We start from the raw sequence: 57671 nt of genomic DNA, 5'->3' as shown, positions 1-57671 counted from the left end.
GCCGAGGCCGAACCACCGGTGTGGAAGGTACGCATCGTCAGCTGGGTACCGGGCTCACCGATCGACTGGGCGGCGATGATGCCGACCGCCTCGCCGATGTCGACGATCTTGCCGGTGGCCAGCGAACGGCCGTAGCACTTCGCGCAGACACCCACGGCCGAGTCGCAGGTCAGGACCGAGCGCACCTTGATGGAGGTCACCCCGCCCTCGACGAGCTTGTTGATCAGCACGTCGCCCACGTCGTCACCGGCCGCGGCCAGCACCTCACCCGAGGGCGAGACGGCGTCTGCGGCGAGGGTACGGGCGAACACCGAGTTCTCGACGTTGGCGTCCTTGATGAGGGCGCCGTCGGCACCGGGTGCGGCGATCGGGAGCTCGAGGCCCTTCGACGTGCCGCAGTCGTCCTCGCGGATGATGACGTCCTGCGAGACGTCCACCAGACGACGGGTCAGGTAACCCGAGTCGGCGGTACGCAGAGCGGTGTCGGCCAGACCCTTACGGGCACCGTGCGTCGCGGTGAAGTACTCCGCCACCGACAGCCCCTCGCGGTACGAGGAGATGATCGGACGCGGCATGATCTCACCCTTGGTGTTGTTGACCAGGCCTCGGATACCGGCGATGTTACGGATCTGCAGCCAGTTACCACGGGCACCCGACGAGACCATGCGGTTGATGGTGTTCTCGGCGGGGAAGTTCGCCTTCATGGCGGCCTGGACCTCGTCGGTCGCCTCGGTCCAGATCTTGATCTGCTCCTGACGACGCTCGGCGTCGGTCACGAGACCCTTCTCGAACTGGCCCTGGACCTTCGAGGCGAGCTTCTCGTACTTCGAGATGATCTCGGCCTTGTTCGGCGGCGTCAGGACGTCGCTGAGCGCCACCGTGACGCCCGAGCGGGTCGCCCAGTGGAAGCCGGCGTCCTTGATCCGGTCGAGGGATGCCGCGACCTCGGTCTTGGGGTACTCCTCGGCCAGCTTGTTGACGATCTGCGACAGCTTGCCCTTGTCGGCCTGCTCGCGGACGAACGGGTAGCCCTTGGGCAGGGTGTCGTTGAAGATCGCCTGTCCGAGCGACGCGTCGACCAGACCGTGGCGCTCGTAGCCCTCGGGGGCGTCGCCCTCGAGGAACGCGAGACCCGGGATGCGGATGCGGACCTTGGCCTGCAGGTCGAGGGTGCCCTCGTCCTTCGCCAGGATCGCCTCGCCGACCGAGCCGAACACGCGGCCCTCGCCCTTGGCACCCTCGATGACCGTGGTCAGGTGGTGCAGACCGATGATCATGTCCTGCGAGGGCAGGGTGACCGGACGGCCGTCCGAGGGCTTGAGGATGTTGTTCGACGCGAGCATCAGGATGCGGGCCTCGGCCTGCGCCTCGACCGAGAGCGGCAGGTGGACGGCCATCTGGTCACCGTCGAAGTCCGCGTTGAACGCGGCGCAGACGAGCGGGTGCAGCTGGATCGCCTTGCCCTCGACGAGCTGGGGCTCGAAGGCCTGGATGCCCAGGCGGTGCAGGGTGGGTGCACGGTTGAGCAGCACGGGACGCTCGCGGATGATCTCCTCGAGCACGTCCCAGACCTCGGGACGCGTGCGCTCGACGGCACGCTTGGCCGCCTTGATGTTCTGCGAGTGACCGAGGTCGATCAGGCGCTTGATGACGAACGGCTTGAAGAGCTCGAGGGCCATCTGCTTGGGCAGACCGCACTGGTGCAGCTTCAGCTGGGGTCCGACGATGATGACCGAACGACCCGAGTAGTCGACGCGCTTTCCGAGCAGGTTCTGACGGAAACGTCCCTGCTTGCCCTTGAGCATGTCCGACAGCGACTTCAGCGCACGGTTGCCGGTACCGGTGACGGGGCGACCACGGCGGCCGTTGTCGAACAGCGCGTCGACGGCCTCCTGCAGCATCCGCTTCTCGTTGTTGACGATGATCTCGGGAGCCCCGAGGTCGATCAGACGACGCAGACGGTTGTTGCGGTTGATCACGCGGCGGTACAGGTCGTTGAGGTCGGAGGTCGCGAAGCGGCCACCGTCGAGCTGGACCATCGGACGCAGCTCCGGCGGGATCACCGGGACGACGTCGAGCACCATCGAGGCCGGCGACATGCCGGTCTGCAGGAACGAGTTGACGACCTTGAGGCGCTTGATCGCACGGATCTTGCGCTGGCCCTTGCCCTCGGAGATCTGCAGGTGCAGCGAGTCGGCCTCGGCGGCCAGGTCGAACGCCGCGAGGCGACGCTGGATGCCCTCGGCGCCCATGTAGGCCTCGAAGTACTGGCCGAAGCGGTCCTGCAGCTCGTGGAAGACGTCGTCCTCCTGCTTGAGCTGGCCGACCTCGAGGGAGCGGAACTCCTCCCACACCCGCTCGAGGCGCGAGATCTGCTCGTCGAAGTTCTTGCGGACCGTCGCCATGTCCTTCTCGGCGGAGTCCTTGGCCTTCTTCTTCTGGTCGGCCTTGGCGCCGTCGGCCTCGAGGGTCGCGAGCTCCTCCTCCAGCTTGGCCAGACGCGTCGCCACGCGGGCGTCACGGCGGTCACCGAGGTTCTTGATCTCGAGGCGGAGGTTGTTCTCGTGCGTGGGGAGGTCGCGGTGACGCGCATCCTCATCGACCGAGATGACCATGTACGCGGCGAAGTAGATGACCTTCTCGAGGTCCTTCGGCGCCATGTCGAGCAGGTACCCGAGGCGCGAGGGCACGCCCTTGAAGTACCAGATGTGGGTCACGGGAGCGGCGAGCTCGATGTGGCCCATGCGCTCACGACGGACCGAGGACTTGGTGACCTCGACGCCGCAGCGCTCGCAGACGATGCCCTTGAAGCGGACGCGCTTGTACTTTCCGCAGGCGCACTCCCAGTCGCGGGAGGGGCCGAAGATCTGCTCGCCGAAGAGGCCGTCCTTCTCGGGCTTGAGCGTGCGGTAGTTGATGGTTTCGGGCTTCTTGACCTCGCCGAAGGACCAACGACGGATGTCGTCAGCAGTGGCCAGGCCGATGCGAAGCTGATCGAAGGTGTGTGACTCGAGCACTGATTCTCCTGTGTCGGAATTCTGTTCGTTGCCTGGCCGGATCAGATCTCGTCGATCGACGAGGACTCGAAGCGGCTGGAGATGTTGATGCCGAGCTCCTCCGCTGCGCGGAAGGCTTCGTCATCGGTGTCGCGGAGGTTGACCTCGGTGCCGTCGGCCGAGAGGACCTCGACGTTCAGGCAGAGCGACTGCATCTCCTTCATGAGCACCTTGAACGACTCGGGGATGCCGGGCTCCTGGATGTTCTCGCCCTTGACGATGGCCTCGTAGACCTTCACGCGACCGACGATGTCGTCGGACTTGATCGTCAGGAGCTCCTGGAGGGCGTACGCGGCGCCGTAGGCCTCGAGGGCCCACACCTCCATCTCACCGAAGCGCTGGCCACCGAACTGCGCCTTACCACCGAGCGGCTGCTGGGTGATCATCGAGTACGGGCCCGTCGAACGCGCGTGGATCTTGTCGTCGACGAGGTGGTGGAGCTTCAGGATGTACATGTAGCCGACCGAGATCGGAGCCGGGAACGGCTCGCCGGAGCGACCGTCGAACAGCTTCGTCTTGCCCGAGGAGTCGATGAGACGCTCACCGTCGCGGGTGAGGTTCGTCGAATCGAGGAGCCCTGCGATCTCGGACTCGAACGCGCCGTCGAACACCGGGGTGGCGACCTTCGTGCCGGGAGCGGCCTCGCGAGCGATCTCGGGCAGGCGCTCGGCCCACTCGGGGTTGCCCTCGACCTTCCAGCCCTGCGCGGCGATCCAGCCGAGGTGCAGCTCGAGGACCTGGCCGAAGTTCATTCGACCCGGGATGCCGAGCGGGTTGAGCACGACGTCGACCGGCGTGCCGTCGGCGAGGAAGGGCATGTCCTCGACGGGGAGGATCTTCGCGATGACACCCTTGTTGCCGTGGCGGCCGGCGAGCTTGTCGCCCTCGGTGATCTTGCGCTTCTGGGCGATGTAGACCACGACGCGGCGGTTGACGCCCGAGCCGAGCTCGTCGTCGCCGTCCTCGGCGTTGAACTCCTTGACGGCGATGATGGTGCCCTGCTCACCGTGGGGGACCTTCAGCGACGTGTCGCGGACCTCGCGGCTCTTCTCGTTGAAGATCGCGCGGAGCAGACGCTCCTCGGCCGACAGCTCGGTCTCACCCTTGGGCGTGACCTTGCCGACGAGGATGTCGCCGGGACGCACCTCGGCGCCGATGCGGATGATGCCGCGCTCGTCGAGGTCCTTCAGCAGGTCGGGCGCGACGTTGGGGAGGTCACGGGTGATCTCCTCCTTGCCGAGCTTGGTGTCGCGGGCGTCGACCTCGTACTCCTCGATGTGGATCGAGGAGAGCGTGTCGTTCTTCACGAGCTCCTGGCTGAGGATGATCGCGTCCTCGAAGTTGTGGCCCTCCCACGTCATGAACGCGACGAGGAGGTTCTTGCCGAGCGCGAGCTCGCCGTTCTCGGTCGCGGGGCCGTCGGCGATGACCTCGCCGACCTCGACGCGCTCACCGGCCGAGACCACGACGCGCTGGTTGTACGACGTGCCCTGGTTCGAGCGGTCGAACTTGCGGAGGAAGTAGTCCTGCGTGCCGCCCTCGTCGAGCTGCACGGTGACGACGTCGGCCGAGACCTCGGAGACGACACCCGCCTTCTGCGCGGTGATGACGTCACCGGCGTCGATCGCGGCGTAGCCCTCCATACCGGTTCCGACCAGCGGCGAGTCGCTGCGCAGCAGCGGCACGGCCTGACGCTGCATGTTCGCACCCATGAGGGCGCGGTTCGCGTCGTCGTGCTCGAGGAAGGGGATGAGCGAGGTCGCCACCGACACCATCTGGCGCGGCGAGACGTCCATGTAGCCGATCTCCTCGTTCGGGAAGAGGTCGACCTCGCCGCCCTTACCGCGGCGGGCGAGGACGCGGTCGGCCACGAACGAGCCGTCCTTGTTGAGCTCGACACCGGCCTGCGCGACGACGTAGTCGTTCTCCTCGCTGGCGGTGAGGTAGTCGATCTCGTCGGTGACCTTGCCGTCGACGACACGACGGTACGGGGTCTCGATGAAGCCGAACGCGTTGATGCGCGCGAACGAGGCGAGCGAGCCGATCAGACCGATGTTCGGGCCTTCCGGCGTCTCGATCGGGCACATGCGGCCGTAGTGCGAGGGGTGGACGTCGCGGACCTCGACGCCGGCGCGCTCACGCGACAGACCACCGGGGCCCAGCGCCGACAGGCGGCGCTTGTGGGTCAGACCCGCGAGCGGGTTGTTCTGGTCCATGAACTGCGACAGCTGCGAGGTTCCGAAGAACTCCTTGATCGCGGCGACGACGGGGCGCACGTTGATCAGGGTCTGCGGCGTGATGGCCTCGATGTCCTGCGTGGTCATGCGCTCGCGGACGACGCGCTCCATGCGCGAGAGACCGGTGCGGACCTGGTTCTGGATGAGCTCGCCGACGGCGCGGATACGACGGTTGCCGAAGTTGTCGATGTCGTCGGTGTCGAGGCGGATCTCGGCGGGCTTGCCGTCGCGGATGCCATCGAACGTGGCGTCGCCGCGGTGCAGACGGACCAGGTACTTGATGGTCGCGACGATGTCGGCGACGGTGAGCACCGACTCCTCGATCGGGGTGTCGAGACCCAGCTTCTGGTTGATCTTGTAACGGCCGACCTTGGCGAGGTCGTAGCGCTTGGCGTTGAAGTAGAAGTTGTCGAGGAGCGCGCGCGCTGCCTCGGCGGCGACCTGCTCGCCCGGGCGCAGCTTGCGGTAGATGTCGCGGAGCGCGTCCTCCTTGGTGAGGATCGTGTCCTTCGCGAGGGTCTCCTCGATCGAGTCGTACCCGGCGAACTCCGCCATGATGTCTTCGCTGGTCAGGCCCAGGGCCTTGAGGAAGACGGTGACCGACTGCTTGCGCTTGCGGTCGATGCGGACGCCGACCTGGTCGCGCTTGTCGATCTCGAACTCGAGCCATGCGCCGCGCGAGGGGATGACGCGCGCCGAGACGATGTCCTTGTCGGAGGTCTTGTCGGGCGTCTTGTCGAAGTAGACACCGGGCGAACGGACGAGCTGCGACACGACGACGCGCTCGGTGCCGTTGATGATGAAGGTGCCCTTGCCGGTCTGGAGCGGGAAGTCGCCCATGAAGACCGTCTGGGTCTTGATCTCACCGGTGAGGTGGTTCATGAACTCGGCCTCGACGTAGAGCGGGGCCGCGTAGGTCTTGCCGCGCTCCTTGCACTCCTCGATGGAGTACTTCTCGGGCTCGAGGTACGGGTTGGTGAACGAGAGCTGCATCGTCTCGCCGAGGTCCTCGATGGGCGAGATCTCCTCGAAGATCTCCTCGAGGCCGCTCTGGAGGGCGACGTCGGTGCGGCCGGCGGCCTGCGCCTCGGCGAGGCGGGCCTTCCAGGCGTCGTTGCCGACGAGCCAGTCGAAAGACTCCGTCTGCAGCGCCAGCAGGTCGGGGACCGTCAGCTTGTCGGAGATCTTCGCGAACGAGAGGCGGGAAGCGCCGCGACCGTTCTTGGGGGTGGTGGTGGATGCGTTGCTCGCAGCAGCCAAGGGGATTACCTCCGTGGCCCGGGTGGGGCCGGTTCCTTGTCGTCAGGTGGAGTGCTCCCGGTCCGAGCTCTCGCGTCTCACGCCGTCGGACGGGCGGAATCGCGCAGAGCACAAGCCGACCACCATATGAGGGCAAGGGGGACGGGAGCGCAACTACCAACTATAGGCGTCGCGACGCGCCATGTCCAGCGCAATCCTTGACGACCCCCGGATGCTGCGGTATAAATGCGCGCCACCCGAGGTCGTGGGTCACTCCCAGGCCCAGCTCGAGAGCACCGTGTCCGCGAGGCGACGTCGATCGTCGTCGGTGGTGTCGGCCGGAGACGCGATGGTGATGACGAAGGTCTGCTCGTCTTGCGTCGCGTAGTACTGGTCGATCAGCGTCTCCGCGCCGTCCTGCGCGAGCGTCGCCACGAGGTGGGCCGACTCGCTGCCCGCGATGTCGACACGATCCTCCAGCGACACGTCGGTGGCCCCGACCGCCTCGAGGCTCGCGGCCCCGTCGGCCTCGACATCGGCCGGCGTGATGACGCCGGGAGAGACGACGACGCTGATGTACCGACCGTCGGCGTCGGCGGACTCCGAGACGAAGACGTCGACCTGCCCGCCCGTCGGGTCCTCGGCGGGCACCGCCCAGCCAGCCGGCACGGCGAAGCTGTATCCGGTCCCTCGCACCGTCTCGCCGGGGGCGGCGTCGCTCGACGAGGTCGCGGTGGGCGTCGGAGTCGCCGATGCCGAGCCGGGGGCGGAGGATCCGGAGGCCCCGCCGATCCCGCCCGGCCGCGCGTCGCACGCCGCGAGCAGCAGCGCCGCCGAGATGAGCGCGGCGGCGATCGGAGCGATCCGGGAGCGCGTCATGCCTCACACGGTAGGCGAATCCGCCGCGCCGGCACTCCCCTTGACACGCGAACGCCGCCCGCTGCGGGAGCGGACGGCGCGTTGCGGGAGTGAGGATCAGGCCCACGCCCACGAGGCGAGGACGGCGTCGTAGACGGCCGCACGGTCGGCCTCCGAGACGTCCGGGCTGAACGAGAAGGTCACGACGTAGGTCTGGTCATCGTGCGAGGGGTAGAACTGGTCGACGTTGTAGGTGACGTCCTGCTGCGTGACGGATGCCGTGATGTGAGCCGATTCGCCGCCGGCGATCGAGGTGCGCTCCTGGACGGTGACGTCGGTCGCGCCGGCCTGCCCCTCGAGCTCCTCGACACCGTACTTCTCGACGTCGTCGGCGGAGATCGCCTGCGGCGCGGGAGAGAGCACGACGTTGACGTTGTCGGCGAAGGTCGCGGAGGGGTCGGAGAGATCGGCGACGAACACGTCGACCTGCTCCATGCCGGGGAGCTCCTGCTCGGGGATCGCCCACCCCTCGGGCACAGAGAAGCTGTAGCCCGTTCCGGTGATCATCTCGCCCGACGCGGGCGCGACATCGGGCGCGCTGGCGGCCGGAGCGGACGACGACGAGGACGAGGACGAGGGGGCGGACGACGCGCCGGCGTCCCCCGACGCCGCGGTGTCGCCCGACTGCCCGCCGCATCCGGCGAGGAGAAGAGCCGCGGAGACGAGCAGCGCGGCGGAGGTGGTGGTCTTGGTGCGAGTCATGGCTTCGACGCTAGGGGACCCGCCGCATCCGCACGGGGTCTTGACACGGGGAGTTCTCCCCCTTGACGAATCAGCCTCGCTGAGCGGTACCCGCACCTCGAACCGTCGGACGCAACCGCACGCGATCGCCGGGTCGGGCCTGCGCGAGCCGGCTCCGGCCCGTCGGTGTCACGACACCCACGACCGGGTACCCGCCCGTCACGGGCGCGTCGACTCCGAACACGACGGGCTGGCCGGCCGGCGGAACCTGGATCGCCCCCGGCACCATCCCCTCGCTCGCCAGTTCCTCGCCGCGCGCGCGTTCGAGGCGTGGCCCTTCCAGGCGGATGCCGACCCGGTCGGCCGCCGCCGACACGACCCAGGTCGCCTCGGCGAGCAGGCGGCGGGACGAAGAGGTGAGCCAGTCCGAGCGCGGGCCGGCCGTGAACGGGATGTCGAGGGGAACGGCATCCGTGCCCGTCGGCGGCAGACCCCACGGATGCAGCGGCAGCGCGGGGACCGGCCCGGCGGTCTCGCGTCCGGCGGCGACGACGTCACCCGGCCGAAGCGGCGGCGGGCCGAGCCCCGAGAGCGTGTCGGTCGACCGCGAGCCCAGAACGGGGGCGATGTCCCATCCGCCGCGCACCGCCAGGTAGGCGCGGGTGCCCGCGAGGAATCCGTCGAGGCGCAGCTCGGTCCCGGCGGGCCACTCATGCACGACGTACGGGTCACCGGTCCGGCCGTCGATCTCGACCCGCGCCCACGCGCCCGTCACGACCACCGTCAGATCGCGTTCCGCCACGGCCCGGAAACCGCCGACGGCGATCTCGATCGCGGCCGCCCCGTCACGATTGCCGACGAGACGGTTGGCGAGCGCCCAGGCGGCGGGGTCGGCCGCGCCCGCCGCGCCGACGCCCTCGGCGGCACGACCCGAGCGGCCGGCATCCTGAATCGTCGCCTGCGGGCCCGGCGAGATGACGCGGATGTCGCCGGGAGCGGTGACAGGCTCCGAGCGGGCGCCCGGCTCCCCCGCAGTCGGCGACGCGGTGCGACCGGGCAGGGCGCCATCCGACCCGACGGCGCGGGCGCGCGCGGGATCGAATCGCACCGCGCCACCGGGAACGAGGAGCGCGGGCTGGGCGGCATCCGGATCGAACAGCGGCGCGTCCGTCGTGCCGATGAGCTGCCACCCTCCCGGGGTCTCGCGGGGGTACGCGCCCGAGAAGGCTCCGGCCAGACCGACCGACCCCGCCGGCACCCTCGTCCGCGGCGAGGGCCGGCGCGGGATGTCGAGATCCCAGCCCGCACCGACGAGATAGCCGAACCCGGGGGCGAAGCCCGTGAAGGCGACCGTCCAGTCCGTGGCGACGTGGCGAGCGGCGAGCGCCTCGGGGCTGAAGCCGAGTGCGGCGGCGAGATCGTCGAGGTCGTCGCCGTCGTAGCGGATCGGCAGCGTCACGGGCGCGGGGGCGGATGCCGGCGGTGCCGCTGACGACGCAACGGTCGAGACCCAGGTGCGGGCCGCGGCGAGGGACAGCGCGATGGGATCGACGCGGACGAGGACCGTCCCGGCTGCGGGCACGACGTCGATGACGCCCGCCGGCGGCGCAGCGGTCAGCCGTGCGTGCAGCGCCATCACCTCCGCCAGGTCCGAGACCTCGACGAGCACCGCGTCGGGCCCCATCGGCAGCTTCCTCATGCCGTCGTCCCGGGTTCGGCACGCCCACGGCGACCCCGTCTGCGCGATCCTGCCGGCGAAGCGGGCCTGACGGTCACCACGGCGAGCGCACCTCGATCCCCGCGGCACCGAGCGCCGACCGCACCGCGCGAGCCATCGCGACGGCACCGGGGGAATCGCCGTGCACGCAGAGCGATGTCGCGTCGGTGTGCAGCGTCTCGCCCGAGACCGCGACCACGACCCCCTCGGACGCGAGGCGCAGGGCACGCTCGGCGACGAGGCCCGGGTCGTCGAGCAGGGCGCCGGGAGCCCCGCGCGGGACCAGCGAGCCGTCGGCGCGATAGCCGCGGTCGAGGAAGGCCTCGCGGTGGAACGGCAGGCCGGCATCAGACGCTGCCGACGCGATCGCACCACCGAGACCCAGCACCGGGACCGCCCGGCCGAGCTCGGCCGACAGGTCTGCCACCGCAGCGGCGACGGCTCGCGCGGTCGCGGCATCCTCGGTCGCGGCGTGATACAGCGCCCCGTGCGGCTTGACGTAACGGATGTCGCCGCCCGCCGCGACGAGCGCACGCAGTTGCGCGACGACCTGCGGCCGCAGCACGTCAGGCTCGACGGCGATCCGCACCCGCCCGAACCCGGCCCGGTCGAGATAGGAGGGGTGGGCCCCGACCGCGACGCGGGCGGCAGCCGCTCCGGCCACGGCTGTCCGCATCGACGCCGCGTCGCCGGCATGCCCGCCGCAGGCGATCGACGCGCTCGACACGAGGGCGAACATCGCGGCGTCGTCCGCCGTTGCGACACCCTCGACCGTCTCGCCCAGGTCTGCGTTGAGGTCCATGGACCAACGCTAGCCCGCGCCGCCGTACCCGGCTGTGCCGTCGACAGGCTGAACACCTCCACCAGCCCCGCGAACGGCACCCCGGGGCGGCTCACCCTGTCCACGGCGCGAGCACACCCGGTCCGCGACACGACGCGACACGACGGACCGGCGTTACGTCGATGTAACGGGTGGGCCCGACACGGTGCGCTCGGCGCTGCGGGCAGGCAGGATGGGCCAATGGCAGACTCATCCACTCCCCTGCTGCAGGTGAGCGACATGGCCGTCGACTTCCGCACGCTCGAGGGCCCGGTGCACGCGGTCGAAGGCGTCGACCTCGAGATCTCAGCGGGCGAGACAGTCGCGATCGTCGGCGAATCGGGCTCGGGCAAGTCGACGACGGCGATGGCCGTGATCGGGCTCCTCCCCGGCAACGGGCGCGTCGTGCGCGGCAGCATCCGCCTCGACGGCGAAGAACTCGTAGGCGCACCGGAGAGCACGCTGCGCCGCATCCGCGGCGGGTCGATCGGACTCGTGCCGCAGGACCCCATGTCGAACCTCAACCCCGTGTCGAAGATCGGCACCCAGGTCGCCGAGACCCTGCTCGCGCACGGCCTCGCCACCTCGAAGGACGTCGACGCCAAGGTCGTCGAGACCCTCGCCGCCGCGGGCCTCCCGGATGCCGCCGAGCGCGCCAAGCAGTACCCGCACGAGTTCTCGGGCGGGATGCGGCAGCGCGCGCTCATCGCGATCGGGCTGGCGTGCAACCCGCGGCTGCTCATCGCCGACGAGCCCACGAGCGCCCTCGATGTGACGGTGCAGAAGACGATCCTCGATCAGCTCGGCCGGATGACGGGTGAGCTGGGCACGTCGGTGCTGCTCATCACCCACGACCTCGGCCTCGCCGCCGAGCGGGCCGCCCGCGTCGTCGTCATGCACCGCGGCCGGATCGTCGAGCAGGGCCCGGCCCGCCAGATCCTCGAGGATCCGCAGCAGCCCTACACGCAGGCTCTCGTCAAGGCGGCCCCCTCGGTTGCGGCGGTGCGCCTGCGCCCGGAGGACTACCGGGCGACACCGCCCCCGGCTGCGGTGGCCACCCCCGCGGCATCCGCCTCCGCCGCGCCTGCGGAGACAGCGGCACGGCGCGACAACATCGTCGAGATCGAGAATCTCACGAAGCTGTACAAGATCCGCGGTCGCAAAGACGACTTCGCCGCCGTGAGCGATGTCTCACTGGCCATCCCGCGCGGCGAGACCGTCGCGATCGTCGGCGAGTCCGGATCGGGCAAGACGACGACGGCCCGGATGCTGCTGAAGGTGATCGAGCCGACGTCGGGAACGATCCGCTTCGAGGGGCAGGACGTCGCCGGGCTGAAGGGTGCGCAGCTGCGCGAGTTCCGGCAGAGGGTGCAGCCCATCTTCCAGGACCCGTACTCGTCGCTGAACCCGATGTTCACGATCGAGCGGATCATCGCCGAGCCACTGGAGTTCTACAAGCGCGGCACCGCGAAGGACCGCGCCGGTCGCGTGCGGAAGCTGCTCGACGACGTCGCCCTGCCGCAGACGATGCTGCGCCGATACCCGTCCGAGCTCTCGGGCGGCCAGCGTCAGCGCGTCGCGATCGCGCGCGCCCTCGCGCTGAACCCCGAGCTGATCGTCTGCGACGAGCCGGTGTCGGCGCTCGACGTGCTCGTGCAGGACCAGATTCTCACGCTGCTGCGCGACCTGCAGGGCGAGTACGGACTGAGCTACCTCTTCATCTCCCACGACCTGGCCGTGGTGCGCCTGATCTCGGACTACGTCTGCGTCATGAAGGACGGCGCGCTCGCCGAGGCGGCGTCGAGCGAGGAGATCTTCACCAACCCGCGCGACCCGTACACGCGGCGGCTGCTCTCCTCGATCCCGGGCAACGAGCTCGACATCGCCTCCTGACCCGGCCGCTGGCGATACAGCCGTCGGACCGCTGGTGCTGGTGCAGCCAGCGAAGGCCGGTGAGGCGACACCAGCCCCAACGGTCCTGCAGGTGTATCGCGGAGCCGCGAACCCGGGCCGGGTCAGCGGGCGCGGGTGCGCGGGTCCATGGCCTCGCGCAGCGATTCGCCGAGCAGCGTGAAGCCGAGCGCGGTGATCATGATGCACAGGCCGGGGAGGAACGCGAGCCACGGGGCGATCGCGAGCTCGTTCTGCGCGTAGGTCAGCATGCGACCCCACTCGGCGGTCGCCGCTCCCCCGCCGCCGAGGCCGAGGAACGACAGCGCCGCGGCGTCGATGACGGCGGTCGCGAGAGTGAGCGTCCCCTGGACGATGACGGGCCCGAGGCTGTTGGGCAGCACGTGGCTCATCGTGATCTTGCCGCGGCCGAGCCCGAGGGTCTGCGCCGACAGGATGTAGTCGGCACTGCGCTGCTGCAGCATCGACGCCCGCAGGAGGCGCGCGAAGATAGGCACCTGCGAGGCCCCGATGGCGATCATGATGGCGAGCTGCGACTGACCGAGGATCGCCGCGATCGAGACGGCGAGCAGCAGGTTGGGGACCGATAGGAGGATGTCGACGAACCGCATGACGACGGTGTCGACCCAGCCCCCGAACATGCCGGCGATCAGGCCCAGGAGCATGCCGCCGGCGAGACCGAACGCGGTCGAGATGACGCCGATGAGCAGCGAGGCCCGCGCACCCCAGATGAGCTTCGACAGGACGTCGCCGCCGAAGCGGTCGAGGCCGAGCGGGAAGCCGGCGATCTCGCCGGGACCGGGGATGTGGGTCGGGGTGACCTCGCGCGCGCCGGGGAGGGCCGTCTCGGGGTAGGGCGCGAGCCAGGGCGCGAGGATCGCCACGAGGAGGAAGACCAGCACGATGCCCGCGCCGATCCAGGCCACCGGGTTGCGGCGCAGGCGCGCGAAGACGTCGTGCCAGAACCCGCCGCCGGTGCGGGCCTCGAGCACCTCGTGCTCGGCGACGGCGGTGGCGGGTCCGTCGCCGGGGGCGGGCGGGAGCGCGTTGGTGCTCATGAGACCCTCACTCTCGGATCGATCAGGCTGTACGAGACATCGACGATGAGGTTGATGAGCGCGTAGATGACGGCGATGAAGAGGATGAAGCCCTGCAGCACCGGGAAGTCGCGGGCGCTGATGGCCCGGGCCAGGAAGGAGCCGATTCCGGGGAACGCGAACACCGTCTCGGTCAGGATCGCCCCGGCCAGCAGCAGCCCGACCTGCAGGCCGACGGTCGTGGCGACCGGCAGCATGGCGTTGCGCAGGATGAAGCGGCCGCGGAGCGTGCGGCGGGCGATGCCCTTGGCCCGGCCGGTGCGCACGTAGTCGGAGTTCTGCACTTCGAGCACCGAGGCGCGGGTGATGCGCACGATGATCGCGAGCGGGATCGTGCCGAGGGCGAGCGCCGGCAGGATGAGGTGCAGGACGGCATCCCAGGCGGCGTCGAACTCTCCGGTGAGCAGACCGTCGAGCACGTAGAAGTTCGTGTAGTGGGTCGCGTCGATGCGCGGGTCCTGGCGGCCGTCCGAGGGCAGCCAGCCGAGCTGGACGGCGAAGACGTACTTGAGGATGAACGCCAGGAAGAACACCGGGATCGTGACGCCGACGAGGCTCAGCACGACAGCGACGTGGTCGCTGACCTTCCCGTGGTGGCGGGCGGCGAGGTACCCGAGCGGGATGCCGATGCCGACGGCGAAGATCAGGGCGGCGATCGAGAGCTCGACGGTCGCCGGGAAGCGCCGGAGGAACTCCTCGACGACGGGGCGCCCGGTCTCGATCGACGACCCGAAGTCGCCGGTGAGCAGCCGCCCCATGTAGGTGGCGTACTGCTCGAGGATCGGCCGGTTGAAGCCGTACAGCTCGTTGATCCGGGCGATCGCCTCGGGGGTCGCCTTCTCACCGAGGAGGGCGACGGCAGGGCCGCCGGGCAGGGCGCGGACCCAGAGGAAGAGGAGGATGCTGAGCCCGAGGAGCGTGGGGATCAGCAGAAGCAGCCGTTGGCCGATGGTTCGCAGCAACGCGGAATCTTTCGGTCGAGGAGTGCGGGGCGGGCTCGCGCCCGAGGCGGTGGCCCGCCCCGCGAGGATCAGCGGGTCGTCGTCACTCGGTCAGGACGATGTCCGTGAACACCTCGTCGTTGACCGGGCTGGCCGGGTAGCTCTCGACGCGCGGATCGAACGCGAGCGTCGGGGCGGGGTGGGCCAGCGGGACGCCCGGGATGAACTGGGCGACCTGCTCGTTGATCTGCTCGTAGAGCGCGGTCTGCTCCTCGAGGTTCGGCACGCCGCGCGCGGAGTTGAGCGCCGCGAACAGCTCGGGGTTGTCGAAGCCCCACTCGGCCGAGGGCGCACCGAAGAACACGCCGACGAAGTTGTCGGTGTCGTTGTAGTCGCCCGTCCAGCCCAGCAGGTGGATGCCGTGGTCGGGGGTGCCGGTGATCTTGTCGAGGTAGTCGGGGCTCCAGGCGTCCGTCTGCGGCGTCAGCTGCACGCCGACGTCGGTCAGCTGCGTCGAGATGACCGTCGCGATCTGCTCGGGGTCCGGCATGTAGGGGCGCGAGACGTTGACCGGGTAGTTGAAGGTCAGCGTCAGCGGGTTGGCCTCGGTGTAGCCGGCCTCGGCGAGCAGCGACTTGGCCTTCTCGGGGTCGTAGTCGTAGGTGGTGACGTCGGGGTTGTAGCCGTTGACGGTGTCGGGCATGAACTGCGTCGCGACCTCGGTGCCCTCGGGGAGCACCTGCGAGATCAGGGCCTCCTTGTCGATCGCGTGCGACAGGGCCTCCCGGACGCGCACGTCCTGCAGCTCGGGCTGCGCCTGGTTGAAGGCGAGGTAGAGGATCGTGAACGGCGGGCGCGAGACCATCGTGAAGCCGGCCTCTTCGAGCGCGGCGGTGTCGGCGGGGCCGACGAGGTCGTAGCCGTCGATCGATCCGGCCTCGAGGGCCTGGCGGCGGGCGGTGGGGTCGTCGATGACACGGAAGATGATCTTGTTCACCTGGCCCGACTCACCCCAGTAGTCGTCGTAGGCCGAGAGCGTGAGCTCCTCGCCCGGCGACCACTCGTCGAACTTGTACGGACCGGTGCCCGTCGGGTGCCCGGCGCCGTACTCCGAGAGCGAGGGGGCCTCTTCGGTGCCGCCGATCTCGTCGGCGCCGTACTCCTCGAGCGCCGTGGGGCTCTGCATGGCGAAGGCGGGCAGCGACAGCGCCGGGATGAAGCCTGCGAAGGGCTGCTTCAGCTGGATCGTGGCCTCGAGGTCGGAATCGGCGCTGCACGACTCGAAGACGGCGGTGTCGGGGGTCTCGACGTAGCCGCGGAAGAGCTTGCCGTAGTAGTACGAGAGCGCCTCGCTCGCGGCCAGGCCCGTCCAGTTGTACCAGCGGTCGAAGTTGGCGCACACCGCTTCGGCGTTGAAGGGGGTGCCGTCGTGGAAGGTCACGCCCTCCTTCAGCTGGAACGTGTGCGTCAGCCCGTCGTCGGAGGACTCCCAGCTCTCGGCCAGCAGCGGCGCGGGGTCGGCCGTGCCGGGCTCGGTGCCGACGAGGCCTTCGAAGATCTGGCGGGAGACGCGGAAGGTCTCGCCGTCCTGCGCGAACGCCGGGTCGAGGCTGGCGGGGTCGGCGGAGGCGGCGAAGACGAAGGTGCCGTCGACGTCGGTCGCGGCATCCGTCTCGCCGCCACCTCCGCGCTGGCTGGTGCACGCCGAGAGGGCGAGGGCGCCGATGGCGACCGCCGCCAGTCCCGCGAGCGCGCGCTTGCGAGGAGTGGAGAGCATGGGGGTGTCCCTTTCTGAGGTCCGGAGCGGGCCCACCGCGGCGCACTCCGAGGTAATTGGGTCCGAACCTATACGGGCAGGAGGGTCGAAGTCATTACATCGATGTCTCGATCGTGTTTCGACTGCGCAGACCGGCTCGCGCGCATGCCGACCCGTGCCGATAGCGTTGAGGAATGGCACGAGCGCGCGTCGAGGAGTCCGGTCCGCAGGCACGCTTGTCCGACGGCACGATCGCGCGCATCGTGACGTCCTCGTTCACGTCGGGCTTCGAGCTCGACGTCGACGGGACACCCCAGTCGCACGTCGACCTCGATGATCCGACGCACCTGCACTTCGAGTACATCGCGCGGATGGCGGCCGTCATCGACCGCCTGCGGATGCCGGGACAACCGCTCACCGCGGTCCACCTGGGCGCCGGCGCGCTGACCCTCCCCCGGTACATCGCCCACACCCGGCCGGGATCGCGTCAGCAGGTGATCGAGCTCGAGCAGCCCCTCGTCGACCTCGTGCGCGAGGCGCTTCCCCTCCCCCGGGGCGCGCAGGTGCGCGTACGCATCGGCGATGCCCGCGCCGTCGCCGAGAAGCTCCCCCCGGGCCTCACCGGCGCCGCCGACCTCGTCGTCTCCGACGTGTTCGCGGGCGCGCAGACGCCCGCTCACCTGACGACGGTGGAGTACTACCGCTCGCTCGCGCGGGTGCTCGCCCCGACCGGCGTGCTCCTGGTCAACGTCGCCGACGGCGCCGGCCTCGCGTTCGCCCGCCGACAGGTCGCCACCGTCCGCGAGGTGCTCCCCGAGGTGCTGCTGCTCGCCGAGGTGCAGCTGCTGAAGGGACGGCGATTCGGGAACATCGTGATCGCGGCATCGGCCTCGCCCCTGCCGTCGGAGTGGCTGCCGCGCCTGATGGCCGCCGGACCGTTCCCGGCCAAGGTCGCGCAGGGCGCCGAGATCGACGAGTTCGCCCGCGGGGCGCGGGTCGCGACCGACGCCGACGCGACCCCGTCGCCGAAGCCGTCGGCATCCGTGTTCGAACGCTGACCGGCGCGGCGGGCGGGTGCTTCCGCCGCTTTGGACGAGACTGGGATCCACCGTTCTCGAATCGCGGAGGTGGATGACGGTGGGCTACATCCTCGGGTACGACCCGGACACGCTGCGGGAGATCGTCGACCCGGATCAGTGCGCAGAGCGCCTCGCCGAGATCGGCGAGCAGCGCAGCCTGCCCGCGCTTCTCGAGCGCGTCTGGCTGCTGAAGGTGCTCGACCGGCTCGATGAGGCACTCGTCGTCGCGGAGCAGGCAGTGCGGGTGGCCCGCATGGCCGGAACCCGCAAGGATCTGCTGCGCGCCCGGGTGCTGCACGCGACGATCCTGCAGAACCGCGGTGCCTTCGCCGCGGCGATCCAGGAGCTGACGACGTGCGCGGAAGAGGCGGAGGGCCAGAACTGGCCGCTGCTCGCCGCGTTCGCGTACCAGCACCGCGGCAAGGTGTCGTACGACGCCGAGGAGTACTCCGACGCCCGCACCGATTTCAAGCGCGCGCTCTTCCTCCGCCAGGAGGGCGGCGCTCCCGAGGACCAGCTCGAGTCGACCCTGCTCGCCGTCGATGCCGCCGAGCGGCGCCGTTCGCGTTCGATCGTCGCCAGCTGAGCGCTGCGTCCCGCTGTCTCACCCCGCGCGTAGCGTCGACCGCATGAGTGATCTCGATCGGGTCCGGGTCTGGGCCGAGGCGCTGATCTCAGCGCACCTCGACGACTCGTGGACGTTCCGGTTCGACAACGCCAAGCGCCGCGCGGGCCAGTGCGACTACACGCGCCGGTGCATCAGCGTCTCGCGATACCTCGCGGCGCGGTTCGACGACGACGAGAACCACCAGACCCTGTTGCACGAGGTCGCCCATGCGATCGCCGGACCGGCCGCCGGCCACGGTCGCGACTGGCTGCGCACCGCCCGCGAGCTCGGGTACGTCGGCGGCACGACCCATCGCGGCGAGACGGCCGTCGAGCTGGCGCCCTGGGTCGGCCACTGTCCTGCCGGCCACGTGGCCTACCGTCACCGGCGCCCGACCCGCGCGGCGTCGTGCCGGATGTGCGCGTCCTCGTACGACGAGCGCTTCCTCTTCCGGTGGGTGCGCCGCGAGATCTCCTCGGCCGACCGTCGCGCCGCCGCGACCCCGCGCTGACCCGCTGCACCAACTCCTCAATCTCGGCCGCCGAGCCGTCGGATCCGGCCGCTGCGGGCTCGAACCTCGCGGATTCTGAGGAGTTGGCGTCAGGCGGCGGTGAAGACGCCGCCGCGGAGGAGCGGGGCGACCTCGTCGACGCCGATCTGCGCGGCGGCGAGCGCGTCGTCGCGCAGCCCGCGCTCGAGCAGCTCTTGCCCCGAGCCGCTCGCCGTCAGCAGGTGACGCACCGCGCCGCCCAACCCGCGGAACGACTCGCACGCCGCAGCCGCCTCGGGTGAGGTGTGGTCGATCCCGAGCCGCGAGAGCGCGTCGACGACAGCACCCGCGCCGAGCAGATCCTCCACCGCGAACCGGAGCTCCGTCTCGCCCTCCGGGCCGGCGAGCTCACCGGCCGCGATCACCGCGATGCTCGTGCGGGCTCCGCGCCGCTGCTGCTCCGCGAGCACGGCGGCGGCCACGGCGTCGGCGTTGCGCAGGCAGCCGAGCAGAACCACCGAGTCGGATGCCGCGCCGGCGATGGCCGCACCGTTGCGCGAGACCGCACGCGCGGCGTCATCCAGCGCGACGGTATCCCCCGCGGCCACCCGGGCCGAGACGGTCGACGAGAAGCGCAGTACATCGACCACGACGACGACATCGGCGGGCGCCACCCGGCGAAGGCCGGCGACCCCCCAGTCGAGACGGACCTGATACCGGGACTGGTCGAACGGCGAGGATGCGGCGGGCGACGGCATCCGATCAGCCTACGACGGGGCAGACTGGGCTCATGCGCATCCTCCAGAAGCTCGTGCTCGACTGCGACGCTGACGCCGCCTGGCGTGCCCTGCACTCCCCCCGCGCACTCGCGGAGCTCTACGCACCGCTCATGGGGCTCGCGCCTCTCGCCGCCGAGGGCATGCCGACCTCGCTCGAGCCGGGCGCCGACGTACCGGTGCAGCTGTCGGCTCTCGGCGTGCCGGTCGGCCGGCAGCTGATCCATGTGTCGGACCGCGCGGTCGAAGAGCGGCGGCCCGGCGCGACGGACGCGTCGACGGTGCGGATCCTGCGCGACAGCGGCATCCCGCTGACCGGGCCCCTCTCGGTGCTCGACGTCTGGGACCACCAGATGGCGGTGTCGCCCGCACCCGGCGACCCCACCCGCACGCTCTGGCGCGAGCGCCTGGTCATCGGAGGCCTCGCCGCACCGGCGCTGTGGCCGATGCTCTGGGCGACGTGGCAGTGGCGTTCGACGCGCCTGCGGCAGGTTGCGCCGACCTGGGCCTACGACCCCGAAGACGATTCCGCGCCCGCATCGTGACCGCGTCGTGACCGCGGTCGCCGTGCGGCGGGCGGTGCCCGCAGACGCCGCGGCGATCGCGCGCGTGCACGTCCGCGGCTGGCATGAGGCCTACACCGGACGGATGCCGCAGAGCATCCTCGACCGGCTCGACCTCGACCGTCTCACGCGCGTGCGGCGCGAGCTGCTCGGGCACGAGCAGCGTCTCGACGAGCGGGAGCTGGGTGCCGCGAGGCCGAACCACACCGAGCGCACGCACGACCTCGGCCGGACGTGGGTCGCGGTGACGGCCGGGTCGATCGTGGGCTTCGCGGTCAGCGGGTCGTCCCGCGACGACCCTCCCGTCGCGCCTGTCGAGCTGTACGCGATCTACGTGCTCGCCGCCCATCACGGCACCGGTGCGGGACAGGCGCTGCTGGACGCCGCGCTCGGCGACGAGTCCGCGTCGCTGTGGGTCCTCGCCGACAACCCGCGCGCCCGCGCGTTCTACGCCCGGAACGGGTTCCGCCCCGACGGCGCCGAGAAGGACGACACCAGCTGGGGCGAGAGCATCAGCGAGGTCCGGCTGGTCCGCGAATGAGGGACGAGCCGGACCGGCCGACGACGCAGCCGCGTCACTCGGCGAGCGCCTCCACCGGCGAGACCCGGGTCGCGAGGCGGGTCGGGACGACGGCGGCGACGAGCGTCAGCACGGCGGTGGCGACGACGACCCCGGCGACGGTGAGCCACGGGATGCCCGGCAGCACGAAGGTCGGGGCGAGCCACAGCGGGGGAACCCGCACCGAGCCCAGCAGTGACTGCGCGGCCGCCCAGCCGTAGGCGATGCCGAGGAGCAGGCCGAACACGACCGAGGTGATCGTGATGTGCGCCGCCTCGAACAGGACCATCGAGCGGATCTGACGTCCGGTCAGGCCGAGCGCGCGCAGCAACCCGAGCTCGCGGGTGCGCTGCACGACGCCGATGGTGAGCAGGTTGACGAGGCCGACGGCCGCGATCACGGCAGAGACCCCGACGAGCGCCATCATGACCGCGCTGAACGTGTCGAGCAGACGGGCCATGTCGCCCGACACCTCGCCGCCGCCCGACGCCGCCATGACGCCCTTGACCGACTCGCTGGCGACGGCGAACATCGTGACGAGCGTGACGCCCATGACGACGCCGATCGCCATGCGGCTCGACCGCTCGGGATAGCGCAGTGCGTTCTCGGCCGCAAGCCGGGCCGAGGCCGAGCGGCCGAAGAGCCGGCCCGTCAGGCGGAGCAGCGGCGGCATGACGAGCGTGGCGCCGAGGCTCAGCCCGGTGAACGAGGCGAGCCCGCCGAAGAACGCGACGACCACGCCGAGGGGCGTGACGAAGCCGGCGAGGATGCCGAGCGCGAGCAGCACCGCCCCGACGCCGAACAGCGACACCGCGGTGACGCGGCGACGCGTGCGCCCGGCAGCCTCCTCGGCCGTGCGCGGCGCGGATCCTGCCAGCGCGGCGAGCGGCGTGACCTCGAGCACGCGACGCGACCCCGACCACGCGGCGATCCACGTCGTCAGCGCCACGATGAGAGCCGGCGCCAGCAGCACGGGCTGCACGACGTTGTAGTCGACGTTCAGGCCCCACGCTCGCGCGGCGATCTCCTGGAGGCCCAGAGCGCCCGCGGTTCCGCCGACGAGCCCGATCACGGCGCCGATCGCGCCGACGACGAGGCCCTGCCGCGCGATGTGCGACCGCTGCGATCGCGCCGACGCGCCGATGAGGCGCATCAAGGCGATCTGGCGGGTGCGCCCCGCCACGATCGTGGCGAACGTGTTGGCCGTCACGATCGCGGCGACGTACATCGCGACGGCGACCAGCAGCACGCTCAGGATCGCGACGACGATCACGACGGTCTCACCGCCCGAGAGGAAGGGGTCGGCCATGAGCCACGCGCCGATCAGTCCCGTCACCGCGACCAGCAGCACGCCGAACCCGCCCGAGATCGCTGCGACGAGCACCGAGGCGCCCATCCCCCGCTCGCGCAACCACGCCCAGCGCCCGGACGCCGCGGCGGACGGGCCCGACCCGGGTCGTGTGCGCGCCGATGAGGATGCCGCGGACGGCGCCGTCACAGCGGTCATGCCGACACCTCTGCGGCGAGCATGTGGGCCGAGATCTGCTCGGCGCTCTGGCGGGGCTTGTCGGCGACGATGCGGCCATCGCCGAGGAAGATCACCCGGTCGGCGTGCGAGGCGGCCACGGGGTCGTGGGTGACCATCGCAATGGACTGACCGTGCTCGCGGCTCGCGGTGGCGAGGAGGGCGAGCACCTCGCGCCCCGATCGCGAATCGAGGTTCCCCGTCGGCTCGTCGGCGAAGACGAGGTCGGGCGCCGTCGCGAGAGCGCGGGCGATCGCGACGCGCTGCTGCTGGCCGCCCGACAGCTCGTGCGGACGGTGCCGCAGCCGCGCACCGAGGCCGAGCGAGTCGACCAGTCCGTCGATGCGCGAACGTTCGAGCGCCGAGGGCGACCGCCCGTCGAGCTCGAACGGGAGGGCGATGTTGCCGATGACATCGAGGGTGGGGACGAGGTTGAACGACTGGAAGACGAAGCCGACGCGGCGGCGCCGCAGGATCGTGAGGTCGAGGTCCGACAGACCCGAGATCTCGGTGTCGCCGATCCACGCGCGACCCGAGGTCGGCGCGTCGAGCCCGGCCATGATGTGCATGAGGGTCGACTTCCCCGAGCCCGAGGGGCCCATGATGGCGGTGAACTCGCCACGACGGATGCCGACCGAGACGCCGTCGAGGGCGCGTACGCCCGATTCGCCGGCTCCGTAGGTCTTGGAGAGGTTCTGGACCCGGGCGGCGAGGCCGAGGTCGGTGGTCGAGATCTGCATGTCTCCGACGCTACGAACCGGGCCGGGCACCCGGCATCGGTCCCTCGTCGCGGGCCTGTACATCTCGCGGATGATCCCTCATCCGCAGCGCGACGTCAGGCGAGCCCGTGCTCGAAGGCGAAGACGACCAGCTGCACGCGATCCCGCAGGGCGAGCTTGGCGAGGATGCGGCTGATGTGGGTCTTCACCGTGGCTTCCGAGAGGAACTCGCGCTGGGCGATCTCGGCGTTCGAGAGGCCGCGCGCGGCCAGACCGAAGATCTCGCGCTCGCGATCGGTCAGCTCCGCGAACGCAGGCGGCACGGGCTTCTGCTCGGGGGCCGCGAACGTCGCGAACAGCTCGCGCGTCGCGGAAGCCGCGATGACCGACGAGCCGGAGTGCACCGTGCGGATCGCGGCGAGGAGGAACTCGGGGTCGGCATCCTTCAGCAGGAAGCCGCTCGCTCCCTGCCGGATCGCCCGCGCCGCTGCCTCGTCGAGGTCGAAGGTCGTCAGCATCACGATGCGCGGCGGCGCGCCGTCGAAGACCGGGTCGTCGAGCAGCTGCGCCGTGGCGGTGAGCCCGTCCATGACCGGCATCCGGATGTCCATCAGGACGACGTCGGGGCGCGTCGCCCGCACGACGCCGATGGCCTCGGCGCCGTCGGACGCCTCGCCGACGACCTCGAGGTCGGGCTGCGAGGCGACGACCATGCGGATGCCGGCGCGGAAGAGCGCCTGGTCGTCGACGAGGACGACCCGGATGGCGCTCACGCGGCGCCGCCGATGGGCAGGCTCGCGGCCACGACGAAGGCGCCGCCCGTCGGGCCCACCTCGATGCTGCCGCCGATCAGCTGGGCGCGCTCGCGCATGCCGATGACACCGTGTCCGCCCGTGCGCACCGGGCCGGTGGCCTCGTTCACCGGCGAGAGCGGATTGCTCACACGCACCTCCACGCGATCGGGCAGCCAGGCCAGGGACACGTCCACGGTACCGCCCGCGCCGTGGCGCATCGCGTTCGTCAGGGCCTCCTGCAGGATGCGGTACACCGCGATCTGCACGGCCGCGGGCGGCTCGCCCGGAGGGGCCGGGTCGACGTCGACGCGCAGGTCGAGACCGGCGGCGCGCACCTGCGCGTACAGCACCTCGAGGTCCGCGACGGTCGGCTGCGGCCCCTCGCCCTCGCTGTGGCGGAGCTGGGTGAGCAGCATCCGCACGTCGGCGAGGGCGGAGCGCGCCGTCGACGAGATCGTCTTCAGCGATTCGGCCGCGGCCGTGGGGTCGGCCGCGGCGGCGTAGCGTGCGCCGTCCGCCTGAGCGATGACGACCGCGAGCGAATGGGCGACGACGTCGTGCATGTCTCGCGCGATGCGATTGCGTTCGAACTCGGCCGTCGCCCGCTCCTCGGCCTTCCGCTGCGCCTCGGCGTTGTCGCGCGCGCGCAGACCGACGCGGACCAGAGCGCCCACGGTCCACGCCAGGAGCAAGCCGAACACCGCCGCGACGAACAGCATCGTGCCCATGACGAGGAAGTACATCAACTCGCCCCCCGACACGGCGATGGAGTATCTCGCCGAGGGGATGAGCAGGTACACGGTGATGGCCAGGGCGCCCCCGATCGAGGAGGTGAACCCGAGCCAGAAGACCCGGTTCGTGCCGTACGCCGCACACGTGTAGAGCACCGCGAAGATGGCGATGTCGACCGGCAGCGGTGGCAGCTGCGCCAGCATCTGGAGGACCGCGCCCACCCAGGCCAGCGCGAGCGCGATCGGCGGCGAGAGCCGGCGCAGCGCGACCGCGGCACCGAACGGGACGACCAGGAGCATCGCGACGAGCGAGGAGAGCGGATCGTCGGGGATGCCCGTGCCGACGACGGCGACCCAGGTCACGAGCAGCATGATCGCCGCGAAGGCGACCGCTACGGCGACGTCGACGTACAGCTGGTAGCGGCGGAGCGGACGGAGCACGCTATGACGGTACGCGAGCGCCACAGGCGCGGCATCCCTCTCGCGATGTATCCGGCGGCGAGCGCGACGAGCTCAGCGCGCGTAGACGCGCAGGCCGTCCGGGATCGCGCGGAGCCGCAGCCGGTAGTCGCCGGTGGGAGTCTCGGCCAGCTCGCCGTCGTGCGCGAGCACCGGCGTCGCCTCGCCGGGCCGGACGGTCAGCTCGATCTCGGAGACGACGGCTCGCTCGAGATCGGATGCCGGCGGCATGAGCCGCAGCGCGCGCATCACCGCGAGCGTGCGCCGGCCGAAGGCCAAGGAGGTCACCGCCCGCAGCCGCGTGCCGCGGGCATGGTGGAGACGGACGTCGAGCACGGCCTCGTCGAGGCTCGCCCGACGCATCATCGCGATACGGCGGGGGTCTCCCCGTCCGATGCCCGCGAACACCGACCAGACCACGGCCCGGCGGCCGTCGCGCACGATCGTGATGCGATGGGCACCGTGGATCTCGCGCCACGCCGCGATCGCGCCGCCCCACCATTTGCCGAGGCTCGTGCGCTTCTCGCGTTCGGCGAGGAGCTCGGGATAGGCGCCGAGAGACACCGCGTTGAGCACGGTCACGGGGTCGCCGTCGTCGATGACCGCCTCGGCGACGACGACGCTGCGCACCGAGCCGGCGTCGTACGCGTCGAGCGCCGCCTCGACGGTGTCCACGCCGGCGGCCCGCGCGAAGTGGTTGAAGGTGCCGCCCGGCAGCACGAGCAGCGTCAGGTCGTGACGACGCGCGAGGTGCGCGGCACGCGAGACCGAGCCGTCACCACCGAGCACCGCGAGCACCGTCGGCGCATCGGCGGCCGACATGGCCGACGCGACGATGTCGTCCATCGACGACTCGCCCAGGCTCTCGATCCGCGCCTCGGACAGCCGCCGCCGGATCTCGGGCAGCGGATCGGGCCGGACCACCGACGTGCCCGCTCGGGAGTTCGTGATCACCAGCACGCCGCGCCCGTCGACGGTGGAGGCGTCTGCTGCGGGCGCGCCGGCTGCGGATTCGGATTCGGCGGGGCGATCGGTGGGCATGGAGTGACGCTAACGCCGCGGAGGCAGCGACGGCGACGGCTTGACAGTCCCGCCCGACCCCGGCGGTCAGGGCTGACCGCGATACAACCGTCGGACCCGCGGTGCTGAGGGGGCGTGCGAGACGGCCCGAGGCCACAGCAGCCCCACCGACCCGACGGATGTATCGGTGCGTCGTAGAGTCGCAGGCGTGATGCGGTCCAACGATCTCCTGACCATCGGCGAGGTGAGCGGGCGCACCGGGGTCTCGGTGTCCGCATTGCACTTCTACGAGCGTCAGGGGCTCATCAGTTCGACCCGCTCGGCCGGCAATCAGCGCCGGTTCAGTCGCCACATGCTGCGCCGCATCTCGCTCATCCTCGTGGCCAAGCGACTCGGCATCCCGCTCGCCGAGGTCGCCGAGGCTTTCGCGTCGCTGCCCGCAGAGGCCGAGCCCAGCAGCGAGGACTGGAAGCGGGTCTCGCGCGCGTGGAAGGTGCGTCTCGAGGAACGGCGCGCGGCGATCGAATCGCTCGAGCGCGAACTCGTGGGATGCATCGGCTGCGGCTGCCTCTCGATGCGGTCGTGCGACCTGCTCAACCCCGGCGACGCACTCGGCGCCGAGGGCAGCGGACCGCGCCGCGTCGCGCCCGCGCTCCGGCACGCGCTCGACGACGACGCGGCCGCTCCGTCATGAGAGCAGATCGAGGCGTCGCCTGATCCCCGGCGCGTCGAGGCCGTGCAGCCGCGCATGGTCGGCCGGGGTGCCGTATCGGCGCTGTTCACCGACGCCGACCCCGATGTGCTCGACGAGGATGCCGCCGCCGCCGAGCGCCGCACCGACCGCGGCGGCGGTCGTCCCCTCGAGGAAGGGTTCGAGCACGGCCACCCGGTCGAAGCCGGAACTCAGCGCGCGCAAACCGTCGCAATCGAGCGGCACGGGCGTCGCGGTGTATGCGACCGCGAACCCGTCGCCCGCCGTCGCCTCGAGCGCCGTGTCGAGGAGCGGGCCGATGGCCAGGACCAGCGTGCCCGCGCCCTCGCGCACGAGGTGGATGCGTCCGTCCGTCGGGAATGCCGCCCGGTTCGCCTGCGTCGAGAGCCGGATGTACTGGCGGTCGTCGGTCGTCGCCGCATCCCGGGCGAGCGCCTCGACCTCATCCGGGTGCCCCGGTGCGTGCAGCCGCCATCCGGGCAGGGTGCTCAACAGGGCGATGTCGCCGGGGCACTGGTGCGTGCGCCCCGCCGCGGCCGCGTCATAGCTCGCGCCGATCGATACGAGCACCGCCCCGAGACCCTGGTGCGACAGGTCGAGCTTGATCTGCTCGAAGGGCCGCTCGACGAGGAACGGCGCGTAAGTGTGGACGAAAGGACGCAGTCCGGCGAGCGCGAGACCGGCGGCGACCCCGATCATCGCCTGCTCGCGGATCCCGACGTTGACGACACGGTCGGCGGCCGGGGTTCCCGCGGCCAGATCGAGCGGGCCGATGTCGGCGAGCACGAGTGTCGCGCGGTCGTCGGTGGCCAACAGATCTGACATGACGGTGGAGAAGCGGGCGCGCATCAGGATCCCTTCGCAGCGGTACGGACGACGGTGACACGGGGCGCCGCGCCGCGCGCCTCGAGAGCAGCGGCGAGCGCAGCGTGATCGTGCGAGTCGGCCTCGGCGGCATCCCATCCCTCCAGCGCGAACCGGCGTGCGATCCCGCCGGGCCATCCGAGCGACGCGGAGGAGTTGTCGATGACGATGGCGTGCAGCCGGGCGAGGGCGAGGCGGCCGGCGACGGCGATCGCCTCGTGGTTGCTGCCCTCGTCGAGCTCGGCGTCGCCGATCAGGACGAACACGCGGCCGGGAGTGCCGGTGATGTCGAGGCCGCGGGCGAGGCCCACGGCGATCGGCAGTCCGTGCCCGAGCGACCCGGACGAGATCTCGACGGCGGGGATGAGCAGACGGTCGGGGTGGTGGCCGAGGGGCGAATCGACGCCCGCGAGATCGTCGAGCCAGCCGTCGGGCATCAGGCCGCGCGTGGCCAGCACGGCGTAGTACGAGGCTGGGCCGTGCCCCTTCGACAGCAGAAAGCGGTCACCGCTTTCGGGGCGGAGCACACGGTCGTGCAGCACCCACAGCGCATCGAGGGTCGAATGCGCGGCGGCACTGTGCTTCTCGTCGCCGGTCACCCGCGCGAGGCGGTCGAGCAGAGCGGCCGGCAGCCGTTCGGTGAAGGAGTCGGGTTCAGTCATGGTCATGGTTCGAACGGTAAAACCTCGAGCTCAGTTGAGGTCAAGCTCGTGGTGATCGATACATTCGTCGGACGGCTGGGGCTGCTGTCGCGTCGCGGCGCCGCCGAGACGACACCAGCCCCACCCGCCCGACGGGTGTTTCGGCACGGTGCACCGGCACCACCGTCGCCGAAAACCCGGCGTCCGGTTAGGCTGACGCCAACCTGACCACCGCTCCCGCGCGGGAGCCGTACCTCGTAGATCGGAGGTTCCCCATGTCCATCGCTCAGACGCACCCCACCCCCGGTGCCACCAAGACGATCATCGGCGAGCCCGAGGTCGTCGAGGACGGCGGCGCGGTCGACGCCCTGAGCATCGCGCTCGCCGACGGCGTCGAGCACGACCCCGCCTGGATCTCGCTGCGCGACGCTGCGACGGCCCTGCAGCAGCTGCAGGCCGCCGACGGCTCGGTGCCCGATCCCGGGGACCATGAGACGGCGCGGCGCCACGTCGCGGCGATCACCGCCGCGATCGGCCGCCTCGCGCCGCGGTTCCCGCACGACGCGGACTATCTCACCGCGTCGATCCGGGACTTCGAACGATGGGCGCGGTCCGATCATCCGGACGGCGCGGCTTCGACGGAGGGGGCATTCGGCGTGCCCGATTTCCTCGACTCGCTCGTGGCGTTCCAGCCGCAGCTCCACCGCGTCGACGGCATCCGCCACCTCGTCGTCTTCCCGATGTACACGCAGAACGGCTCGCGCGACCGGCACGTCGAGGCGCTGCTCGTCGAGGCGATCTGGCCGAAGGAGATCGCGCGCCTCGAGACGATGTATCCGAATCGGCTCTTCGTCTCGCTGCGACTGCTCGACTTCACGGCCGGCTACGACACCGACTCGGCGGTGCTGTTCCCCGAGACCGTCGCGATGCGCGAGGTTCCGCCGTTCACGTGGGGGGCGATCTTCCAGGACCGCGAGGCAGCCCGCTACCGCCGGGTCGTGCGTGCCGCATCCGAGATCACGAAGCTCGACCTCCCCGCCGAGGCGGCGGAGATGCTCGACGACCAGGCGCTCACCGAACGGGCGTTCGTGATGTGGGACCTCATCCACGACCGCACGCACATGCGCGGCGACCTGCCGTTCGATCCGTTCATGATCAAGCAGCGGATGCCGTTCTTCCTGTACTCCCTCGAAGAGCTGCGGTGCGATCTGACGGCGTTCCGCGAGTGCGTCGCGCTCGACCGTCGACTGAGTGCCGAGACGGATCTCGACCCGGTCGACGCCGAGCTGCTGCGCCTGGCTCGCCTCGTGCAGTACGCCGTGATCTTCGACCGGATCTTCCGGTTCGCGATCACCGGCACGCGCGTGCGCAACTACGACGGACTCGGCGGCCAGCTGCTGTTCGCGTGGCTGCACCGGCGGGGCGTGCTGCACTGGACCGACACCGCTCTCGCCTTCGAATGGCAGGAGGTGCCGGATGCCGTGGTCGCCCTCGGCGACGCGATCGACCGCCTCTACTGGGAGTCAATCGACCGCCCGAAAACCGCGCACTGGCTCGCGGCGTACGACCTCGTGCGCTCCGTGCTCGAACCTCACCCCGCCTCGGTGTGGGCGCGCGGTCTGCCCCACGACGTCCTCGCGGGTCCGCCGAAGGGCTACACCGATGCGGTGCTGGACGACGAGTTCCCGCTGTCGATGTTCTACGAGGCGCTCGAGAAGAAGATGCGCGACGTCATCGCGTCCACGCGCGGCATCCGCGGCTGACCCGCACACGGGCCCGAAGCCGCGCCCGAGGCTGAAAGGATGAGGTCATGACCTCCCTGCACGACACCTCGGTGCGCGGCTTCGCGTCCGATAACTACTCCGGCATCCACCCGGAGGTCCTCGCGGCGATCACTGCCGCCAACGACGGCCACCAGACGGCCTACGGCTCGGACGTGTACACCGCCCGGCTGCAGGACCTCGTCGGCGAGCACTTCGGCGCGGGTGCCGAGGCCTTCCCGGTCTTCAACGGCACGGGCGCCAACGTCACGGCGCTGCAGTCGATGCTGCCGCGCTGGGGTGCGGTGATCGCCGCGTCGACCGCGCACATCAACGTGGACGAGGGCGGTGCTCCCGAGCGGGTCGGCGGGATCAAGATCCTCAACGTCCCCACCGACGACGGCAAGCTCACCCCCGACCTCATCGACCGCGAGGCCTGGGGCTGGGGCGACGAGCACCGGGCGCAGCCGCTCGTCGTGTCGATCACCCAGTCGACCGAGCTCGGAACGCTCTACACGCCCGACGAGCTGCGGACGATCGCCGACCACGTGCACGAGCGCGGGATGCGGCTGCACATGGACGGCGCCCGCATCGCGAACGCCGCCGCGGCCCTCGGCCTGCCGCTGCGCGCCATCACGCGCGATGTCGGTGTGGATGTGCTGAGCTTCGGCGGCACGAAGAACGGCGCGATGCTCGGCGAGGCGATCGTCGTGCTCGACCCCGCGGCATCCGAGGGGCTCACCTACCTGCGCAAGCTCAACATGCAGCTGTCGTCGAAGATGCGCTTCGTCTCGGCCCAGCTCGTCGCGCTGCTCGAGAACGACCTGTGGCGCCGCAACGCCGAGCACGCGAACGGGATGGCGCAGCGCCTGCGCTCGGCGGTCGAGGCGGGCATCGCCGACGGCTTGGTGCGGGGCGTGGAGTTCACGCAGCCGACGCAGGCCAACGGCGTCTTCGCCGTGCTGCCCGAGGGCGTCGCCGACCGGCTGCGCGAGTCGTTCCGTTTCTACGATTGGGATGAGGCACGCCGCGAGGTGCGGTGGATGTGCTCGTTCGACACGTCGGCATCCGACGTCGACGCGTTCGTCGCCGAGCTCGCGCGCCTGACGACCGACTGACCACCTCCCGCGTCGGCGGGCATCCACGCGATGCACGACAAGAGCCGCGGCGGGGTCGAACCGGCCGCGGCTCTCGTGCGCTCATGCGGCGGTGACGCTGAAGCTCCACGTGACGCCGAACCGGTCGGTGAGCATGCCGAAGCCCGCGCTCCACGCCGACGCGGCGAGGGGCTCGACGATGACGGCATCCGCGGCGAGCGCGTCCCACGGGCCGCGAAGCTCGTCGAGGCTCTCGGAACCGACCGAGACGAAGAACGCCTGATCGGTGATGGTGGCGTTGTCCTGACGCCGCGTCGAACCGCCGCCGGCGATCGATCCCTCCGTGCTGCCCGGGATGTCGTACGCCATCACACGGAAGCCGGTGCTCCCGGCGACGAGGCCGAAGACGACGGCATCCGCACCAGGGAGGTCGGCGGGCATACCGACCTCGGCGTACGTGGTGATCGAGACGTGTCCGTCGAAGGCGGCGCCGTAGAACTCGAGGGCTTGGCGGGCGTCGCCGCGGAAGTTGAGGTGAGGGGTGGTCTGAATGGTCATCGCTGCTCCTGAGGAAAGGGCCGGCCCGATCGGCTCGACGGCCTCACCCTGACAGTGGTTCCGGTCAGGTTCTGTCCGCAAGTGTGGATACGGTGGGGCGATGACGACGACCTCGCGGCTGCTGACCCTGCTGTCGCTGCTGCAAGCCCGCCGCGACTGGCCGGGCGGAGTCCTCGCCTCGCGGCTGGGGGTGAGCGATCGCACGGTGCGACGCGACGTCGAGCGCCTCCGCGAGATGGGCTACCGCATCCAAGCGACCACCGGGCTCGACGGCGGGTACCGGCTCGAGCCCGGCAGTGAGCTGCCGCCCCTGCTGTTCGACGAGGATCAGACCATCGCCGTGGCCCTCGCCCTGCGAACCGCTCCCGCCCTGGGCGCGGGCATCGGAGAGGCCGCGGCACGCGCGCTCGCGACGATTCGGCAGGTCATGCCCTCGCGACTCCGGCACCGCCTCGACGCCCTGAGCCCGACCGTCGTGGGCCGTCCGGGGGATGCCGCCGCCGCGGACGTCTCGCTCGAGGTCCTGTCGACCCTGGCGAACACCATCCGCGACAGCGTGACCCTGCGGTTCGACTACGGGGAGGCGCGCGACGCGGATGCCGCGGGGTCCGCGCCGGCCCGACGCGCGGAGCCGCATCATCTCGTGGCGTCGGGCGGCCGCTGGTATCTGGTCGCGTGGGACCTCGACCGCGACGATTGGCGCCTGTACCGGGTGGACCGGGTCCGTCCGCGGCTTCCGGCCGGCGCCCCGTTCACGCGCCGCACCGTGCCCGGCGGCGACGTCGACGCGTTCGTGTCGGCACGCTTTCGCGGGTCGGACTCGGCGGCGTGGCCATGTCGCGGGTCCGTCGTGCTCGACCTGCCGGCATCCGCTGTCGCGCCCTTCGCCGGTGACGGCACCGTCACGCCGCTCGACGACGGGCGCTGTCGGCTCGAAGCCGGGTCATGGTCGTGGACCGCGCTCGCGGCCTCGTTCGGGCGGTTCGAAGCCGAGCTCGACGTCATCGGTCCGCCCGAGCTCGCCGACGCGTTCGCGCTCCTCGCCGCGCGCTACGCCCGCGCGGGCACCGGCTGACGAGCCGCCGGGGAGGCCGCCCCTCAGGCGCCCGCGAGCCAGGCGCGGTAGGCGTCGAACGAGTACGGGCGACCGAGGAAGGCGGCGACGAGGTCGGCCGCGTCGCGGCTGCCACCCGGCTCGAGGATGCGCTCGCGGTAGCGGGTCGCAACGGCCGGGTCCATGAGGTCGTCGCCGAACGCCGAGAGCAGGTCGCGGGCGATGACGAGGCTCCACTGATACGTGTAGTAGCAGGCGCCGTATCCGGTGAGGTGGCCGAAGCCCGCGTACGTGTGCCCGTTCGGCAGCGGGTGCACCGGCGACGACGCGCGATACCAGCCCTCGACGGCCGCCTGCAGGTCGCTCGGCCGCTCGACGTGCAGGCCGTACGAGACGTTGGCGTGCCCGAGCTGGCGGGTCACCTCGAGGGCGCGACCGAAAGCGTCGGCCACCCGCATCCGCTCGACGAGGTCGGCCGGGATCGGCTCGCCGTCGGCGTTGCGCGCGAACGTCGCCAGCACGCCGGCATCCCACGCCCACTCCTCGAGCAGCTGGCTCGGCGCCTCGACGAAGTCCCACTCCGTCTCGATGCCGCTGAAGTCGGCCCAGACGGCGTCGGCGCCGCCGAGGATGCCGTGGACGAGGTGCCCGAACTCGTGGAAGAACGTCACGACCTGGTCGTGCTCGAGGAGTCCCCGCGAGAAGTTGCAGAGCAGCACACCCTCCGGAAGCGAGCGGCCCGCGATGCCGGGCGCGAGGTTGAAGCACGCGGCGTGGTTGTACTTTCCCTCGCGCGGGTGAAGATCGAGGTGGATCCGACCGAGCCGGCGCTCGCCGCGGACGACGTCGTAGCTGCGGACGTCGTCGTGCCAGGCACCCGCGTCGACGGGGACATAGGCGACGTCGAGCAGTCGCGCCGTGACATCGAGCACGCCCGCCAGGACGTTGTCGAACGCGAAGTAGGCGCGCACCGCCTGCGCGTCGACGGCGTAGTCCTCGCGCTTCAGCGCGCTGAGGAGGTACCAGAGGTCGGCCGCGGTGACCGCCTCGGCATCGGGCTCGTCGACGCGCAGCCGCTCGAGCAGCCGGTCGTACTCGGCCGCGGCGGCCTCGCGGGTCGCCGCGTCGATGTCGTCGAGGAACGATCGGATGGCGGCGCTCGAGCCGATCATGCGCGTCTCGGTCTCGTAGTCGGCCCAGTCGCCGTAGCCGAGCAGCTCCGCGCGCTCGGCGCGCACGGCGAGCAGCTCGGCGAGCACGGGGTCGTTGTCGGGCCAGGCCAGATCGTTGTAGACCGACAGCAGTGCCGTGCGCGTCGACCGGCGCACCGCGAACTCGCGCACCGGCATGAGGTCGGTGTACTCGGTCGTGAGGGTGATGAGGCCCTCGTCGTCGACCGGGTGAGCGTCGATGAAGTCCTGCGGCAGCCCCTCCAGCGCGTCGGCGGGGAGCTTCAGCTCGCGCCGGCCGTCGCGGATGTTGCGCGAGAAGGTCAGCGAGAGCTCGGTGTCGCGCTCGGCGAGCGCCCGCAGCCGTTCGCGTGTCGCCTCGTCGCGGTCGACGCCGCCGCGGCGGAAGTCGCGCTGGATGTGAGCGAGCAGGCGGCGGGCGGCGGCATCCAGCCCGTCGGTCGCGAGGCCGTCGAAGACGGCGAAGAGAGCGGGGTCGAGCGCCCGCTCGGAAAGCAGGGCGTCGATGGCCTGCACCCGGGCCTCGGCGGCAACGCGGACGTCGGCATCGGGGTGCGACTCGCTCAGCAGGGATGCCTCGGACGCCGCCTCGGCGATCGCGATCGACGCCTCGTTCCACAGCTGCAGACGGGCCAGGGGCGACAGCTCACGCCCCGCGATCAGCTGCGAGTCGATCTCGCGGACGCGGGCGATGCGGGCATCCGGGCGCTCGGCGGCGAACGCGAGCCATCCGGCGGTGTCGGCGGGGAAGGCGAGGGGCTTCGGATCGGTCATGACCCGAGCCTACGCAGGAGCGGGCCTCAGCGAAGAGCACCCACCGAGGCGAGCGCGAGGCGGATGAGCGTGCCGCGGCCACCCTCCATCTCGGCGGCGAGGGCGTCGGATGCCGCTTCCGCGGGGTCGAGCCACGTGACCTCGAGAGCATCCTGACGGGGCTCGCACGTGCCCGTGACCGGCACGACGAAGGCGAGCGACACGGCGTGCTGGCGGTCGTCGTGGAAGGGGCTGACCCCGGGGATCGGGAAGTACTCGGCGACCGTGAAGGGCGTCGGCGACGCGGGCAGGAGCGGGAAGGCCATGGGCCCGAGGTCGTTCTCGACGTGCCGGAACAGTGCGTCGCGGATCGTCTCGCCGTAGCGCACGCGGCCCGAGACGATCGTGCGGGTCATCTCCCCGACCGGCGTGGCACGGAGCAGGATGCCGACCTGGGTGACGGCCCCGAGCCCGTCGGTGCGCACCGGCACCGCCTCGACGTAGAGCATCGGCAGCCGGCGGCGCGCTTCGGTGAGCTCCACATCGCTGAGCCAGGCCGGGTTCGTGGCTCCGCCGCCCGGGGCTCCGCGCAGCGGGTCGGCCGGGAGCGACGACTCGCCGCGCTCGTCGGGATCGGGATCGGGGGTGCGCACGGCCATGCCTCATGTATACCAATGACCCCCGGCGGTGTCGGAGGAGGCTGGCAGGATGGTCGCATGTCGCCCGATCCGGTCCTCGATCCTGCGGCCGTGCGCTGGTCGGCCGCTCCCGCCGACCGCGGTCGCCGGCCGTTGCTGGTGATGGTGCACGGCTACGGCTCGGACGAGAACGATCTGTTCGCCCTCGCGCCGCACCTGCCGGCCGAGTACGTCGTGGCTGCGGTCCGCGCCCCGCTCACCCCGCCCTTCCCCACGCCGGGGTGGTCGTGGTACCCGATCGAGGGCCTGAACGGTCGCGATCCGCACGCGGCGACGGCATCCGCCCGCGCGCTGACGGCGTGGATCGACGCGGAGCGGGGCGATGCGGCATCCGTCGGGCTGCTCGGCTTCTCGCAGGGCGGGGTCATGGCGATCGAGGCGCTTCGCCTGCGCCCGGACGACTACGCGTTCGCCGTCACCCTGTCGGGCTACGCCAATCCTGGCGATCTCGACACCGACGCCGAGCTCGCCGAACGCCGCCCGCCCGTGTTCTGGGGTCGCGGGGCGCTCGACGACGTCATCCCGCCCGCACTCGTCGCACACACGGCGCAGTGGCTGCCCGGCCGGGTCGACCTGAGCGGCCGCGTCTACCCCGATCTCGGGCACGCCGTCTCGGCGGAGGAACTGCGCGACGTCGCGACGTTCCTGCACAAGCAGCTCCCGTCGGCGTAGACTTCCCGGGCCCCTGTCCCGAGTGTGAGGAACGACCGTTGATCGGTTTCGACGCGACCGCGCTGTGATCCCGCGCTGATCCGTCGACCCTTCGGGCGTCCGACCTGGCCAGCGCATTCTCCGATTTCCGCGCTGGCCGCCGGACCGTTCCACCCCCGGTCGGGGTGTCCTCGGTGTCGGTCGTGCCCGCGCCCGACGACATCCGAGGAGGCAGTCATGCCCCATCCCGCTCCCGCGGTCGTCCTCGACCGCATCACCCTCATCCACCCCGACGGCACTCCCGCCGTGCGGGACACCTCCGGAACCTTCGGCACCGGGCGAACCGGCCTCGTCGGCCGCAACGGCTCGGGCAAGACCACGCTGCTGCGGCTGATCGCGGGCGAGCTCGCGCCGACCTCCGGCTCGGTCATCACGTCCGGACGGGTCGAGCTGCTGCCGCAGCGCTTGACCCTCGACATCGGGCGGCGCGTCGCCGACCTGCTCGGGGTCGCTCCCGTCGTCGACGCCGTGCGCGCCGTCGAGTCCGGCGACGTCGACCCGCGCCACTTCGACACGATCGGCGACGACTGGGATGCCGAGGCACGAGCGGTCGCCGCGCTGACCGCGGCCGGTCTGCCGCCGGGAGCGCTCGACCGCCGCGTCGGAGAGCTCTCCGGCGGTGAGGCGGTTCTCGCGGCACTCGTCGGCGTGAGACTGCGCGGAGCCGAGATCGCGCTGCTCGACGAGCCGACCAACAACCTCGACCGCGACGCGCGCGAGCGGGTCGGCGAGCTCGTGCGAGCGTGGCGGGGTGCGCTCATCGTCGTCAGCCACGACACCACGCTGCTCGAGCTGATGGACGACACCGCCGAGCTCTACGGCGGGGCGCTCGACACGTTCGGCGGGCCATACTCCGAGTGGCGAGCCTGGCGGGACGACGAGCAGGCGGCGGCGCGCGCCGCGGAGACCGCCGCGGCCGCAGCCCTCCGGCGCGAGCGGCGCGACCGGGCGGAGACCGAGACGAAGCTCGCCCGGCGTGCCGCGATGGGAGCGAAGGCGCAGCGCGAGAAACGCGTGCCCGGGATCGTCGCCGGCAACCGCGCGTCGGCCGCGCAGGTGTCGGCGGGTCGCGCGCGCGGCGAGGCGTCCGATCGGGAAGCCTCGGCTCGGGCGGCCCTCGATGCGGCAGGGCGGCGGGTCCGCGACGACGACGCCGTGCGGATCGACCTGCCCGATCCCGGCGTCGCGGCGGGCCGGCGCCTCGCGACCATCGGCGATGGCGAACGCTCGTGGGTCGTCCAGGGTCCCGAGCGTGTCGCGCTCATCGGGCCGAACGGCGCGGGGAAGACGACGCTGCTCGAGGTGCTGGTGCGCTCGGCGGAAGCTAACTCCTCAGAATCAGGTGCTGCGGCATCCGATAGTCCCGCGGGCGGCCCCGACACCCCCGATCTGAGGAGTTATGGCACGGCGGTCGCGCATACCGACCGCGTCGGCTACCTGTCGCAGCGGGTCGACGGGCTGCGGGATGAGGCGACGGTGCTCGACAGCGTGCGCGCGGCCGCGCCCGCCGCCACCGACGTCGAGCTGCGGAACCGGCTCGCGCGATTCCTGCTGCGTGGCGACACCGTGCTGCGCCCGGTCGGGGCGTTGTCGGGCGGGGAGCGGTTCCGGCTGGCCCTGGCCTGCGAGCTGCTGGCCGCTCCCCCGCCGCAGCTGCTGGTGCTCGACGAGCCGACGAACAACCTCGACCTCGACACGGTCGAGCAGCTCGTGCAGGCTCTCGCCGCCTACCGCGGTGCCATGCTGGTGGTCAGCCACGACGACGGTTTCCTCGCCCGCCTCGCGCCCACCCTGATGCTCGAGCTGCGCGACGGTGGGCTGAGCGAGGTTCCTACTGGCCCGTGATCCGAGGTCCGCGTTGGGCCGGTGTCACCGTCGAGGTCCCAGTTGGGCCGGGAATCTGCGCCCGATTCCCGGCCCAACGGGGACCTCACAGGCAGCAGCGGGGGCAGCAGCGGGGGCAGCAGCAAGGGGCAGCGGGGCACGGCGGGACCTGGCACGGCGGATGCCGCGGGCGCAAGGCCGCGCCGATGTCGGAGGTCCGCGCGAAGATGAAGGCATGGCCGATGTGCTCGCCCGATTCTCCGCGCCCACCGCGGACTGGTTCCGCGGCGCGTTCTCGAAGCCCACGTCGGCGCAGGCCGGCGCGTGGGACGCGATCTCCGCCGGCAAGCACGCCCTCGTGGTCGCGCCGACCGGGTCGGGCAAGACCCTGTCCGCGTTCCTCTGGGCGATCGACCGCATCTTCCGCGACAAGGTCGCGGCCGGCCCCGTCGACGACAAACCGGCGAAGCGCAGAAAGGCGGATGCCGCGCCGGCCGACACCCGCGTCCTGTACGTCTCACCGCTGAAGGCGCTGGGCGTCGACGTCGAGCGAAACCTGCGGTCGCCCCTCGTCGGCATCGGACAGTCGGCGCGCCGCCTCGGTCAGCCCGTCCCCGACGTGACGGTCGGAGTGCGGTCGGGCGACACCTCCTCAGCCGACCGGCGCGCCCTGGTCGCCCGACCGCCCGACATCCTCATCACGACGCCCGAGTCGCTCTACCTCATGCTCACCTCGCAGGCATCCGAGACACTGCGCGGCGTCCACACCGTCATCGTCGACGAGGTGCACGCCGTGGCGGCCACGAAGCGCGGTGCGCACCTGGCAGTGAGCCTCGAACGCCTCGACGCGATCCTCGAGAAGCCGGCTCAGCGCATCGGTCTCTCGGCCACGGTCCGTCCCATCGACGAGGTGGCGCGCTTCCTCGGCGGCGCGGCCCCCGTCGAGATCGTCGCACCGAAGGCGTCGAAGGCGTTCGACCTGAACGTCGTCGTGCCGATCCCCGACATGCTGCATCCCCCGGCCCCACCCGGCGCCGAGGATGCGGGTGCCCCCGGCGCTCCGGGCGGTCGCGATGACGGAGACGACGAGGGGGACGACGACGATGGCGACGGCGCCTGGTACCGCGCCCCGCAGGCGACGGAGGTCACGGGGTCGGTCTGGCCCCACGTCGAGGAGGCGATCGTCGACCGCATCCTGAAGCACCGCTCGACGATCGTGTTCTCGAACTCGCGCAGGCTCGCCGAACGCCTGACCGGACGACTCAACGAGATCTACACCGAGCGTCTCGGGGGCGACCTTCCCGAGCCCGCGGTCCCCGCGGGCATGTGGGCCCACGCAGCGGAGGCTCCGGGCGGCGCGAAGGCGGCGTCCGGAGGAGCGAACGGGGGGGCGCAGGCCGGGGCCTCCGCCGGCGCCGAGCCGGTACTCGCGAAGGCGCATCACGGCTCGGTGTCGAAGGAGCAGCGCGCCCAGGTCGAAGACGAGCTGAAGTCGGGTGTGCTCCGCTGCGTCGTCGCGACCTCGAGCCTCGAGCTCGGCATCGACATGGGGGCCGTCGACCTCGTCATCCAGGTCGAAGCGCCGCCGTCGGCGGCATCCGGACTCCAGCGCGTCGGACGCGCCGGCCACCAGGTCGGCGAGGTGAGCCGGGCGGCGCTGTTCCCCAAGCACCGCGGCGACGTGCTGCACACCGCGGTCGTGACCGAGCGGATGCTGGCGGGCAAGATCGAGGCGATCGCGGTTCCGCAGAATCCCCTCGACATCCTCGCCCAGCAGACGATCGCCGCGTGCGCGACCGGCACGATCGAGGTCGAGGCCTGGTTCGAGACGGTGCGGCGCAGCGCGCCCTTCCGCACGCTCCCCCGCTCGGCGTACGAAGCGACGCTCGATCTGCTCGCGGGCCGCTTCCCCTCCGACGAGTTCGCCGAGCTGCGTCCGCGCCTGGTCTGGGACCGCGATCAGGGCACGCTCACGGGGCGCCCGGGAGCGCAGCGCATCGCGGTCACGAGCGGTGGCACGATCCCCGACCGCGGTCTGTTCGGCGTCTTCGTCGCCGGCGAGAGCCGTAACGCGCGCGTCGGCGAGCTCGACGAGGAGATGGTCTACGAGTCGCGCGTCAACGACGTCTTCACGCTCGGCACGACCAGCTGGCGCATCGTCGAGATCACTCATGACCGGGTCAACGTCGTGCCCGCGTTCGGCCAGCCGGGCAAGCTCCCGTTCTGGCACGGCGACGGCCTGGGGCGTCCCGCCGAGCTCGGCGAGGCGCTGGGGAAGTTCAGCCGTGAGGTGTCGGCAGCCGGTCCCGAGAAGGCGTCCGAGCGGTTGCGCGAATCGGGGCTCGACGACTACGCGATCGAGAACCTCCTGGCTCACCTCGCCGAGCAGCGCGAGGCGACCGGCAGCTTGCCCACCGACCGGACGCTGACCGTCGAGCGCTCCCGCGACGAGGTCGGCGACTGGCGCGTCATCCTGCATTCCCCGTACGGCATGCACGTGCACGCTCCGTGGGCGCTGGCGGTCAACGCACGCATCCGTGAGCGTCTCGGGGTCGAAGGCGCAGCCGTCGCGAGCGACGACGGCATCATCGCGCGGGTTCCCGACGCGGCTGCCGAACCGCCCGGCGCCGACCTCTTCGTCTTCGACGCCGACGAGCTCGAACAGATCGTCACGGACGAGGTCGGCGGATCGGCGCTGTTCGCCTCGCGCTTCCGCGAGTGCGCGGCGCGGGCCCTGCTGCTGCCGAGGCTCAACCCCAACAAGCGCGCGCCGCTCTGGCAGCAGCGGCAGCGCTCGGCGCAGCTGCTCGAGGTCGCGCGGCGGCATCCTTCGTTCCCGATCATCCTCGAGACGCTTCGCGAGGTGCTGCAGGACGTCTACGACCTTCCAGCACTCCTGCGCATCACCCGCAGCATCGCCGACCGCCGCATCCGCCTCGTCGAGACGACGACATCGCAGCCGTCGCCGTACGCCCGCGATCTGCTCTTCGGCTACGTCGGCGCGTTCATGTACGAGGGCGATTCGCCGCTCGCCGAACGCCGCGCCGCGGCCCTATCCGTCGATCCCGCGCTGCTGTCGGAGCTGCTGGGCAAGGTCGAGATGCGCGAGCTGCTCGACCCCGAGGTCATCGCGCAGTTCGAGCGCGAGGCCCAGCGTCTCGCTCCCGACCGACGCGCGCGCGGGGTCGAGGGCGTCGCCGATCTGCTCCGCATCCTCGGCCCGCTCGACCCCGGGGAGGTCGCAGCTCGCCTCGAAGAATCCGCGGGCACCGGCACTGCGGGCACCGGCGCGGGCACCGGCACAGCGGAGGAAATCGGCACAGCGGAGGACGCGAGCGCCGCGCCCGCTCCTCCGGACGGCGAATCTCCTCCCGAGCACCGGGTCGCCGAGGCCGCCGACCTGCTGCAACAGCTCGTGACCGCCCGCCGCGCGATCCCGGTCACGATCGCAGGCGTGCAGCGGACCGCGGCGATCGAGGATGCCGGCCGCCTGCGCGACGCGCTGGGCGCGGCGCTCCCCGTCGGAATCCCCACCGCCTTCCTCGAGCCGGTCGTCGACCCGCTCGCCGACCTCGTCGCACGGTACGCCCGCACCCATGGGCCGTTCCGCACCGCGGACGTCGCGACGCGGCTCGGCATCGGCACCGCCGTCGCGCGTCAGACACTGCAGCGGCTCGAGTCGCAGGGCCGCATCGCGAGTGGCTACTTCCTGCCCGAGACCTCTGGCAGCGATGCCGACGACCTCGAGTGGTGCGACTCCGAGGTGCTGCGCCGGCTGCGGATGCGGTCGCTCGCGGCGATCCGGGGCAGCGTCGAGCCGGTGTCGCCCGAGGCGTTCGCGCGGTTCCTGCCCGTGTGGCAGCACGTCACCCGGCCGCTCGAGGGCGTCGACGGCGTCGCCGCCGTGATCGAGCAGCTCGCCGGTGTGCCGATTCCTGCGAGCGCCTGGGAGTCGCTCGTCCTGCCCTCGCGCGTGCGCGACTACGCACCCGGGATGCTCGACGAGCTGACCGCGACGGGCGAGGTGGTCTGGTCGGGGCACGGCACCCTGCCCGGGCGCGACGGCTGGATCGCGCTCCATCCCGCCGACATGGCGCCGCTCACCCTCGCGCTGGCGGATGCCGAATCCGAGGCCGACGAGTCGTCGACCTCGGGCGACCTCGACGTGCGCATCCTCGAAGCTCTCGCCGTCGGCGGCGGCTGGTTCGCGGGGCAGCTCGTCGCCGCGATCGGTGCCCCCAACGAGCAGAGTGTGCTCGACGCACTCTGGCGCCTCGCGTGGGCGGGGCGCCTGACGAACGACACGTTCACGCCGGTCCGCTCCCTCCTCTCGGGCGGTTCGCAGGCACACCGCAGCGCCCGCCGCACACCGCGGTCCCGCCTGTATCGCGGCACACCTCTGGCGCGTCCCACGACGCCCGCGGCGCCGCGCCCGTCGACGCTCGGCGGCCGGTGGTCGCTCCTGCCCGCCGTCGAGCCCGATCCCTCGCTCCGCGTCACGGCATCGGCGGGGCTCCTGCTCGACCGCTACGGCGTCGTCACCCGGGGCAGCGTCCAGTCCGAGGGTGTTCCCGGCGGTTTCGCGCAGGTCTACCGCGTTCTCGCCGGCTTCGAAGAGGCGGGCCACTGCCGCCGCGGCTATGTCATCGAGACCCTCGGCGCCGCGCAGTTCGCGGCATCCGTCACCGTCGACCGCCTGCGCGAGTTCGCGGCGCTCCCCGACCCGCCGCCGCGGCGTGCGGTCACGCTGGCCGCGACCGACCCGGCGAATCCCTACGGGGCAGCCCTCGGCTGGCCAGCGCTCGAGGGCGTCTCGCATCGGCCGGGCCGGAAGGCCGGCGGCGTCGTGGTGCTCGTCGACGGTGCGCTCGTGCTCTATCTCGAGCGCGGTGGGCGTTCGGCGCTCGCCTTCACCGACGACGAGGAGGTGCTGACCGCGGCCGCATCCGATCTCGTGAGAACGGCTCAGGCACGCCGCCTCGACACGCTCACCGTCGAGCAGGTCAACGGCGAATTCGTCTACAACACCCCGACCGGGCGGGCGCTGCGCGCGGGCGGTTTCGTCGAGTCGTCGCGCGGCCTCACGCTGCGCCGGCTGACCGCGGGCTCACGGGCGGCGATGTCGGGAAGCAGCGAGCGTGCCTGAGGGCGACACCGTCTTCCGAGCCGCGCGGAAGCTGGGTGAGGCGCTCGTCGGGCAGGAGGTCACCCGGTTCGACATCCGGGTTCCCGGCAGTGCGACAGCCGACCTGCGCGGCGAGACCGTCTCGTCGTCGATCGCCCGCGGCAAGCACCTGCTGCTGCGCATGGGCGCATTCAGCCTGCACTCGCACCTGAAGATGGAGGGTCGCTGGCACGTCTACCGCCACGGCGAGCGCTGGCGGGCACCCGCGTTCCAGGCCCGCGCGATCGTCGGAACGCGCGATCGGGATGCCGTCGGCTTCGAGCTCGCGATGGTCGAGGTCCTCCCCACCGCCGACGAGGACCGCCTCGTCGGCCACCTCGGGCCCGACCTGCTCGGCCCCGATTGGGATCTGGCCGAAGCGGTGCGTCGCGTGAGCGCCGACCCCCGAGCCGCACACGTCGCCCTCCTCGACCAGCGGAACGTCGCCGGCTTCGGAAACGTCTACGCGAACGAGCTGCTCTTCGTGCGCGGCATCCTGCCCATGACCCCCGCCACCGAGATCGACGCGGCCGCCGTGCTCGAGACCGGGTACCGGATGATCCACGCCAATCGCGATCGCGCGGCGCGCACCTTCACCGGCAACGACCGGCCTGGGCAGCGGATGTGGGTCTACGGTCGCGAGAACAAGCCCTGCCGCCGGTGCGGGACGCTCATCCGCGCCGGCGAGATCGGAGCGCTGCCGACGAGCGAGCGGAACATCTTCTGGTGCCCGCGCTGCCAGAGCTGAACCCCGCCGGGTCTGGAGCGATCCGACGCTTGCACTCAGCGGCCGATGTACCGACCGGGGCGGTGGTTCAGGACGAGCACGACGCTCAGCACGACCGCTCCGGCAGCACTGAGCAGCACCGCCGGCCACGGCAGCACCAGCAGCGCGGACGCGATGATCACGACGTCGAAGATCATCTGGGTCCATCCCGCACTGAAGCCCATGCGCTCCTGCAGCACCAGGGCGATGATGTTGACCCCGCCGAGGCTCGAACGGTGACGGAACAGGATCAGCAGCCCGACGCCGGCGAGCAGGTTGCCGCCCAGCGTGCCGTAGATGGGTTCGATGCTCGCGAACTGCAGCAGGTGCTGGTGCACGAAGGTGAACGCCGAGACCAGGCCGATCGAGACGAAGGTGCGGATCGTGAACGATACCCCCTTCTTCCACAGGGCCAGCGCGGCGAACGGCGCGTTCACGACTGCGAACAGCACCGGGAACGACCATCCGGTCGCGTAACCGAGAAGCAGCGCGAGGCCCGCGGTGCCGCCGGTGACCGAGCCCGACGACTGCAACAGGTAGAGGCCGAGGGATGCCACGAATGTGCCGGTCACGATGCCGAGCAGATCCTCCGCGCGGGTGTGGCGCGTGAGCGCCGCCTCGAACACGAGGGAAGGTCCGGTCGACGGTGCGCGAGAAGGCTCCACCCGCCCATCCTCGCAAACCGGGGCGCGAGTGGAAGCAAGCCCCGCGGCGGCGGCATGTTATCGCGCGAAGGTCAGCTCGCAAACCCCTTCGACCTCGGCGGCTGCGCATCGCACGCTTGTTCCAGCAAACCGGTCGACCTGCCGCTCCGAATGATTCGTGGGAATGAAAACGCGGGTCGCGGGGTTGTTTCCAGTACTCAGTACCGGACCCGGAACTGTCGGAGGGGATCGTGGGCAAGAACTACATCGACATCGAGAACGACCGCGGAGAGACGCTGCGTTACCGCAAGCACGCGAACGGTCGGGGCTTGATCGCGAACGGGGCCAAGGTGCACCCGACCGCACTGGTCGAAGCAGGCGCCTACGTCGAACCCGGAGTCCAGGTCGCCGCGGGCGTTCACATCGGCCGTGGCGTGTGGATCGAGCGTGAAGCCGTCATCGGCCCGAACGTCGAGATCGCACCACACGCGCACGTCGGCTCCGGCGCCGCCATCGGTCCGCGGGCGAAGATCGGCATCCGTGCCTTCATCGGAGCGCACGCGCACGTCGCCGGTGGCTCGCTCATCGGCGACGACGAGAACATCGCCGACGGCGAGCACGTGGCGACCGACCAGCGCGGGCTGCGTCTGGCCGCCTGACCCGCCGGGATACGCTTCAGGCATGACACCCGGACGTTCCTCGGGCCGCCCCGCTCGTAGCGGCGGCCGAGGCGGCGGTGCCCCCGGGCGCCGCGGCGCCCCGGCATCCGGGCAGCGGTCCGTGGCCCGCAAGGCAGACCGCGCCTCGGGAACCCGCCGCGAGCCGGATGCCGCCGCACCGGACCTGAGCGGCCTCGGCGCTTTCCGCCTCGGCGCGGCCCCGGGTGCCACACCCGGCAAATGGATCGACGTGTGGAAGCAGCGGATGCCGGCGAACCCGCTCGATCTCGTCACCCTCGAGTTCGACGACCAGGCCGCCGCCCTCGCGAGCGGTGAGGTCGACGCCGCCCTCGTGCGGCTTCCGATCGAACGCGCCGGGTTGAGCATCATCCCGCTCTACGACGAGATCACGGTCGCCGTGTGCAGCGCCGACTCGTCCCTCACCGTCGCCGACGAGCTGACCCTCGCCGACCTCGCCGGGGAGGTCGTCCTGGCGACCGGTGATGACGCTCTGGGTATCGAGGTCCCCGGCGCCATCGCCCCCGCCTTTTCCGCCATTGCCACGACGGGTGACGCGGTCGCGACGGCGGCCACCGGCGTCGGCATCGTGCTCGTGCCGATGTCGCTCGCGCGACTGCATCACCGCAAAGACACCACGTACCGGCCCGTGGTCGACGCTCCGACGTCGACGGTCGCGCTCGCCTGGCCGACGGAGGCGACCACGCCGCTGGTAGAGACGTTCATCGGGATCGTGCGCGGCCGCACCGCGAACTCCTCGCGCTGACGCGCACCCCCGACGCCGGTCGCCCGAATCACGCCCCGTGCAGCCGCCGCGCCCCGTCGGGGATCGCACCCGCAACCGGAGTGCGGCTCAGCAGGGCGGCGGCGTCGATCGGGTCGTCCGGCGCGGCGGCATCCGGATCCGCCTCGAGCTCGACCACGACGGGAGCGGGCAACCGGATCGCCGTGCGAGCGTCCCGCGCCCGCGACTCGATGCCGGCCGCGTCGACGGGGCGGCGCACCCGCCAGCCCCGGCGCGCGGCGGCGACGTCGAGCCGGTCGAGCACCGCGATGAGCTCGCTGGGGTCTGAGATGATCACGCGGGCGGTCATCCGGCCATTGTCCTCCGCTCGTCACAGAAGGTCATCCCCACCGGGTCGGCCCGGCGGAACCATAGACTTTCGGCATGGCCCCGCTCGTGTACGTCTGCGTGCGCCCGCAGCAGGCGGCCGCGGATGCGGAATACGCGTCGTTCCGCGCCGCCATGGGCCTCGATGAGTCCCAGCTCGAGCGCATCGATCTGACGCGCGACGCCCTGCCCGCGGACGCGTTCACGCGCTGGCGCGGCTTCGTCGTCGGCGGCAGCCCCTTCAACGCCACTGACGATCCCGGCGCGAAGCCGGAAGGCCAGCTGCGCCTGGAGGCCGACCTCGCGCGCATCGTCGAGGCGGCGGCATCCGCTCGGACGGCGGCGCTGTTCACCTGCTTCGGCATCGGCGTGGCCACGACCTACCTCGGCGGCACGATCTCTCGCGACTACCCCGAGGACACCGGCCCGACCGACGTGACCCTGACGGAGGCCGGCCGGGTCGACCCGCTGCTGGGCTCGCTCTCCCCGACCTTCGCCGCGCTCACCGCACATAAGGAGGGGACGCAGACGCTTCCCGCCGGGGCGGTGCTCCTCGCCACGAACAGCGCCTGTCCCGTGCAGGCCTACCGCGTGGGAGATCGCCTGTACGCGACGCAGTTCCACCCCGAGCCGACGCCGCAGGACTTCACCGAGCGCATGACGATCTACCGCAACGACGGCTACTTCGACGCGGCGGACTACGACCGCGTCGCGGCCCGCGTGCTCGCGGCCCCCGTGACCGAGCCGACCCGCTTCCTCGCCGCGTTCGCCGCGACGTTCTGACGCCGGGCGCGATACAACCGTCGGATCGGTGGTGCGGATGTCGCCTCCGACGACGTTCGAGGCGACACCAGCACCACCGATCCGACGAATGTATCGGCGCGGCCGGTCAGGCGACCGGTCAGGCTGTGCGGGTGCGGCGCAGGATGCCGCGGTGCTCGCGACCGTTCGAGCGCCAGGCCGTCACGGCTGCGGCGGCGACGACCACGACGATGACGGCGACGGCGGCGATGGCCACCGGCGTCGAGTGGGGCTGATCGGTCGTGCGGGCGATCGCCACCCACGCCAGGCCCCACGACAGCGCGATGATCGGCGAGGGGCGCCCCCGCGAGAAGGCTGCGATGCCGACGCCGACGGCGGCGACGACCACGAGCACCGCCACACCCCACACGTCGGCCTGCATGCCCCACGACTCGGGGACGGTGCGGCTGAGCCACGCCGTGACATTCGCGACCGTCGCCAGCGAGACCCATCCGAGGTGCAGGCCCACCGTGGCGTCCATGAGCAGCCGGTCGCCGACCGACCGCGGCCGCGAGCGCACGAGCAGGTGGAATGTCCAGCCGAGGGCGGCGAGCAGCGCGACGATCGCGACGACCGTCAGCGGCAAGGTCGTGAACTGCGCCGCGAGCAGCCATCCCCCGTTGAGCACGGCGGTCAGCGCGATCCACCATCCCACGAGCCGCTGCCGGTCGCGGGAGCGCTGCGCGGGCAGGGCCTGCCAGATCGTGTAGCCGATCATGAAGAGGTAGATGACCGACCAGATGCTGAAGGCCTGAGTACCCGGCGCGAGCACCGTCGAATCGGCGTCGAGCGCGCCGCCCTGCAGATCGCGCACATTCGTCCCGCCGAACAGTCCGGTCCCGACCATCGCGGCGATGATCATGAAGACGACGGCCGAGATCACGGCGATCTGCCGCACGAGGTCGGACGGCGTCCGCGGGGGCCGGGCGGCGTGGTGCGCTGTGGTGCTCATTCCCCCACGGTAGATCGGGCGCCGCGCCCGGTCATCCGCTTGACAGATCCGGCCCCACGATGACGGCCGAGTTCGGCTCGACGACGAGCAGATCGTCGGCGGTCCGGCTCGGGAGCGTCTCGAGCCAGACCACGTCGCCGTTTGGGTCGACCCGCCACGGTGCCTCCGAGAGGTTCACGAGCACGCGCGCGCGACCTCGCTGCAGGTCGTAGAGCCGGCCGCCCTCGCCTTCCGACGCCCCGGCACCGCGCGCGGTGAATCGCGGGTCGGTCAGGTCGGGCACCGAACGGCGCAGCCGTCCGAGCTCGCGGTACAGCTCGAGCAGACGAGCGTGGTCGCCTTCGCCGACCTCCGTCCAGTCGAGCTTCGACCGCAGGAAGGTCGCCGGATCGTTGGGGTCCGGAACGAGGTCCTCATCCCAGCCCATCTCGGCGAACTCCTGCTTCCGTCCGGCAGCGGTCGCCTCGGCGAGCTCGGGCTCGGGGTGCGACGTGAAGAACTGCCACGGCGTGGACGCGCCCCACTCCTCGCCCATGAACAGCATCGGGGTTCCCGGCGCGGTCAGCGTCAGGACGGCCGCGACGGCGAGCCGGTCGGCGTCGAGCGTCGCCGACAGCCGATCGCCCGCCGCGCGGTTGCCGATCTGATCGTGATCCTGCGCGAAGGTCACGAGCCGCCACGACGGCGACTCCGGCGGAATCGGACGGCCGTGCTCTCGGCCCCGGAACGATGAGTACGTGCCGTCGTGGAAGAACCCCTCGTTCCACGTTTTGGGAACGGCGTCGAGCGCGTCGAAGTCGGAGTAGTACCCGACCGTCTCGCCCGTGAGCGCGACGTGCACGGAGTGGTGCCAGTCGTCCGACCACTGCGCCGTCATCCCGTGACCGCCGGCCTCGCGCGGCAGGATCATGACGGGGTCGTTCATGTCGCTCTCGGCGATGAGCGTGAGCGGCCGGCCGAGGTGCGTGCCGAGCGCGTCGACGCGGTCGGCGATCTCGCCGAGGATGTGCACGGGGCTGTCGTCGTCGTGCAGCGCGTGCACGGCGTCGAGCCGCAGGCCGTCGACGTGGAAGTCGCGCAGCCACATCTCGGCGTTGCCGACGATGTACTCGCGCACCGCGTCCTCATCGAGGTTGACGCTGTCGCCCCAGGTGTTCCGGCGGCCGTCGCGGAGGTACGGACCGTACTCGGGCAGGTAGTTGCCCGAGGGGCCGAGGTGGTTGTAGACGACGTCCTGGATGACGGCGAGACCGGCCCCGTGCGCGGCATCGACGAATCGGCGGTACGCGTCCGGCCCGCCGTAGCTCTCCTGGACGGCGTACCAGAGCACCCCGTCGTAGCCCCAGTTGTGGGTGCCGTTGAAGGCGTTGACCGGGAGGAGCTCGATGTGGGTCACGCCGAGCTCGACGAGGTGGTCGAGGCGCCCGATGGCGGCGTCGAGCGTGCCGGCGCTCGTGAAGGTGCCGATGTGCAGCTCGTAGATGATGCCGCCGGCGAGCGGCCTTCCCGTCCAGGCCTGATCGGTCCACGCGAACGACGACGGGTCGTCGATCGCCGACAGACCGTGGACGCCGTCGGGCTGCCGCCGCGAGCGCGGGTCGGGGCGCGCGTCGTCGCCGTCGCCGAGGACGAAGCCGTAGCGATCGCCCGGGCCGAGGTCGACGTCGGCCGACCACCAGCCGTCCGCCGAGCGCGAGAGCTCGACGTCCGCGGCATCCGGCCGTCGCAGCCGCACCCGCTCGGGGCGCGGCGCCCATACCTCGATCATGCGTTCTTCCCTTCGGTGGTCGGACGTTCGGCGGTCGGACGTTCGGCGGCCAGCAGAGCCACCGGGTACGTGTCGAGCAGGTCGGCCAGCCGCACGGCGCCGCCGTCCCAGGCGCGGCCGGTCAGCTGGTCGGTATGACGTCCCGGCGGAACCATCACGACCGTGTCGCCCCATCCGCCGCGCGCGGCGAGTCCGACGGGCAGGCGCGTCGCGACGGTCACGGCACCGCCCCGATCGAAGGCCACGGCGTGCTCTGCGGCAGGGCCGACGACGGGCAGCGGCGCGTACCGCGTGAACAGCTCGGGGCGATCGCGACGCAGGCGCAGCGCCCGCGACACGACGAGGAGCTTCGCCGCGCCGGAGTCGTCGATCTCGGGATGCCACCCGCCGTCGAGCTTCGCGAGCAGCTCGCGGCGCTCGGCGAAGTCGACGTCGCGACGATTGTCGGGGTCGACGAGCGAGAGATCCCACAGCTCGGTGCCCTGATAGACGTCAGGTACCCCGGGTGCGGTCAGCTGCAGCAGCTTGGCGGCGAGGGAGTTCGATCGCCCGGGCGCCGTCAGCTCACCGACGACCTCCTCGACCGCCGCGCGGGCCTCGCCCGAGGTGGCGGCATCCACCAGCGCGACGATGCGGGCTTCGGCATCCTCATCGGGGTCGGTCCAGGTCGTGATGATGCCGCCCTCGCGCGAGGCCTTCTCGGCATAGTCGCGCAGCCGCTCGGGCGACGCGGGCCACGCTCCGACGATGGCCTGCCAGAGCAGGTCGTCGAGGCGTCCGTCGCCGGTCGAGGCGATCTTCCGCAGGCGTCCGAGAGCGTCGGACCACCGCTCGGGCATCTCGGCGATGACCGACAGCCGGGCACGGACGTCTTCGCTGCGCTTGGTGTCGTGGGTGCTCAGCGCCGTGAGAGCGTGCGGCCACATCGCCTGGCGGTGGGCCTGCGCGCGGTGGAAGCCCGCGATGTCGAGCGAGAAGACGCCGGGGTCGCCACCCACCTCGGTGAGCGTGCCGAGACGCGGATACCGGTAGAACGCGCTGTCTTCGACGCCCTTGGCCATGACCGGCCCGGTCGTCTGACCGAATCGGCGGCTCAGCTCGGTGTCGCCCGCCGTGACCAGCGGGGCGAGGGTCGCGATGGCGTCGGCGAGATCGGGACGGGATGCGGATGCCGCGGCGACCGCCTCGGCGAGGAGCTCGTCTCCGACCGGCGGGTACACGCGGTACACCGAGAAGCTCGTCAGGAGCTCGGCGAACACGTCGCGTGCGACATCCTCTCCGAGCTCGTCGCGCACGTCGTCGGGCAGGCAGCGGACGAGCCGGCCCACCTCGGCGGCCTGCAGGGTGTCGGCGACCGCAAGCTTGGCCTCGCGGACGATCTCGTCATACGACGCGGGAGCATCCGCCGACCGGAGTGTCGCGTCGAGCTCGTCGAGCCGGCCCTCACCCGCCGGGTCGATGAGCACGCGGTCGATCTCGGCCATCGCGTCGTACCCGGTCGTGCCCGCGGTCGCCCACCAGGAGGGCAGCTGCTCGGCATGGTCGGTGGCGGCGTGCTCGAGGATCTTCTCGACCACGACGTACGCGCCGCCGGTCGCCTCGGCGAGCTGCTCGAGATACCCGCCGGGGTCGGCGAGGCCGTCGGGGTGGTCGATGCGCAGACCGTCGGCCAAGCCCTCGCGCAGCCAGCGAAGGATCTCGACGTGGCTCGCCTCGAAGACCGCCGGGACGTCGACGCGCACTCCGGCCAGCGTGTTCACGGCGAAGAAGCGCCGGTAGTTCAGCTCGGTCGCGTCGTCGCGCCAGAACGCGGCACGCCAGTGCTGAGCGGCGAGCACGGCGTCCACGGTGGCCGGGTCGGTCGTCGCGGCCGCGGGTGCTGTCCCGTCGGCGAGCGGCAGCACGTGGTCGTAGTAGCGGGCGACGCCCTCGGCGCCATTCGCCTCGCCGGCCGTCACCGGCGCGACCTCGATCTCACCGGCGGCGACGGCTTCGCGGAGCGTGGAGCCGAGGATCGGCAGGCCGACCTTGCCCCCGCCGTGCTCCCAGTCGATGTCGAACGCCTCGGCGTAGACTGATGCGCGACCGTGGCGGAGGACGTCCCACCACCAGGGGTTCTCAGCGGGGACGGCGACGCCCTGGTGGTTCGGCACGATGTCGACGAGCACACCGAGTCCGGCATCCCGGGCGGCGGCCGAGAAGCGCGCGAGCCCCTCGGCGCCGCCGCGGCGGGGGTCGACGATCGTCGGGTCGACGACGTCGTAGCCGTGGTCCGACCCCTCCGCCGCTGCCAGGAGCGGCGAGAGGTAGGCCCAGTCGACGCCGAGGTCGCGGAGGTAGTCCGCGACCTCGGCGGCGGCCGCGAGGTCGAACGCCGGACGGATCTGCAGCCGGTAGGTCGAGATCGGAGCGGTCATCGGCCGGGCAGCTCCGGGGTCGGCGCCTCAGCGGGGATGATGTCAATCGGCGTCGTGTATGCCGCGAGCGATGCCGCGACCGAGTGGTCGGTCTCGGGCTCGGGGTCGGTGTACTCGCCCAGGACGACGAGCGACTTGGCCCGGACCTGCAGCGCGTTGCCGCCCTCGAGGGGCTCGGTGCCGACGAGCTCGCCGCTCGTGTCGATCAGCACCTCCCACCGATCGGCGTACTGGTCGGAGGGGACGGTGAACTCCACCTCGTCGTCACCGGCGTTGAACAGCACGAAGAAGTGGTCGTCGGAGATGTCCTCGCCGCGACGGTCGCGCTCGCGGATGCCGTCGCCGTTGAGGAAGACGCCGACTGCGCGCCCGAAACCGGAGTCCCAGTCCTCGGGCTGCATCGCCGTGCCGTCGGGGCGCAGCCACATGATGTCGGGCACCGGGGCGCCCTCTTCGCGACGCACCGGGCGCCCGTCGAAGAAGCGGCTGCGCCGGAACGTGGGGTGCAGGCGACGCAGACGCGCGAGGGCTGCGGTGAACTCGATGAGCGGCTGGTCGACCTGATCCCAGTGGATCCAGGTCAGCTCGTTGTCCTGCGCGTAACCGTTGTTGTTGCCCTGCTGGGTGCGGCCGAGCTCGTCGCCGTGGCAGATCATCGGCACGCCCTGGCTCAGCAGCAGCGTCGCGAGGAAGTTCCGCTGCTGCCGGGCGCGCATCGTCAGCACGTGCGGGTCGTCGGTGGGTCCCTCGACGCCCATGTTGTACGAGCGGTTGTGCGACTCGCCGTCGTTGCCGTCCTCGCCATTGGCGTCGTTGTGCTTCTCGTTGTACGACACGAGATCGCGCAGCGTGAACCCGTCATGCGCCGTGACGAAGTTGATGGATGCCACCGGCCACCGGCCGTCGTGCTCGTAGAGGTCGGCCGAACCGGTCAGGCGCGACGCGAACTCGCCGAGGGTCGATGCCTCGCCGCGCCAGAAGTCGCGGACGGTGTCGCGGTACTTGCCGTTCCACTCCGTCCACTGCGGCGGGAAGTTGCCGACCTGGTAGCCGCCGGGGCCGATGTCCCACGGCTCGGCGATGAGCTTGACCTGCGAGACGATCGGGTCCTGCTGCACGAGCTCGAAGAAGGCCGACAGCCGGTCGACGTCGTAGAACTCGCGCGCGAGGGTCGCGGCGAGGTCGAAGCGGAAGCCGTCGACGTGCATCTCGGTCACCCAGTAGCGCAGCGAGTCCATGATCAGCTGCAGCGCGTGCGGGTTGCCGACGTTGAGGCTGTTCCCGGTGCCGGTGTAGTCGGTGTAGTAGCGCTTGTCGTCGTCCTCGAGGCGGTAGTAGGCCTCGTTGTCGATGCCGCGCATCGAGAGGGTCGGGCCCATGTGGTTGCCCTCGGCGGTGTGGTTGTAGACGACGTCGAGGATGACCTCGATGCCGGCGGCGTGCAGCGCCTTGACCATCGCCTTGAACTCCTGCACCTGCTGGCCGTGGTCGCCCGTGGCCGAGTAGGTGTTCTGGGGCGCGAAGAACGCGATCGTGTTGTAGCCCCAGTAGTTCGACAGCCCCTTCTCCTGCAGCGTGGAGTCGTTGACGAACTGGTGCACCGGCATCAGCTCGATCGCCGTGATGCCGATCTTCTTGAGGTGGTCGATGACGGCGGGGTGTGCGAGGCCGGCGTAGGTCCCGCGGATGTCTTCGGGGATGTCGGGGTGCAGCTGCGTCAGGCCCTTGACGTGAGCCTCGTAGATGACGCTCTCGGCGTACGGGATCTTCGGCTGACGGTCGCCCGCCCAGTCGAAGAACGGGTTGACGACGACGCCCTTCATCATGTGAGCGGCCGAATCCTCGTCGTTGAACGAGTCCGGCTCGCCGAAGTTGTAGCCGAACACCGGCTGTCCCCAGTCGATCTGACCCTCGACGGCCTTGGCGTACGGGTCGAGCAGCAGCTTGCTCGGGTTGAACCGCTTGCCGTCGGCCGGATCGTTCGGTCCGTGCACGCGGTATCCGTAGCGCTGGCCCGGCTGCACGTTCGGCAGATAGGCGTGCCACACGAAGGCGTCGACATCGCGCAGCTCGACGCATGTCTCGGTGCCGTCCTCGTCGAAGAGGCACAGCTCCACTTTCTCGGCGCCTTCGCTGAAGAGAGCGAAGTTCGTCCCGTTCCCGTCGTAGGTCGCTCCGAGCGGATACGCGGAACCCGGCCATGCCTGCATGTGATCTCCCCTGTTCGTGTGGCTCACACTACTCAGGCGCAATCACACGACCCGGTGCCCTTGACAAGCGCGCGGCGGGAGTCCGTTCTCGACGAGGCTCGTCGCTCGGGCGGGCGTCAGCGCCCGGTCAAGCGCGGCGGGGCGCGAAGCGCGCGCCGAGCATACCGGGCGGCGTCTGCCGCGCGTCCGTCGCGATGGACTCCGTGATGCGGCCCGCGGTCTCGAGCTCATCGATGGCGTCGCCGACATCCGCCAGGATGCGGGCGCGCGTGTCGTCATCGAGGGCGGCGATGGCCGCGGCGAGCCGATCCACCGTCCCCTCCCAGCGTGCGGAGCCGTCCGTCGGCTTGCGCCGGAAGACCACGAAGTACAACGCGCCCACGATGAGATCTGCCGCGATCGGCGCGATGCCCCACATGCCCTCGGCCTGATCCTGGGTCGCTGCGAGTATTGATACGACCAGCGCAACGGCCGCTGCCGGAGCGTGTATCCAGCCGACCGCGTGAGCGGATCCCGCGTCGACGCGGCCCCCATCACTCCCGCTCGTGAGCAGCCCGGCACCGGCGACCACGGCACCCGCGGCGAAGACGACACCAGCGGCGCCGACCGCGGCGATATCCGCTCGGCCGAACACCCACCCGAGAAGCAGCGCAGCGCCAACCACCGGCGCCGCCATCCCGACGAGGTTCCAGATCAGAAGCAGGATCGTCATCACGGGGTGCCTCCCCGAGTGGGCGGCCGACTCCCGGAACACCGAGGTGGGCGCCAAGAAGGCCATGACCCGACGCACCTCGGGCGCTTCCTGCCAGGCACGCGCTTCGAGACGCCACCAGTCGATGGGCTCCCACGTGCGGCGCGATGCCGCGAAACGCGCGGCGGGCCCCGACGTCATGTCGCCTGCTCCGAACGACCCTCACCGATGGCGGCCATGCTCGACATGATCTCCCCTGTTCGTGAGCCTCACATCACTCAGACTGAGAGTCAGCGCTCGCCGCGGTCGGTGCCGAAGAACACGGGGTCGGAGGGAGATTCCCGGTCGGGGAGATACCCCTCAGGCAGGGGGCCCTTGCCGAACAGCATCCGGTTGAGCTCGAACTTGTCGCCGGGCTTGCACGGCGACGTGGCGGTGACGACGACGTTCCCGTTGTCGACCAGCGTCACCGTGAGCAGGGAGTAGACGCCCTGCTCACGGACGATCACGTCGCTAGACGCGACCTCGCCCGACGCAAGATCCATGCCGTCGACATCGAAGCCTTCGGACACCAGGTGCTGCGCGACGGCGTCGCGCCTGCCAGCCACCTCTGCCGGATCGATCGTGGTCGTGCGTGTCAGGTCGAACTTCCAGCCGTCGTCGCACCCGACACCGGATGGGGTCATCCCGTATGTCCGCACCTCCCACGGCCCCTCGTTGATGACGGCCAGCACGCCGTTCGTCGTCTCGCGGAAGTCGAAGTACAGGCTCTCCGCCTCCTGGTACAGCTCGTCTCCCGTCGGTTGCGCCACCGTCGCTCCACATCCCGTCAGAACGATGCCCGCCATGGCGGTCATCGTCACTCCGAACACATCTCTCCGCCAGCTCACTGCCCCCGCCTGATCTCACTGCCCCCGCCTGATGCCGATCGGGGAGAACACACCATCATTGACGGCCGGCAGGCGCGTCGGTCATCGTGGCCGCGAGCAGACCCAACGGTGCGCGGCGCGCGCGCGCAGCATCGGTAGCACTGATCAGCCCACGCGAGGCGAGGATGTCGACGGCCTCCCCGATCGTCGTGAGGGTCGCCGCCGCCGCTGCGGGTGGCAGGGCGTCGATCCGACGGTTCAAGCCTGCACCGGCACGCTCGATGTTGTCGCGGTTCTCATCCGTCGGCATCCGGCGGTGGCGGATCGTCAGAAAGGCGCCGAGCGCGAGGTCGACCAGCACGCCGGCGATGCCCCAGGCGCCGAGGAGTCGATCATCGAGGAGTGCCTGCACCGCCACGACCGCCACCGCCAACGCGGAGATCAGATGGCCGATGCCGATCGTGCGCATGGTGCGCGGGTGCACGCTCTCAGGGCGGCCTCGCTGCGACAGCACCCCGAACAACGCGATGAGGGCGGCGACGCCCATCGCCGTGCCCGCCACCGCGAGATCCAGTTGGTCGCCCTCGATGAGCACCGCTCGCAACGAGGCGAAAGCGGCGACGGCGGGGATCACGAGGGAGGCGATCTGAGCAAAAGCGAGCAGCGGCTGCACAAAAGCGGGACGATCGGGCACGAGCGAGCTCCAGGCCTCACGCGGCGCCAACCGGGCCAGCGCCAACTGCACCTCGGGGTGCGCGCGGAACGCGGTGGCCTCGAGCTTCCACCACGACACTCGATCCCAGTCGGTCGCGTGCTGCGCCAGTTCCTGCGGCGTCTCCTCCGTCACTCGCGCCACCCGGGTTGCTCCTTCGCGTTCGCAGTGATCAGGTCTGCGGGGATGAAGTCGGGTGCCTGTCGCCGCTCGATCACATCGTCGACGATCACCGAACGCAACACCGCCTCAGTTCGGTGCGGACCAGGATGCAGCCCGGTCCGCACCGAATCGGTGTCGCGCGAAGGGGTCAGCTGCCGGCGAGCTGCTGGTCGAGGTCCTGGATCGCGCGCATCATGCCCAGCAGCGACTCGGACATGTCGTTGATGCCATCGACCGCGTTCTTCAGACCCGTCGTCAGCTCCGAGTAGCCCTCACCGAACTTGCCCGACGCGTGCTGCGTCTTGAAGTCCTCACCCAGAAGCGTGTCGACCTGCGACTTCAGAGTGTCCAGCTGACCCTGAATGTCATCACGAGCCTGCGCCAACGAGCTCGCAACCTGCTCCATCTCGCCATAAGACGCACCGAAATCAGCCATGACGGCCCTCCTGAAAGTAGATGTCCCGACCCCCCTCCGGAGCCGACACAGAAAACCTATCGGCACCGATCACATCAGGTCGATGGGGAGAACTCCCCACCCTGCTCCGCTCGGACATCAGCGTCTTGTGGCCGAGGCGCCGCTTGTGGCCTTGCGGCGCCTGTGGAAAGTCGCGGGCCGATGTCGGGGGTCCGTGGCAACATTAGAACATGCATTCGAATGGCGGGCTTGGCAGCGGAATGGGCAGCGACAGCGATGTCGACGCCCTCGCTCAGCTCGTCGCGGATGCGGAGGGGGCGGCGGATGCTGCGCGGGCGGCGCAGATCCGTGAGGTTCGGGTGCTCGCGGCGGCTGGTGTGCTCGCGGAGAAGCAGGCTGCTGGGGCATCGGAGAAGGTCAAGGCGCGCGAGATGGCGTTGCGGGGCATCGCCGCGGAACTTGCCGGAGTGTTCGTCGCGACCGACCGGACCCTGCAGCGGCGCATCGACGAGGCCCGGGATCTGGTCGAGAACTACCCGGTGACGATGGCCGCGTGGGAGGCGGGGCGCATCGTGCGCGGGCATGTGCGGGCCATTCAGGAGGTCGGGTGCATCGTGCCCGTGGCGGAGCGGGCGGAGTTCGAGCGGGTTGCGGTCGAGCGGTGCGAGGGCGAGACGCCCAACCGGGTGCGCGAGGCGCTGCGGATGATCGCCGAGCGGATGCACCCGCGGACGTTCACCGAACGACACGAGGAA

The 57671-nt window shown here is 71.1% G+C and carries 47 protein-coding genes and 1 pseudogene (1 of these 48 cut by a window edge); 18 read left to right on the top strand and 30 right to left on the bottom strand.

Annotated elements, in window-relative coordinates; all coding sequences use genetic code 11:
• From DO944_RS14025 to pxpA, 6 genes are all read right to left on the bottom strand, one after another.
• Positions 1–3017, bottom strand: partial view of a DNA-directed RNA polymerase subunit beta' gene (locus DO944_RS14025; RefSeq protein ID WP_112617781.1) — the 5' portion only. Its footprint begins 856 nt before the window's first position; the window shows 3017 of its 3873 coding nt (coding positions 1–3017); its start codon is at positions 3015–3017; the stop codon falls past the left edge of the window.
• Between the two features lie 41 nt (positions 3018–3058).
• Positions 3059–6553 carry a DNA-directed RNA polymerase subunit beta gene (locus tag DO944_RS14020; RefSeq protein ID WP_112617780.1) on the bottom strand — a complete coding sequence of 1165 codons (3495 nt, stop codon included), beginning with the start codon at positions 6551–6553 and terminating at the stop codon, positions 3059–3061.
• 249 nt (positions 6554–6802) lie between these two features.
• Positions 6803–7411, bottom strand: coding sequence for a hypothetical protein (locus DO944_RS14015; protein WP_112617779.1), 609 nt, complete (start codon positions 7409–7411; stop codon positions 6803–6805).
• Between the two features lie 96 nt (positions 7412–7507).
• Positions 7508–8152 carry a hypothetical protein gene (locus DO944_RS14010; protein ID WP_112617778.1) on the bottom strand — a complete coding sequence of 215 codons (645 nt, stop codon included), beginning with the start codon at positions 8150–8152 and terminating at the stop codon, positions 7508–7510.
• Between the two features lie 70 nt (positions 8153–8222).
• Complete coding sequence (locus DO944_RS14005) at positions 8223–9815, bottom strand: urea amidolyase family protein (protein WP_258524758.1); 1593 nt, start codon at positions 9813–9815, stop codon at positions 8223–8225.
• Positions 9816–9903: 88 nt separating this feature from the next.
• Positions 9904–10650, bottom strand: a complete 747-nt coding sequence (pxpA, locus tag DO944_RS14000; RefSeq protein WP_112617776.1) for a 5-oxoprolinase subunit PxpA — start codon at positions 10648–10650, stop codon at positions 9904–9906.
• Between the two features lie 219 nt (positions 10651–10869).
• On the opposite strand from pxpA, the gene DO944_RS13995 reads away from it, so the two are divergent.
• The gene (locus DO944_RS13995) at positions 10870–12561 is read left to right on the top strand and encodes an ABC transporter ATP-binding protein (protein WP_112617775.1); all 1692 of its coding nucleotides are present in this window, start codon (positions 10870–10872) and stop codon (positions 12559–12561) included.
• A 122-nt stretch (positions 12562–12683) separates the two neighbouring features.
• Here the strand turns inward: DO944_RS13995 and DO944_RS13990 are convergent, their stop codons facing one another.
• From DO944_RS13990 to DO944_RS13980, 3 genes are all read right to left on the bottom strand, one after another.
• Positions 12684–13637 carry an ABC transporter permease gene (locus DO944_RS13990; RefSeq protein ID WP_112617774.1) on the bottom strand — a complete coding sequence of 318 codons (954 nt, stop codon included), beginning with the start codon at positions 13635–13637 and terminating at the stop codon, positions 12684–12686.
• On the bottom strand, positions 13634–14638 hold the full coding sequence (locus DO944_RS13985; protein ID WP_112617773.1) for an ABC transporter permease: 1005 nt from the start codon (positions 14636–14638) through the stop codon (positions 13634–13636). The genes DO944_RS13990 and DO944_RS13985 overlap by 4 nt, the downstream gene beginning before the upstream one ends.
• Before the next feature lie 82 nt (positions 14639–14720).
• Positions 14721–16394, bottom strand: a complete 1674-nt coding sequence (locus tag DO944_RS13980) for an ABC transporter substrate-binding protein (RefSeq protein ID WP_112617772.1) — start codon at positions 16392–16394, stop codon at positions 14721–14723.
• 173 nt (positions 16395–16567) lie between these two features.
• Between DO944_RS13980 and DO944_RS13975 the strand changes: the two genes are divergently transcribed.
• From DO944_RS13975 to DO944_RS13965, 3 genes are all read left to right on the top strand, one after another.
• The gene (locus DO944_RS13975) at positions 16568–17431 is read left to right on the top strand and encodes a spermidine synthase (RefSeq protein ID WP_112617771.1); all 864 of its coding nucleotides are present in this window, start codon (positions 16568–16570) and stop codon (positions 17429–17431) included.
• Between the two features lie 79 nt (positions 17432–17510).
• A complete protein-coding gene (locus DO944_RS13970; RefSeq protein ID WP_112617925.1) occupies positions 17511–18038 on the top strand; it encodes a hypothetical protein in 528 nt (175 codons plus the stop codon).
• Positions 18039–18081: 43 nt separating this feature from the next.
• Complete coding sequence (locus tag DO944_RS13965) at positions 18082–18570, top strand: SprT-like domain-containing protein (protein ID WP_112617770.1); 489 nt, start codon at positions 18082–18084, stop codon at positions 18568–18570.
• Positions 18571–18659: 89 nt separating this feature from the next.
• On the opposite strand, the gene DO944_RS13960 is transcribed toward DO944_RS13965, so the two are convergent.
• Positions 18660–19307 carry a 2-phosphosulfolactate phosphatase gene (locus DO944_RS13960; protein ID WP_112617769.1) on the bottom strand — a complete coding sequence of 216 codons (648 nt, stop codon included), beginning with the start codon at positions 19305–19307 and terminating at the stop codon, positions 18660–18662.
• 32 nt (positions 19308–19339) lie between these two features.
• Between DO944_RS13960 and DO944_RS13955 the strand changes: the two genes are divergently transcribed.
• Both DO944_RS13955 and DO944_RS13950 read left to right on the top strand, forming a co-directional pair.
• Complete coding sequence (locus DO944_RS13955) at positions 19340–19870, top strand: hypothetical protein (RefSeq protein ID WP_112617768.1); 531 nt, start codon at positions 19340–19342, stop codon at positions 19868–19870.
• 7 nt (positions 19871–19877) lie between these two features.
• Entirely contained in the window at positions 19878–20429 is a 552-nt protein-coding gene (locus DO944_RS13950; protein ID WP_205289281.1) for a GNAT family N-acetyltransferase, read from the top strand.
• Positions 20430–20463: 34 nt separating this feature from the next.
• Here DO944_RS13950 and DO944_RS13945 read toward each other — a convergent pair whose 3' ends face one another.
• The 5 genes from DO944_RS13945 to DO944_RS13925 form a co-directional block, all read right to left on the bottom strand.
• Complete coding sequence (locus DO944_RS13945) at positions 20464–21954, bottom strand: FtsX-like permease family protein (protein ID WP_112617767.1); 1491 nt, start codon at positions 21952–21954, stop codon at positions 20464–20466.
• Positions 21951–22712 (bottom strand): ABC transporter ATP-binding protein, encoded by a 762-nt coding sequence (locus tag DO944_RS13940; protein ID WP_112617766.1) that lies wholly within the window; start codon positions 22710–22712, stop codon positions 21951–21953. Before DO944_RS13940 ends, DO944_RS13945 begins: the two co-directional genes overlap by 4 nt.
• A gap of 95 nt (positions 22713–22807) precedes the next feature.
• Positions 22808–23464 carry a response regulator transcription factor gene (locus DO944_RS13935; RefSeq protein WP_112617765.1) on the bottom strand — a complete coding sequence of 219 codons (657 nt, stop codon included), beginning with the start codon at positions 23462–23464 and terminating at the stop codon, positions 22808–22810.
• A complete protein-coding gene (locus tag DO944_RS13930; protein WP_112617923.1) occupies positions 23461–24657 on the bottom strand; it encodes a histidine kinase in 1197 nt (398 codons plus the stop codon). The genes DO944_RS13935 and DO944_RS13930 overlap by 4 nt, the downstream gene beginning before the upstream one ends.
• 72 nt (positions 24658–24729) lie before the next feature.
• Entirely contained in the window at positions 24730–25716 is a 987-nt protein-coding gene (locus DO944_RS13925; RefSeq protein WP_112617764.1) for a diacylglycerol kinase family protein, read from the bottom strand.
• Between the two features lie 190 nt (positions 25717–25906).
• Between DO944_RS13925 and soxR the strand changes: the two genes are divergently transcribed.
• Positions 25907–26389: a redox-sensitive transcriptional activator SoxR gene (gene soxR / locus DO944_RS13920; RefSeq protein ID WP_112617763.1), complete on the top strand. Its 483-nt coding sequence runs from the start codon at positions 25907–25909 to the stop codon at positions 26387–26389.
• Here the strand turns inward: soxR and DO944_RS13915 are convergent.
• Positions 26384–27256: a transketolase family protein gene (locus DO944_RS13915; protein WP_112617762.1), complete on the bottom strand. Its 873-nt coding sequence runs from the start codon at positions 27254–27256 to the stop codon at positions 26384–26386. The genes soxR and DO944_RS13915 overlap by 6 nt on opposite strands.
• The gene (locus tag DO944_RS13910; protein ID WP_258524755.1) at positions 27256–27939 is read right to left on the bottom strand and encodes a thiamine pyrophosphate-dependent enzyme; all 684 of its coding nucleotides are present in this window, start codon (positions 27937–27939) and stop codon (positions 27256–27258) included. The genes DO944_RS13915 and DO944_RS13910 overlap by 1 nt, the downstream gene beginning before the upstream one ends.
• Positions 27940–28187: 248 nt before the next feature.
• Here DO944_RS13910 and DO944_RS13905 point away from each other — a divergent pair, with 248 nt between their 5' ends.
• Positions 28188–29675: a DUF6421 family protein gene (locus DO944_RS13905; RefSeq protein ID WP_112617761.1), complete on the top strand. Its 1488-nt coding sequence runs from the start codon at positions 28188–28190 to the stop codon at positions 29673–29675.
• A 47-nt stretch (positions 29676–29722) separates the two neighbouring features.
• Entirely contained in the window at positions 29723–30790 is a 1068-nt protein-coding gene (locus DO944_RS13900; protein WP_112617760.1) for a low specificity L-threonine aldolase, read from the top strand.
• Positions 30791–30871: 81 nt separating this feature from the next.
• On the opposite strand, the gene DO944_RS13895 is transcribed toward DO944_RS13900, so the two are convergent.
• A complete protein-coding gene (locus tag DO944_RS13895) occupies positions 30872–31327 on the bottom strand; it encodes a VOC family protein (RefSeq protein WP_112617759.1) in 456 nt (151 codons plus the stop codon).
• A 100-nt stretch (positions 31328–31427) separates the two neighbouring features.
• On the opposite strand from DO944_RS13895, the gene DO944_RS13890 reads away from it, so the two are divergent.
• On the top strand, positions 31428–32402 hold the full coding sequence (locus tag DO944_RS13890; protein ID WP_112617758.1) for a YafY family protein: 975 nt from the start codon (positions 31428–31430) through the stop codon (positions 32400–32402).
• Between the two features lie 23 nt (positions 32403–32425).
• On the opposite strand, the gene DO944_RS13885 is transcribed toward DO944_RS13890, so the two are convergent.
• A complete protein-coding gene (locus tag DO944_RS13885; RefSeq protein WP_112617757.1) occupies positions 32426–34345 on the bottom strand; it encodes a M3 family metallopeptidase in 1920 nt (639 codons plus the stop codon).
• 26 nt (positions 34346–34371) lie between these two features.
• Positions 34372–34983: an NUDIX hydrolase family protein gene (locus DO944_RS13880; RefSeq protein ID WP_094260535.1), complete on the bottom strand. Its 612-nt coding sequence runs from the start codon at positions 34981–34983 to the stop codon at positions 34372–34374.
• A gap of 57 nt (positions 34984–35040) precedes the next feature.
• Here DO944_RS13880 and DO944_RS13875 point away from each other — a divergent pair, with 57 nt between their 5' ends.
• The 4 genes from DO944_RS13875 to DO944_RS13860 all read left to right on the top strand — a co-directional run bounded on the left by DO944_RS13875 (position 35041) and on the right by DO944_RS13860 (position 43469).
• Positions 35041–35694: an alpha/beta hydrolase gene (locus DO944_RS13875; RefSeq protein WP_112617756.1), complete on the top strand. Its 654-nt coding sequence runs from the start codon at positions 35041–35043 to the stop codon at positions 35692–35694.
• 216 nt (positions 35695–35910) lie between these two features.
• Positions 35911–37578 (top strand): ABC-F family ATP-binding cassette domain-containing protein, encoded by a 1668-nt coding sequence (locus DO944_RS13870; protein WP_112617755.1) that lies wholly within the window; start codon positions 35911–35913, stop codon positions 37576–37578.
• Between the two features lie 214 nt (positions 37579–37792).
• On the top strand, positions 37793–42703 hold the full coding sequence (locus DO944_RS13865) for a DEAD/DEAH box helicase (RefSeq protein ID WP_112617754.1): 4911 nt from the start codon (positions 37793–37795) through the stop codon (positions 42701–42703).
• The gene (locus tag DO944_RS13860) at positions 42696–43469 is read left to right on the top strand and encodes a DNA-formamidopyrimidine glycosylase family protein (RefSeq protein ID WP_112617753.1); all 774 of its coding nucleotides are present in this window, start codon (positions 42696–42698) and stop codon (positions 43467–43469) included. Before DO944_RS13865 ends, DO944_RS13860 begins: the two co-directional genes overlap by 8 nt.
• A gap of 35 nt (positions 43470–43504) precedes the next feature.
• On the opposite strand, the gene DO944_RS13855 is transcribed toward DO944_RS13860, so the two are convergent.
• Positions 43505–44152, bottom strand: a complete 648-nt coding sequence (locus DO944_RS13855; RefSeq protein ID WP_112617752.1) for a YitT family protein — start codon at positions 44150–44152, stop codon at positions 43505–43507.
• A gap of 230 nt (positions 44153–44382) precedes the next feature.
• Here DO944_RS13855 and DO944_RS13850 point away from each other — a divergent pair, with 230 nt between their 5' ends.
• Positions 44383–44790 (top strand): UDP-3-O-(3-hydroxymyristoyl)glucosamine N-acyltransferase, encoded by a 408-nt coding sequence (locus DO944_RS13850; protein WP_023953942.1) that lies wholly within the window; start codon positions 44383–44385, stop codon positions 44788–44790.
• 22 nt (positions 44791–44812) lie between these two features.
• Positions 44813–45574, top strand: coding sequence for a LysR substrate-binding domain-containing protein (locus DO944_RS13845; RefSeq protein ID WP_112617751.1), 762 nt, complete (start codon positions 44813–44815; stop codon positions 45572–45574).
• Between the two features lie 28 nt (positions 45575–45602).
• On the opposite strand, the gene DO944_RS13840 is transcribed toward DO944_RS13845, so the two are convergent.
• Positions 45603–45902 carry a hypothetical protein gene (locus DO944_RS13840; protein ID WP_112617750.1) on the bottom strand — a complete coding sequence of 100 codons (300 nt, stop codon included), beginning with the start codon at positions 45900–45902 and terminating at the stop codon, positions 45603–45605.
• Positions 45903–45976: 74 nt separating this feature from the next.
• Here DO944_RS13840 and DO944_RS13835 point away from each other — a divergent pair, with 74 nt between their 5' ends.
• Positions 45977–46702, top strand: a complete 726-nt coding sequence (locus DO944_RS13835) for a glutamine amidotransferase-related protein (protein ID WP_112617749.1) — start codon at positions 45977–45979, stop codon at positions 46700–46702.
• A 118-nt stretch (positions 46703–46820) separates the two neighbouring features.
• Here the strand turns inward: DO944_RS13835 and DO944_RS13830 are convergent, their stop codons facing one another.
• The 8 genes from DO944_RS13830 to DO944_RS13795 all read right to left on the bottom strand — a co-directional run bounded on the left by DO944_RS13830 (position 46821) and on the right by DO944_RS13795 (position 56937).
• Complete coding sequence (locus tag DO944_RS13830) at positions 46821–47672, bottom strand: tryptophan-rich sensory protein (RefSeq protein WP_112617748.1); 852 nt, start codon at positions 47670–47672, stop codon at positions 46821–46823.
• A gap of 31 nt (positions 47673–47703) precedes the next feature.
• A complete protein-coding gene (gene treZ / locus DO944_RS13825) occupies positions 47704–49440 on the bottom strand; it encodes a malto-oligosyltrehalose trehalohydrolase (RefSeq protein ID WP_112617747.1) in 1737 nt (578 codons plus the stop codon).
• Positions 49437–51857 (bottom strand): malto-oligosyltrehalose synthase, encoded by a 2421-nt coding sequence (treY, locus tag DO944_RS13820; RefSeq protein ID WP_112617746.1) that lies wholly within the window; start codon positions 51855–51857, stop codon positions 49437–49439. Before treY ends, treZ begins: the two co-directional genes overlap by 4 nt.
• Positions 51854–54067 (bottom strand): glycogen debranching protein GlgX, encoded by a 2214-nt coding sequence (gene glgX / locus DO944_RS13815; protein ID WP_064955498.1) that lies wholly within the window; start codon positions 54065–54067, stop codon positions 51854–51856. Before glgX ends, treY begins: the two co-directional genes overlap by 4 nt.
• 127 nt (positions 54068–54194) lie before the next feature.
• Entirely contained in the window at positions 54195–54959 is a 765-nt protein-coding gene (locus tag DO944_RS13810) for a hypothetical protein (RefSeq protein ID WP_112617745.1), read from the bottom strand.
• Positions 54960–55048: 89 nt separating this feature from the next.
• Positions 55049–55606 carry a hypothetical protein gene (locus DO944_RS13805; RefSeq protein WP_112617744.1) on the bottom strand — a complete coding sequence of 186 codons (558 nt, stop codon included), beginning with the start codon at positions 55604–55606 and terminating at the stop codon, positions 55049–55051.
• 97 nt (positions 55607–55703) lie between these two features.
• The gene (locus DO944_RS13800) at positions 55704–56483 is read right to left on the bottom strand and encodes a hypothetical protein (RefSeq protein WP_146752066.1); all 780 of its coding nucleotides are present in this window, start codon (positions 56481–56483) and stop codon (positions 55704–55706) included.
• Positions 56484–56649: 166 nt separating this feature from the next.
• Positions 56650–56937 carry a WXG100 family type VII secretion target gene (locus DO944_RS13795; RefSeq protein WP_112617742.1) on the bottom strand — a complete coding sequence of 96 codons (288 nt, stop codon included), beginning with the start codon at positions 56935–56937 and terminating at the stop codon, positions 56650–56652.
• A 209-nt stretch (positions 56938–57146) separates the two neighbouring features.
• Here DO944_RS13795 and DO944_RS13790 point away from each other — a divergent pair.
• Positions 57147–57671: pseudogene (locus DO944_RS13790) on the top strand (DUF222 domain-containing protein); the annotation flags it as partial.

Origin of the sequence: Microbacterium sp. SMR1, assembly GCF_003289625.1 — a bacterium.
Lineage (GTDB): Bacteria > Actinomycetota > Actinomycetes > Actinomycetales > Microbacteriaceae > Microbacterium > Microbacterium plantarum.
Note: the sequence above shows the minus strand (reverse complement) of the source record. Positions and strands in the feature narration are given on the sequence as shown.

Excerpts from the sequence above, each read along its gene's own strand:
- DO944_RS14015 (WP_112617779.1), bottom strand. The coding sequence starts at position 7,411 with ATGACGCGCTCCCGGATCGCTCCGATCGCCGCCGCGCTCATCTCGGCG.
- DO944_RS14010 (WP_112617778.1), bottom strand. The coding sequence starts at position 8,152 with ATGACTCGCACCAAGACCACCACCTCCGCCGCGCTGCTCGTCTCCGCG.
- DO944_RS14005 (WP_258524758.1), bottom strand. The coding sequence starts at position 9,815 with ATGGGGCCCGACGCGGTGCTCGTCGAGGTCTCGGACCTGGCGGAGGTG.
- pxpA (WP_112617776.1), bottom strand. The coding sequence starts at position 10,650 with ATGGACCTCAACGCAGACCTGGGCGAGACGGTCGAGGGTGTCGCAACG.
- DO944_RS13995 (WP_112617775.1), top strand. The coding sequence starts at position 10,870 with ATGGCAGACTCATCCACTCCCCTGCTGCAGGTGAGCGACATGGCCGTC.
- DO944_RS13990 (WP_112617774.1), bottom strand. The coding sequence starts at position 13,637 with ATGAGCACCAACGCGCTCCCGCCCGCCCCCGGCGACGGACCCGCCACC.
- DO944_RS13980 (WP_112617772.1), bottom strand. The coding sequence starts at position 16,394 with ATGCTCTCCACTCCTCGCAAGCGCGCGCTCGCGGGACTGGCGGCGGTC.
- DO944_RS13975 (WP_112617771.1), top strand. The coding sequence starts at position 16,568 with ATGGCACGAGCGCGCGTCGAGGAGTCCGGTCCGCAGGCACGCTTGTCC.
- DO944_RS13965 (WP_112617770.1), top strand. The coding sequence starts at position 18,082 with ATGAGTGATCTCGATCGGGTCCGGGTCTGGGCCGAGGCGCTGATCTCA.
- DO944_RS13960 (WP_112617769.1), bottom strand. The coding sequence starts at position 19,307 with ATGCCGTCGCCCGCCGCATCCTCGCCGTTCGACCAGTCCCGGTATCAG.
- DO944_RS13955 (WP_112617768.1), top strand. The coding sequence starts at position 19,340 with ATGCGCATCCTCCAGAAGCTCGTGCTCGACTGCGACGCTGACGCCGCC.
- DO944_RS13945 (WP_112617767.1), bottom strand. The coding sequence starts at position 21,954 with ATGACCGCTGTGACGGCGCCGTCCGCGGCATCCTCATCGGCGCGCACA.
- DO944_RS13940 (WP_112617766.1), bottom strand. The coding sequence starts at position 22,712 with ATGCAGATCTCGACCACCGACCTCGGCCTCGCCGCCCGGGTCCAGAAC.
- DO944_RS13925 (WP_112617764.1), bottom strand. The coding sequence starts at position 25,716 with ATGCCCACCGATCGCCCCGCCGAATCCGAATCCGCAGCCGGCGCGCCC.
- soxR (WP_112617763.1), top strand. The coding sequence starts at position 25,907 with ATGCGGTCCAACGATCTCCTGACCATCGGCGAGGTGAGCGGGCGCACC.
- DO944_RS13915 (WP_112617762.1), bottom strand. The coding sequence starts at position 27,256 with ATGCGCGCCCGCTTCTCCACCGTCATGTCAGATCTGTTGGCCACCGAC.
- DO944_RS13910 (WP_258524755.1), bottom strand. The coding sequence starts at position 27,939 with ATGACCATGACTGAACCCGACTCCTTCACCGAACGGCTGCCGGCCGCT.
- DO944_RS13905 (WP_112617761.1), top strand. The coding sequence starts at position 28,188 with ATGTCCATCGCTCAGACGCACCCCACCCCCGGTGCCACCAAGACGATC.
- DO944_RS13900 (WP_112617760.1), top strand. The coding sequence starts at position 29,723 with ATGACCTCCCTGCACGACACCTCGGTGCGCGGCTTCGCGTCCGATAAC.
- DO944_RS13895 (WP_112617759.1), bottom strand. The coding sequence starts at position 31,327 with ATGACCATTCAGACCACCCCTCACCTCAACTTCCGCGGCGACGCCCGC.
- DO944_RS13890 (WP_112617758.1), top strand. The coding sequence starts at position 31,428 with ATGACGACGACCTCGCGGCTGCTGACCCTGCTGTCGCTGCTGCAAGCC.
- DO944_RS13885 (WP_112617757.1), bottom strand. The coding sequence starts at position 34,345 with ATGACCGATCCGAAGCCCCTCGCCTTCCCCGCCGACACCGCCGGATGG.
- DO944_RS13880 (WP_094260535.1), bottom strand. The coding sequence starts at position 34,983 with ATGGCCGTGCGCACCCCCGATCCCGATCCCGACGAGCGCGGCGAGTCG.
- DO944_RS13875 (WP_112617756.1), top strand. The coding sequence starts at position 35,041 with ATGTCGCCCGATCCGGTCCTCGATCCTGCGGCCGTGCGCTGGTCGGCC.
- DO944_RS13870 (WP_112617755.1), top strand. The coding sequence starts at position 35,911 with ATGCCCCATCCCGCTCCCGCGGTCGTCCTCGACCGCATCACCCTCATC.
- DO944_RS13865 (WP_112617754.1), top strand. The coding sequence starts at position 37,793 with ATGGCCGATGTGCTCGCCCGATTCTCCGCGCCCACCGCGGACTGGTTC.
- DO944_RS13845 (WP_112617751.1), top strand. The coding sequence starts at position 44,813 with ATGACACCCGGACGTTCCTCGGGCCGCCCCGCTCGTAGCGGCGGCCGA.
- DO944_RS13840 (WP_112617750.1), bottom strand. The coding sequence starts at position 45,902 with ATGACCGCCCGCGTGATCATCTCAGACCCCAGCGAGCTCATCGCGGTG.
- DO944_RS13835 (WP_112617749.1), top strand. The coding sequence starts at position 45,977 with ATGGCCCCGCTCGTGTACGTCTGCGTGCGCCCGCAGCAGGCGGCCGCG.
- DO944_RS13830 (WP_112617748.1), bottom strand. The coding sequence starts at position 47,672 with ATGAGCACCACAGCGCACCACGCCGCCCGGCCCCCGCGGACGCCGTCC.
- treZ (WP_112617747.1), bottom strand. The coding sequence starts at position 49,440 with ATGATCGAGGTATGGGCGCCGCGCCCCGAGCGGGTGCGGCTGCGACGG.
- treY (WP_112617746.1), bottom strand. The coding sequence starts at position 51,857 with ATGACCGCTCCGATCTCGACCTACCGGCTGCAGATCCGTCCGGCGTTC.
- glgX (WP_064955498.1), bottom strand. The coding sequence starts at position 54,067 with ATGCAGGCATGGCCGGGTTCCGCGTATCCGCTCGGAGCGACCTACGAC.
- DO944_RS13810 (WP_112617745.1), bottom strand. The coding sequence starts at position 54,959 with ATGACGTCGGGGCCCGCCGCGCGTTTCGCGGCATCGCGCCGCACGTGG.
- DO944_RS13805 (WP_112617744.1), bottom strand. The coding sequence starts at position 55,606 with ATGGCGGGCATCGTTCTGACGGGATGTGGAGCGACGGTGGCGCAACCG.
- DO944_RS13795 (WP_112617742.1), bottom strand. The coding sequence starts at position 56,937 with ATGGCTGATTTCGGTGCGTCTTATGGCGAGATGGAGCAGGTTGCGAGC.